This is a genomic window from Selenomonas sp. CM52 (assembly GCF_000292955.1).
GTDB lineage: Bacteria > Bacillota > Negativicutes > Selenomonadales > Selenomonadaceae > Selenomonas.
The window spans coordinates 1-57,671 of the sequence record NZ_ALNM01000023.1 but is presented as its reverse complement, the minus strand read 5'-3'; the positions used below and the strand labels follow the sequence as shown (position 1 = coordinate 57,671).

The following is a 57,671-nucleotide window of genomic DNA, read 5'->3' as shown; positions in this document are numbered from 1 at the left end:
TCGGCCCTACAGGGGGATTCATCATCGCTTTTGTTATTGCCTACCCGATTGTCAGTTGGCTCAAGGGGACGGGAAATTCGTTTAAGCGTTTCATGTCGGCAGCCGTTTTTGTTGGTATTCCCATCACATATATCGGGGGATTAACTTCCATGATGCTTTTGATGGATGTCAGTCTTTGGCAGGCTCTCGTTATGGCAGTTTTTCCATTCATTCCAGGAGATGTCTTGAAGGCTGCCTTGGCTGCATTTCTGGGTGTAAAACTCAACAAAATTTTCCGTCAGAGCGAATGATATGAAAAATGTTTACATATTCGGCGGTTTGCGAACTCCGCTTGCAAAGCATGGGGGACATTTCCGTAGTTTACGTCCGGAATGTTTCACAGCAGAACTTTTGAGCGCCTTGTTGAAACAATATAGCATCAACGAGGTGGATGCCATTTTTTGCGGTAATGCTGTAGGAACAGGGGGGAATCTGGCTCGCTTGACGGCGCTGTTGGCGGGCATAGATGAACGCGTGCCTGCTGTGACGATTGATATGCAATGTGCTTCAGCGGCGGCTTCGTTGGATTTTGCTTTTTCGCGACTTGCCAGTGGACAAGGACATCTTTATGTTGCGGGCGGCATGGAAAGTCGCTCCTTGCAGCCTGTGCGGCGTTATGCTGAGACAGATGAGCGCCATGCATTATTTCCGCATGGCGAATATATGGCAGCACAGTTTTCACCGAAAGAGCTTACCGAAAATGCCATGTTGCGAGGGGCGGAACGGACAGCAAAGGAAGAGAAAGTGAGCCGTACAGAGCTTGAAGAATGGGCTGTAAGAAGTCATGCTCGGGCCGCTGCTGCACGTCGTGAAAGCAGTCTGCAAGAACTTATCTTTCCTGTTGCAGGCTTGTCGAAAGATGATGGCATACGAGAAACGATGAGTTTCGACTTTCTCAAGCGATTGCCACCTCTCTTTGGCACGGGAGGGGTTACGACAGCTGGAACATCATGCAGAACGAACGACGGTGCGGCACTCGCGCTTCTTTGTTCTGAAGAATATCTGACAAAAATGGAAAAGAAACCAAAAGTTCGACTTTTGGCGATGGAAATGTCAGGTGGCGATCCGCTTTACAGTCCGCGTGGCGCCATGCAGGCTGCCGATCAACTTTTGGAGAGAATGCGACTTTCCTATGAGGATATGGCAGCGATTGAATTCAATGAGGCATTTGCTGTCATAGACGTTCTCTTTGCGCGGCGATACCCAAAGCTTGTTGAACGGTATAATACATTTGGTGGTGCGCTTGCTTATGGACATCCTTACGGTGCATCGGGAGCGGTGCTTCTCCTACACCTGATTGAGGCAGTAAAGAAACATGGCGGAGGTTATGGTCTTCTCTCCATTGCCGGTGCTGGAGGCGTCGGAGAAGCAATCCTGTTGGAGGTTTGTGAATGAATTATTATCTATTGCTCAAGGAGCGGTCGATTTCTTATGCAGAGAAGCCATTTCTTTACATTGGTGAAGAAATATACAGTTATCGTGCTTTTTTCACAAAAATTGAGAGAATGACACAACACCTTTCGCGCGTTATAAAAGATGACCTAAAGAGTGCCGATGTACTTGTTTCTGCTGAATCTTTTCTCAACCAGGCGCTGCTCTTCTTTGCTGTGCAGAAATTTAATGCTCGTCCGATCTTGCTGCACCATGGTCTCATCGAATCAGATATAGAACATATTGCAAAAACGAATGACTTGCAGGGAATTTTTATCTTAAATGCTGAAGGTCTATCATACAAACGTTTTCCTTATGAAGCTCGACAACATGAATATCCCGATTGCCTTGGGGTCTTGAGTTCAGGAACGACAGGCACACCAAAGGTCATGTATCGTACGTTTGAAAGTTGGGCGGGATTTTTCCCGGTGCAAAATGAAATCTTTGGATTGAAAGAAACGTCTTGCCTTTTCTTTCATGGCAGCCTGAGTTTTACTGGTAACCTCAATGCTTTTCTCGCCGCACTATTCATAGGTGCTTCTGTTTGTACGAGTGAATGCACGAACGTGAAATTATGGATTGCTTTAATGGAGAAACATACAGCAGACATCATCTATCTTGTTCCTGCAAAACTACGTCTTCTGGTAGAAGCTATTAAGGTTGCCATTTCGAGTGTGAGGTCTTTGTTTACGGGGTCTCAAATTATCTCTGCGTCGCTCTTACGCTTGTTGCAGAGAAAACTGCCAAATGCTTCCATCGTCCTATACTATGGAGCAAGTGAACTCAATTACATCACTTATGCGCACTGCAGAGACTGTACGCGTGATCCGAGGAATGTTGGAATACCATTTCCAGGAGTGGACATCTCTGTTGCGGACGGATTGATTTATGTAAATACGCCTTTTCATGTAAGTGGCATCACATTACCATTTACTTTGCACGACAAGGGATATATGAATGAGCAAGGCGAATTGATTTTCGAGGGACGCGAACAGGCATGGGTGAACAAAGGTGGTTTCAAAATCAGTCTGGAGCGTGTGGAATTGAAGATTAAGGCTGTTGCAGGCATTCGTGAGGCAGTTGTTCTTCCGGTGGAGGATGAGGTGCGAGGTGCAGACATTGTCGCATTTCTTGTGCCTTCTGATGGGATTGAAAAAAAGAAACTTCGTCGTATGGTGCGCAACGCACTTTTGCCTGTTGAGATGCCGAAAAAGATATATTTTCTTGCAGAAATTCCGCTCAACGATCGTGGTAAACTGGCAAAAGACCTATTGTTGAAGGAAATCAGAAAATAGCTAGGAATGGAGACGATCAACGCAATATTTCATGGAAATCCATTCACAAGTATGATAAAATGGATAAAATTAAGAAAGAGTATATTTGTACCATTAAGGAAGGATGGATAGATTCCGTGCTTCTTTAATGGAGTTAATCATTATGAAATTGCGAGGTTTTATTTTTGATGACATTTGATTCAAGTACAGAGACGGTGGCTGTTCTTTACGATATTGAGAATGCGCCTTTTGAGATGCTGGATTTTACTTTGGGGAAGGCACGGAAATTTTTTCCTTGCCGTATGATCGTTGTCTCCGATTGGGAAAAGCACCCCGAGCAGAAGCGGTGGAATCGCTTGATGTCTCGCAAGGGGCTTACTTTCCGCCAGATTGATCGAAAGGTCGATGGCAAGAATTCACTGGATTACGCATTGTTCGACATGGCGAAAATCCTGCGTGATGAGGGCGTGCGCCGCTTTCTTATCGTGACGACGGATTCCGATTTCGTAGCGATTGCTCAGATGCTGCGCGAAAGCGACACGCCGTGTCACATCATCGGCGTGGGAACAGAGCAGGCGAGTCAGTCTCTGCGTGATGCTTATGATGAGTTTTATTGCTATCCGCCTGTCAAGAAGAAGAAAGCGAAGGCGCAGGAGCAAGACGCGCCGGAAGAAAAGGACAAGCAGAAAGCAGGAGGCAAGGCGGACAAAAAACAGCAGAAGAAGCAAGCGAAGAAAAATCAAGAAGATGCGGCGAAGGAGTCTGACAAGCAGCTTTCTCTCGCAGGGAAGAATATTTTGCAAGTGCGCTTGCCCAAATCTCTTTTTGACAAGCTGCAGAAGAAAAAGCGTCATGAAGATGTTGATATGGAACAGCTTGTGACATATCTTTTGATGCGCGGTTTGAACGACTGAGGCGAGGTGGAGCGTGAAGAAGCAAGAAGAGAGTGTTCTGCTCTACCAATTTTCCGATGAGGCTGCGTTGGCTATTCAAGAGGTTTTGCGCAAGTTGAGAATCCAGGCGAGCGTTCTAGAACCAGGAGCATGGCATCAACGCATTGGCTTCTTATTTGCCTTGAAGGGCTTCAAGCCGGGGACTTCGGAGGAAGAAGCCTTTGATTTTCCTTATGAGACGGCAGTTTTTCATAATATCAAAGGCAAGCGGCTCGATCAGGTTCTTCGAGCTTTGAAAGATGCGGGCATTGCACATATAAAGTTCAAGGCGGTGACGACGCCGTTCAATCTGCATTGGACGCTTGCACGACTGTGCCGAACCATGCATAAAGAACATGCTTATATGATGGAAAGGGATAAGAATTCGGAATGAGGTACGACGATCTCGATCGGACGAGCGTTCTTGTGCGCAAGGAGAAAAATACGTCAGATGGCAGGAAGCTGGACGATACGCAGGAGCTGCCGCCTTTGTCCCAAGATGCTTCTCCTATTTTTTCGAGGCAGGGGACGGTGCGGGAGCTTCCGCCGCTCACATCAAAAATGGAGAATCAGAGGGTGGATGCTGCAGAGTCTGGAAATAGGCGGCAAAGCAGATTCCGCAAGGGGCTGATTTTTGCCGCTTGTTTTGCGGTGGCTCTTTTTTGTGGGTTTCTTTTGTCCGATATGTTTCGCAATCATGAACAAGCTCTTGAGGACGGCCGCAAGGAGGCGCAGCAGGTTGAAATGCGTCAGCAGGAACTTGCTGCACGCGAAGACTCTCTAAAGAAGCAAAGGGCGAGCATAGCGGAGCAGAAAAGAGCGCTGGAAGAAAAAGAGCTGGAACTTGAACGAAAGGCGCAGCGCGCTGCCGGGCGCACGGAACGCATCAAGCAGGAAAAGGACAAGGGAACGGTTGTCGGCGGCTGGGTGGACAAGGTCACGGGAAAGGAAAAGGAGCGCAAGGAAGCGAATGAGAAGAATGCCGCTGAAATTCAGCAGACAAATCTGGATATCGCTTCGGTACAACAATCCATCAAGGATGCTCAAGCTGTTCTTGATGAAGTGGACAAACAGCTTGACAATGTCAATGAAATGAAAGATCAGGCAGATCGCTTGAAAACGGTTGCACAAGATACGTATGAGAAAAATCAAGGGACGATCAGTCAGATCTTTCATTATGTGAACGAGGGCGCTGATATGCTGCGTCAGATTCTTCGCTGACGCGCTTTTCAAGATACAAAAGGAGGATGAACGTGAAGAAAATCATTGCCTTTCTCTTCTTGCCGCTTCTGTTCCTTACGGCCGGCTGCGGCGGCGGAAGCAAACAAGAGCTTGGTACGCTGAACATCGGTCTCATGCCTGATACGGATTCCGTTCCATTCATTATTGCACAGGAAAAAGGATATTTTGCAGAAGAGGGACTGAATGTGGAACTGCACTCGTTCAAGAGTGCTATGGACAGAGATTCTGCTTTGCAGAGCGGCAATCTTGATGGAGCTGTTTCCGATCTGCTCGCCGTTGCGTTTGCCAAGGATGGCGGCTTCGACGTCAAGGTTACTTCCATGACGGACGGCAGTTACAAACTTGTTGCAGCGCCTGGGGCGGAAAAGCTTTCTGTCAAGGAACTCGCTGGTAAGGAGGTCGCTGTTTCTCGCAATACGATCATCGAATATGTGACAGATCATATTCTTGAAAGCAACTCGATGTCCGGTGATGATATAGCGAAGGTCGTTATTCCGCAGATTCCGACGCGCTTGGAGCTTTTGCAGAGCAGTAAGCTGGCAGCGGCCACTCTGCCGGAGCCAATGGCAAGCGTTGCTGTTCACAACGGATGCCGATTCATCACTGGATCGGATGAACTCGGTATCAACCCTGGCGTCATATTGTTTACGGAAAAAAGCACGAAGGAAAAGCGGGCAGAAATCCAAGCGATGTACCGCGCTTACAACAAGGCTGTAGCTTATCTCAACAGCACGGAGCGTACCGAGTATATCGACCTCGTAGTAGAAAAGAGCGGATTTCCACCAGCGGCGAAAGAAGCTCTCGTTTTGCCCGTTTATCACACGGCAGCACTGCCCAAGGAGAATGACGTTACGGACTGCATTGCCTGGCTCAAGGGCAAGGAACTGATTAAGAATTCCTACGGGTACGCTGATCTCGTGCTCGATTTATTGCAGCCATGATCGATTTGCAGCACCTGTCCTACGGTTATCGTGTCGATAAAAAATGCATGCAAGTGTTGCACGATATCAATATGCATGTAGAAAAAGGGGAGATTTGCTCTGTCATAGGTCCTTCCGGGTGTGGGAAGTCGACGCTTCTAAAAATCATTGCCGGTCTTTTGCACGATTATGATGGGACTGCGATGATCGATGGAGTCCCTGTTGACCCGAAACGGCAGCGCGTCGGATTCATGCCTCAAAACTACGGACTCCTGCCTTGGAAAACCGTGCGTGAAAATGTCGAACTTGGCGGGAGGATACGTCATGAAGGGGTGCGGGAGAAAGAGACCGCTTCCATGATGCAGCGACTGGGCATCGATGCATTCAGTGAACGGTATCCAAAAGAACTGTCTGGTGGGCAGCAACAGCGCGTGGGCTTGGCACGCGCCTTTTTGCTTCGTCCCGATGTGCTTTTGATGGATGAACCGTTTTCGGCACTGGACGCTATCACGCGCGAAGAGATGCAGGAGGTTTTCCTATCCCTTTGGCACGAGCAGCATGTGACCACGGTTCTCGTTACGCATTATGTGGAGGAAGCGCTGTACCTTGGACAGAGAATCGTGATTCTTGCCGACGCTCCTGGGCGCATTGCCGAGGTGTTGGATAATCCTCTTTTTGGCTGTATCGACCAGCGAAATAAAGTAGAATTTTTTCGTATGAGCTGTTATTTGCGTGAGCAAATTAAGAAGAGGTGGCGTCGGGCATGAAGCGTACTGTTGTTTACATTGGCGCTGCCGCCATACTGTTTTTTGTCTGGTGGATTCTATCTTCTTTTCTTGCATTGCCGATTGTGCCAAATCCATGGAGTGTTGTTTCCTGTTTGCAGAGCATCTTTTTATCCTCAATTGCCATTCATGCAATTTACAGTTTGGGAAGAATTGCACTGGGTCTTGTCCTTGCTGTAGGAATTGGCTACCCCATAGGGATTTTTATGGGATATGCAGCGAGGGCTGATCGTATTTTTTCTCCTTTTGTCTATCTGATGTATCCCGTTCCGAAAATCGCCTTGCTGCCGATTCTCATGCTGCTTGCCGGCGTGGGGGAGATGTCCAAAGTCTTGATGCTCTTTCTTATCATCGTATTCCAAGTCATCATCGCCGTGCGCGATGCCGTGCGTGCGATTCCGCAAGAGGCGTATATGCCCCTTCTTTCCTTAGGGGCGTCATTTTTTTCCATTTTTCGCCATGTCCTTTGGCCGGCGTCTTTGCCCAAATTCATTACAGCTGTGCGCGTTGCCATGGCGACGGCGATTTCCGTATTGTTTTTTACGGAGACATTCGGTTCGCAATATGGTTTGGGATATTTTATCATGGACGCATGGCTTCGTGTCAATTATTTGGAGATGTATGCAGGAATCGTTGTGCTCAGTCTGCTCGGACTGCTGCTCTTCTCCATGCTTGATTTTATCGAGATGAGAGTTTGCCGATGGCAATATAAATAAGTCTTTCAGTCTTATTGCAGAGGGCGACAGTCCTGAAATTTGAAAAATTATCCATAAAGAGTGACAAGATGCGCTGCTTGTTGTATAATTTGATTAGAAAGAATTTACTTATGAAAGTTTAGCATCTTGAGGATGGGTGAGATATGCCGATCAGAAATACCATGGAAGAATTCGTTCAGCAGAATATCGATGCTGTTTTGCGTATGTATCCCGATTGCTGCTCCTGCGAAAAATGCAAGGAAGACATCATGGCGCTTGCCCTCAATCATCTTCCGCCCAAGTACGTATCTACGCATAAAGGGGATTTGTTTGCAAGAATCGCGACGATGGATCCGGTGGACAAGGCGTTTATCATTCAAGAGATTGCCAAGGCGATACAGATTGTACACAAGATGCCGCGTCACTGAATGCGTATGAATTTATGGCACAAAGAAAGCGATGTCGTTTGAAACGGCATCGCTTTTTTATTCAGTGCGCTCTTGTCACAGTGTTTTCTTCTGTTTCGTTTGTTTTGGGTCGTCTTCGATGCGTGACTAGAATTTTGTCAATGCGCGCGCGATCCATGTCGACAATTTCAAACGTAAAATCATTCCACTGACAAACTTCTGTTTCTTTGGGAATGTAGCCAAAGTAAGAGGTCAGGAAACCTCCCATCGTTTGGAAATGCGCTTTATCCTCATCGGGCAGAGGCACGTCAATATCAAATTTCTCTTTGAAGTCGTCGATTGAGAACAGTCCATCCATATACCAAGCATCCTTGCCGCGTGGAATCATCTGCGGTGCGTCGATTTCGTCGGCGTCGAAGGATGTTCCGATGATTTCGTTCATGATGTCCGTCAAGGTAAGAAAACCGATAACGCCGCCGTATTCATCCAGCACGACGGCCGCATGCACACCCGTTTCACGGAATTTTTCCAGCACGCGGAACGTTTCCATGGAACGTGGAACGAAGAGCGGTTGGCGGATGAAAGGGGATAATTCAATCGGCCGCTTCTCCAGACAGGCATCGAGAAGATCCTTGGCATGGAGTATGCCACAGAAATCGTCAAGACTATCACGTCCCACCGGAATGATGGTTTCGGGATTTTCTTTGATGAGCCGCAAATTGTGCTCTATGGAATCTTCGAGATCGATCCAGAACATCTGCGTGCGCGGCGTCATCAAGGCGTAGGCCGTTTGATCGCTCATATGGAAGATATTGTCAACCATTGTCTGCTCTGCTTTTTCAAATGTTCCCTCTTCGGTACCTTGTTCGATCAAATCTTTGACTTCATCCTCCGTAACTGTGTCGGTTACATGAGGATTGATGCCAACTAAGAGAAGCAGGAAATTTGCTGAATTGGAAAGGAACGATACTGCAGGGCGCGTGATGTACTCAAGGACATGCAGCCAGCGGTGAAAACGCTGCAAATACTTTTCTGGATTTTGCCAAGCGATTTTCTTGGGAAGAAACTCTCCCATGAGAAGCGTAAAATAAGATATGGCAATCGTGCTCAAGACGAATGCGATCGTATGCGCGTAGGGAAGGAAATGGAGAACTTCCTCCAAGAGGGGGGCAATCGCACTGCCGATGACAATGCCGAGCAGTATGCTTGTGAGCGTGATGCCGATTTGCACGACGGAGAGGACGTTCTCAGGCATTTCCAAAATCGTTAAAGCGGCAACCGCATTTTTATCACCGTCATCGGCGAGCTTTTCCAGACGACTCTTGTGGCTTTCTGTGATGGCGGTTTCCGCCAAGGCAAAAAAACTGCTTGCCGATACGAGAAAAACGGTCAGAAGGATAAGCAGCGGCAAATCTGGACTATCCAAGAGGGGACACCATCCTTTGTTGAATATAAAAGTGATACGCCTATTATACCATATTGCGGCAAATCTTATCCATGCTTCCGCAAAGATTAAGGCTTGACAATCTCTCGAGCAGGAATAATCGAATGAACACCGAAATAAATAAAATGGATTTTATATTATTATTTGAAGGGGCGAAAATGAACGATGAGATTTTCTCGATTGAATTTCATCCTTGCAGTATCCTTGCTTGTTATATTCACGTTGCTGGCGAGTGGCATTTTCGCGTATCATACTTCCTGCCGCGGACGCATCCTCTATGGAGTGCAGAGTGAGGGGCGCTCCTTGTTTGGCTTGACGCAGAAGGAGGCGGAGCAGTATTTTACGCAGTTGGGGAAGAAGAAGCTTGCCAGTCAGACGGTTTCTTTAAGAAGCAACGGCGCTGTGTGGAAAATACAACCGCAGGAAGTGAACCTGCAACCTGCTGCGGCTGCTGCTGCAGAGGAGGCCTATAATTCCGGGCGTGAGGGGACGTTTGTATTACAGGCAGTGACGCAGATCAAGAATGCTATTTATGGATGTAATATTCCTTTTACGGCAAGTTATGACGAATCGCTCCTGCAGGCGAAATTGGAAGGGATAGCGGAAAAACTCCTCGTTCAACCGGTCAATGCAGCATGTGAAATCAGCACCAACGGAGCGATTCACCACATTCCGGGAAAATCGGGGAAGAAACTCGACATAGCCGCCTCATTGAAGGCGTTGGATAAACCGCTGAAAGAAATGCAGGCGGCAAACATCGAGCTGCCTTTGGAGGAAAATCCCCCGTTTGTCCGTACGGAGGATGTCGCCAACGTCAATGCCGTGCTTGGAACTTATACGACGTATTATCGTCACGGTGCGCGTGGGGACAATATTGCCATAGCGACGCAGCAGCTCAACGGCGTCCTGATTCGCAGCGGAGCAAACTTCTCTTTCAACAACATCGTGGGAACGCGTACCGCAAATGCCGGCTATAAAAATGCTGCGGTTTTGATAAACGGAAAGTCCGTTCCGGGCATTGGCGGCGGCGTCTGCCAGGTCAGTTCGACGCTTTACAATGCGATTCTCTTGGCAGGTCTCAATCCGACAGAGAGGTTTTCGCATTTCATTCCGTCTTCGTATTGTCCTCCGGGGCTTGACGCGACGGTGGCGGATGATTTGATTGATTTTCAATTCATGAATCCTCTGCCGCATAATGTTTATATTTTAGCAAGTGCAGATGGCAAAAAAATTACGGTGCAAGTGCTTGGTACGCAGGCAGATCTTCAAGGGAAGCACATCTCTATTGAAACGGTCGGCTCAAGCAGGCGACCTTCGGTATATCGCATTTACAGTGCTAACGGGCAGGTCGTCGAGAGGGAATACCTGCATACGGATTCTTATTCGTAGATTGCTGCAAGGGAATACCGATGACAGTGAGACCAACAGAATCCTTCTTTCACTATCGCAATGAGGAAATATGCTTATGGAAAAGAAAAAAATCATTGTCGGAGCCACTGGAGCGAGCGGCTTGCCGCTCTTGATTGAATGCCTAAAATTCATTCGCAAGGAGGAGGGTTTTTCTTCTGTCTTGCTGATGACTCGTGGGGCAGAGCTCACGCTTCAGCATGAAACAAAAATGAAAGTGTCCGATGTTGCTGAACTTGCGGATGAAACTTTTGAGATTGACGAAATCGGTGCGGGGCCTGCCAGCGGTTCTTACCTTACGGCAGGTATGCTCATCGTGCCTTGTTCAATGAAAACGCTCGCCGGCATACATGGCGGATACGCCGACAATCTCCTTCTGCGAGCGGCGGATGTGATGCTCAAGGAAAAGAGGACGCTTGTCCTCGCGGTTCGCGAGTCGCCATTGAGTCCGATTCATTTGCGCAATATGCATGAGTTGTCGCTTTTGCCGACGGTTCATATCGTGCCGCCTATGATGGTGTTTTACAATCAACCTAAAACCATAGAAGACATGGTGCAGCAAGCAGCGGCAAGACTGCTTGCCCCTTTCGGGCTTATGGCAAAGGCATATCGTCCGTGGCAGGGACTTTGAGAGATGATGCAGAGGAGTGAAGCGAAGTGAAATTGACATTTCTAGGGGCTGCTCATACAGTTACTGGCTCTTGCTATTTGCTGGAGAGCGAGGAGCGGAAAGTTTTGGTGGACTGCGGCATGTTTCAAGGCGGTCGCCGCATACGCGAGTTGAATTACAAGGAGTTTTGCTTCAATCCTGCTGAACTCGACTGCGTGATTTTGACACATGCACATATCGACCATTGCGGTCTTGTGCCGAAACTCTATAAAGAGGGTTTCAAGGGGGCTGTATATGCGACGAAAGTGACCTGCGAGTTGGCGCATATCATGCTGCCGGATTCCGCCCATATACAGGAGCACGATTCGGAGGTTCTGAACCGCAAGATTCAGCGCAGCGGCGATACGCTGATTCAGCCGCTCTATGCGATGGAAGATGCAGAAGCGTCGCTGAAGCATTTTGTGCCGAAGTCTTACAACGAATTGTTTCGCGTAGAAAACAACATCGAAGTGCGCTTTCGTGATGCCGGTCATATCATTGGCTCTGCCATCGTGGAAATGTACGTGGAAGAGAACGGGAAGAAGACGAAGCTCGTGTTTTCCGGCGATTTAGGTCAGCCCGATCAGCCCATCATCAAAGACCCTACGATCATCGAAGGGGCGGATTATCTGCTGCTTGAGTCGACATACGGTGATCGCCTGCATCAATTCTACGATAAGGAAGCAGCCCTCCTGGAAGCCGTGCAGGACACGATGGAGCGCGGCGGCAATCTCATCATCCCAGCTTTTGCTGTCGGACGCACGCAGACCTTGCTCTATTATTTTTATAAGCTTTGGAAGGAAGGGCGCATGGAGGATGTTCCCATCATATTGGACAGCCCCATGGCGATTGCTGCTACGCGCGTGTTCATGGAAAACATGCAGGAGTTTGACGAGACGACGGTAGAGCTGTTGGCGAAGCACGGCGGCGGCTTGCCGCAAATGCCGCATCTGCGCATCTGCGAGACTGCAGAAGAATCGCGGGCTTTGAATTCGCAGGCGAGCTCCGCCGTCATCATTTCGGCGAGCGGCATGGCAGATGCCGGGCGCATTCTCCATCATCTCAAACACAACCTTTGGCGACCGGAGTCGACGATTCTCTTTGTCGGATACCAAGCGGAAGGCAGTTTGGGCAGACGCCTCATCGACGGCGTGAAGCGAGTCAAGGTCATGGGCGAGGAAATCGCAGTCAAAGCCAATATTCAAATGTTGGAAGGGTTCTCCGCTCATGCAGATATGAACCAGATTCTTGATTGGCTCGCGCCCATACAGGAGCCGAATCCCGCGCGCGTATTCGTCGTTCATGGTGAGCCGTCCGCTTCGGAGTCGCTTGCCGAGCAAATCGAGAAGCGATTCAAGCTCAAGACATATATTCCGTTCTTTGGTGATTCCATCGTCATGACGGGGCGTGAACATGAGATTCATGAGTCTCATCTGCCAGAAGTTTCCGTCGAAAAGGAAATGGAGGACTTCCTGCGCACGGTTGATTCCACTTATCGCCAGCAGAGACGTCGCCTGCTGCAGTACGTTGTGCGCAATCCGCAGCAGATGGAGGTTGTCGTCCGCACGGTGCAGAAGGGCTGGAACTATATGAAGAAGCTTTTTGCGACGTTCAATCTCTGAGGGGTTTTCGTTGACAGCGCAGAGGACATGTGATAAGATTCAAGTCGAATAAAGTGTATAGAAATGTCCTTTGAAATTGGTCCTGTGAGGCTGATAAAGGAAGCCATAAGGGTGCGGCGGCATGAACCGCATCGTTGCCATGCAAAAAAGCTTTCTTATGCCTTGCATAAGAAAGCTTTTTGTCTTACAAGCACTTAGGGAGTGATTCGCTTGAGCAAGAATCCTGTTTCATTACGCGGCAAGAACATTTTAGGACTGGAAGATTTCTCACCGGAGGAAATCCAGCTTGTCCTTGATTCTGCCAAAGGCATGAAGAATGTGATCCACAGGGATATCAAGAAACTTCCCACATTGCGAGGAAAGTCAATCGTCACATTGTTCTATGAGCCGAGCACGAGGACGCGCTCCTCTTTCGAGTTGGCGGGCAAGTATCTCGGCGCTGATGTCGTCAATATCACAGCGGGGACGAGCAGCATCGTCAAGGGGGAGAGTCTGCGCGATACGCTGCTGACGGTTGAAGCCATGGGAGTTGACGCCATCGTCATGCGCCACAAGGCTGAAGGTGCGGCGGCCTATGCGACACAGGTTGTGTCGCCCGTGATCATCAATGCGGGCGATGGAGCGCATGCACATCCGTCACAGGGCTTGTTGGATTTGTTCACCATCTTGCAGTACAAGAATACCTTGCGAGGGCTGAAGGTCGCCATCATCGGCGATATTTCGCACAGCCGCGTGGCGCGCTCCGATCTATGGGGCATGCGCAAAATGGGGATGGAGGTTCATCTGGCCGGACCGAAGACACTGCTGCCGCGTTTTCTCAAAGAAGAACCGGGAATCTTTGTGCATGAGTGTATAGAAGACGCCATCCGCGATGCGGATGTCATCAATGTGCTGCGCATTCAGCTTGAAAGGCAGAAAGCAGGTCTTTTTCCTTCCATGCGCGAGTACGCACGCATCTTCGGTTTGAATGAGGAAAGGCTGAAGCTTGCTAAGGAGGATGTGCTTGTACTTCATCCGGGTCCGATGAACAAGGGACTGGAAATATCACCGCGTGTAGCTTACAGCAGCCATTCCGCCATACAGGAGCAGGTGCAGAACGGCGTGGCAGTTCGCATGGCGCTCCTGGCTCTGGCATTGATGGGAGGAAAGCAGAATGAAGCAGATCTTTAAGGGCGGTCGCGTCGTAGATCCGAAGAATGGCGTAGATGAAAAACTGGATATTCTCGTCGAGGACGGCATTGTTCAAAAGGTTGACAAGAATGTGGTGGATGAAGAGGCCGAAATCGTCGATGTCAGCGGCAAGGTTCTCGTTCCCGGCCTCATTGATATGCACACGCATCTGCGTGAGCCTGGGCAGGAAGCGAAAGAGGATTTCCTGTCCGGCTCGAAGGCGGCGGCTGCAGGAGGCTTCACGACGGTCGCCACTATGCCGAATACAAGCCCTGTCGTAGACACCGCCGCCTTGGTGCGCAGTCTGCAGACGCGGGCGAAAGAGGTCGGCCTCGTTCACATCGAAATCATCGGTGCACTGACAAAGGGACAGAAGGGCGAAGAGCTTGCAGAAGTGGGCGATATGAGTCTCGCTGGAGCTGTGGCGTTTTCCGATGACGGACACTATGTGAAATCTGCCAAGGTCATGATGAATGGTATGGATTATCTGAAAAAGTTTGATAAGATCATCATCGATCATGATGAAGAACTCTCGCTCATCGAAGAAGGTGTCATGAACGAAGGGCATCGCAGCGCGATGCTCGGCATGAAGGGGCGTCCGACCGTGGCGGAAGATATCGCTGTGGCGCGCGATATCTTGCTTGCAGAATATGTCGATTCGCCCGTCCATGTTGCGCACATCAGTTCGGCACGTTCTGCCGAGCTTGTGCGCGAAGGGAAGCGGCGCGGCGTCAAGGTCACGGCGGAAGTTACGCCGCATCACCTCATCCTGACGGATGCCTGTGTCAATCCGCTGGATTCTTCCACCAAGGTCAATCCGCCGCTGCGTGGGCAGAAGGATGTCGACGCCATGCTTGAGGCGCTTCAGGACGGCACGATCGACATCATCGTTTCCGATCACTCGCCGCATGCCGAGGAGGAAAAAGATCGGGAATACATGTATGCGCCGAGCGGTTTTCCAGGTCTTGAAACGACGTTGGGGCTTTTGCTGACAGAGCTTTACCACAAGGGGAAAATGGATTTGTCTACGCTCATTGCCAAGATGACTTCAGCGCCTGCTGCATTGTTTCGCTTGAACGCAGGCAGTTTGGAAGCGGGAATGCCGGCGGACATCACGGTCATCGATCTTGAAAAAGAGTGGGTGGTGGATGCCGACAAGTTCTATACGCGCGGCACGCACTCGCCTTATGTTGGGCATCGCCTGAAAGGCAGAGCGGTGATGACGGTGGTCGATGGCCGCATTGTGATGCGCGATGGAAATGTCCTCGCCTCAAAAAAGGAGAATGTCGGATGAAGGGGAATTTGATTTTAGAGGACGGCAGCGCCTTTTCCGGTGAATTGCTGGATGAAGCGAAAGCATTCGGCGAAGTCGTATTCAATACGGGCATGACGGGCTATCAAGAGGTTCTGACCGACCCGTCGTATTGCAGCCAGATTGTGACCTTGACGTATCCGCTGATCGGCAATTATGGCGTGGCGAAAAGCTTCATGGAATCGCGCAAATCCTTTGTCAACGGTTTCATTATAGCGGAGCTTTGTGATGTCGGCAGCAACTGGCAGTCGGAAGGAGCGCTGGCGGACTTCCTGCGCGAGCAGGGCGTGCCCTGCCTGCATGGCGTCGATACGCGCGCTGTGACGCGCCACATTCGCTCTGCCGGTGCGATGAAGGGCGTCATCGTGCCGGAAAACACAACGCAAAAGGAAATCAACAGGATGCTTTCCCGAGAAATTCAAAAGGACGTTGTGGCAACGGTGACGACAAAAGAAACGTATGTCATGGCCGCGGACAGTGCGGATGCGCTGCGGGTCGTCGTCATGGATTTCGGCATAAAGCAGAACATCCTGCGCTCCCTGCATGAATTTGGCTTCCATCTCACCGTTGTGCCGGCACAAACATCGGCGGAAGAAATACTTGCCATGAATCCAGATGGCGTATTTCTGTCCAACGGTCCCGGCGATCCCAAGGATGTGCCGGACATCATCGCAGAAGTCAAAAAGCTCATCGGCAAAAAGCCCATCTTCGGCATTTGCCTCGGGCATCAGCTCTTTGCGCTCGCCATGGGAGCCGATACATATAAATTGAAATTCGGTCATCGCGGCTCGAATCAACCCGTCAAAAACTTGGCGATGAACCGCGTGCACATCTCATCGCAGAATCATGGCTTTGCCGTCGATGAATCGTCTCTGCAGGGACTGCCGCTGGAGGTCACGCATCGCGCCGTAAACGATGGGACGGTGGAGGGACTGCGCCATACAGAGCTTCCCGTATTCACGGTGCAGTATCATCCCGAGGCGTCGCCAGGGCCGACGGACAACCGCTACTTGTTTGAGCAGTTTCGCGCACTTCTCAAGGAGGAAAAGTAACCATGCCAAAAAAAGATTATTTGAAAAAGGTCATGGTCATAGGGTCTGGTCCGATCATCATAGGACAGGCGGCAGAGTTTGATTATGCCGGCTCACAGGCATGCCGCTCCTTGAAAGAAGAAGGCCTTGAAGTCGTTCTCGTCAACAGCAACCCGGCAACGATCATGACGGATACGCATATTGCCGATCGCGTTTATATCGAGCCTTTGACGGTGGAGTTCCTTGAGGAAATCATCGCCAAAGAATTGCCCGACGGACTTCTTGCTACCCTTGGCGGGCAAGCCGGTCTGAATCTTGCCGTCAAACTCTCCGAAAAAGGCGTGCTGGAAAAATATCATGTCGAACTCTTGGGAACAAGCCTTGAGGCGATCAAGAAGGCGGAAGACCGCGAGCTTTTCAAGGAAACGATGCAGAAACTCAAAGAGCCGATTCCGGAGAGCACGATTGTCGAGGATGTGGAATCGGCTGTCGGGTTTGCCAACGAGATCGGCTATCCGCTGATCGTGCGCCCTGCCTACACGATGGGCGGCACGGGCGGCGGCATTGCCGAAAACGAAGAAGAACTTGTCGAAACGGTCATCAAGGGACTTAAGTACAGCATGATCGGCCAGGTGCTCATCGAGCGCAGCGTTGCTGGTTGGAAAGAAATTGAGTATGAAGTCATGCGTGACGGCAATGACAATTGCATCACGGTCTGCAACATGGAGAACTTCGATCCCGTCGGTGTTCATACGGGAGACAGCATTGTCGTTGCGCCGACGCAGACGCTTTCCGATCATGACTATCAAATGCTGCGCAGTGCGTCGCTCCGCATCATCCGTGAGCTGAATATCGAAGGCGGCTGCAACGCGCAGTATGCACTCGATCCGAACAGTGATCGCTACTATGTCATCGAGGTCAATCCGCGCGTCAGCCGTTCCTCGGCGTTGGCGTCGAAGGCGACGGGATACCCCATTGCGAAAGTTTCCGCCAAAATTGCCATCGGCTATTCACTCGATGAAATCACGAACGCCGTGACGCAGAAGACAAAGGCGTGCTTTGAGCCGTCCATTGATTATTGTGTAGTGAAGTTTCCGCGCTGGCCGTTCGACAAATTCATTTTCGCCGATCACACCCTCGGCACGCAGATGAAGGCGACGGGCGAAGTCATGTCCATCGACCGCAATTTTGAGGGCGCTATCCTGAAAGCGGCACGCTCGCTGGAAATTGGCGTAAAGCGTCTGCACCTGCCTGAGATGGACGATTGGAGCGACGCGAAGCTCAGAAAATCGTTGTCAAAAATCAATGATGAACGCATTTTCGCAATCGCCGAAGCATTCCGCAGAGGCATAGCTGATGTAGACGAAATCTATGATATCACAAAAATCGACCGGTGGTTTCTGCGCAAGATCAAGCGCATCGCTGACGTCGAGATACGGCTCATGCAAGAGGAGATTACCCCAAAACATCTCATAGAAGCAAAAAAAATCGGACTTTCCGACGCGTCCATTGCGGAACTTTCAGGCAAGACGATGAATGAAATCCGCACGATGCGCAAGGCGATGAAACTTCTGCCTTGCTACAAGATGGTCGATACATGTGCGGCAGAGTTCGAAGCAATGACGCCGTATTATTACTCGACATTCAATGCGCAGGAAGATGAAGTGCAGACGGAAACGACGAAGAGGAAGATCATCGTCCTCGGCTCAGGCCCCATCCGCATCGGACAGGGCGTCGAATTCGACTACTGCTCTGTGCATTCTGTATGGGCGCTGCGAGAGATGGGCTATGAAGCCATCATCATCAACAACAATCCGGAGACGGTAAGCACGGACTTTGACATCTCCGATCGCCTGTACTTTGAACCGTTGACGACGGAAGACGTCTTGAACATCGTCGACAAGGAGCAGCCGGAAGGCGTCATCGTGCAGTTCGGCGGGCAGACGGCCATCAATCTCGCTGCATCGCTCCAAAAGGCGGGCGTGCATATCTTTGGAACTTCCGTGGACGACATCGATCATGCGGAGGATCGAGAGCGCTTCGAAGAAGTGCTGCGCCAGACGAACATTCCTTGCCCCAAGGGAATCAGCGTCACCGATGTGGAATCTGCTGTCGAAGGCGCCGCTGCCATCGGCTATCCCGTCATGGTGCGACCGTCCTATGTCCTCGGCGGCAGGGCGATGGAGATCGTCTACAAGGAAGAGGAGCTGCGCGACTACTTGAACCGCGCGGTCAAGGTCACGCCCGATCATCCCGTTCTCGTTGATCGCTATATGCAGGGAACGGAAGTCGAAGTTGACGGTATATGCGACGGTGTGACGGTTGTCATCCCAGGCATCATGGAGCATATCGAGCGCGCCGGCGTCCATTCGGGTGACAGCATCGCCGTCTATCCACCGCAGACGCTTCCCGCACGTGTTCTTTACACCATCATCGACTATACGAAGAGACTGGCATTGAACCTCCATGTCAAGGGGCTGCTCAACATCCAATACGTCGTGGTCAACGATGAGGTCTATGTCATCGAGGTCAATCCGCGTTCGAGCCGCACCGTTCCTTTTTTGAGCAAGGTCACGGATGTGAAGATGGTCAATTTGGCGACGCGTGCAGCCATGGGGCACTCTTTGGAGAAGATGGGCTACTTCTCCGGTCTTGTGCCGCCCAAACCGTACGTTGCCGTCAAAGCTCCCGTATTTTCCTTTGCCAAAATGCAGGATGTCGATATTTCCCTCGGACCGGAGATGAAATCTACGGGCGAGGTCATGGGAATCGACTATCACTACGCACGAGCGCTCTACAAGGCGATTACGGGCGCAGGCATGAACATGCCGAAGAACGGCCGCATCCTTTTCACTGTTGCAGATAAGGACAAAGAGGAGTTGAAGCAACTGGCGAAGGCTTTCTCCGAGCTGGGCTTCCAGATTGCTGCGACAGAAGGAACGGCGCGTGCCATACAATCCGTCGGAATAGACTCAGATGTGGTGGGAAAAGTGCATGAGCGCAGTACGGACATCATCCAGATGATCAAGACCGGTCAGATTCAAATGGTTGTCAATACGCTTACGCAAGGCAAGGGTTCTGCGCGTGACGGCTTCAAGATTCGCCGTGCGACGGTGGAACACGGCATCGTCTGCCTGACCTCGTTGGATACGGCGTGGGAAGTGCTTCGCGTGCTCTCCTTCATGCAGCAGCGTCGTCTTGTCTATGCTTTGGCATTGCAGGATTATGTCGGCGGCGGCGACGACCTCGCGTGAGTCGTCTTGTCGGCAGCAAAGTTTTATAGTACAATGGGAGAAAGTGGGAGGGATAGGAAATGACAGATGAACGATTGATTGTAGCTTTGGATGTTCATTCCATGGATGAGGTTCATAACCTTGTCGAAACTCTGGGCGACAGTGTGGGATTCTACAAGGTTGGCATGGAGCTTTTTTACAGCATGGGCGACGAGGTGATCGCGTACCTTAAGGACAAGGGCAAGAAGGTGTTCCTCGATCTCAAGCTCCATGATATTCCCAATACGGTTGCTAATGCTCTGCGCGTCTTGACGCATCTGGGCGTCGATATGATCAACGTCCACGCTACGGGTGGCCTCGTCATGATGGAGAAGGCGCTCGAAGCGGTCAAGGATGAGGCAGAAAAGCTCGGCATCGAAAGGCCAAAGCTTGTCGCCGTGACGATTTTGAGCAGCATCAGCTTGAAGGATTGGAGCAGGATGTGGCCGGATATGGATCTCGACGATCAGGCGGTTCATATGGCAAAGCTCGTGCAGGAAGCAGGTCTTGATGGCGTCGTCTCCTCGCCGATGGAAGCGGAAACCATTCGACAGGCATGCGGTGAGGACTTTTTGATTGTCACGCCTGGAGTACGTCCCGCAGGCACAGCCATCAACGATCAAAGCCGCATCACGACGCCGGCAATTGCCCTGAGCAGCGGCGCCACGCACCTCGTTGTCGGACGTCCGATTCGTTCGGCGCTCAATCCCAAACATGCTGCGGAAAACATCCTGAAGGAAATGGGGAGCGTGAAGTCATGACGGAAGCTGAAGTCAAGGACTTGCTGACAAAGACCAATGCCATCATGCATGGGCATTTTCTCCTAACCTCGGGACTGCACAGTCCGCATTATGTGGAGAAGTTCAATGTACTGCAGCATCCGAAATATACGGAACTTCTGTGCAGAGCGATGGCGGAGAAATTTACGGATCAGGATATTGATACGGTTGTAGGTCCTGTGACGGGTGGTATTCTCCTGGCGCACGAAACAGGAAAAGCGCTTGGCACGAGAGCCATTTTCACGGAACGTGAGAATGGAAAAATGACGTTTCGTCGTGGTTTCTCGCTGAAAAAAGGGGAGCGTGTCCTGATTGTAGAAGACATCGTCACGACGGGCGGCTCCATCAAAGAAGTCATCGATGTGGTGCGCGAATTCGGGGGGATTCCCGTGGCTGTAGCCATGCTTGTAGATCGCAGCAACGGCAAGGTGAAATTCGACGGGGTGCCTTGTACGGCGCTTCTGCACATGGATGTCGAAGCGTACGCGCCGGAGGAATGCCCGCTCTGCAAAGAGGGGACGCCTTTGACGAAGCGCGGCAGGACTGGAAAATAACTGTGACGGAAGAAGACAGGAGCGCGGCGGCGCCTCCTGTCTTCTTCGCGTATTTTGATCTGGGAGACTGTTTTGAAAGAAGAAACTATTCAACAAGTTGAAACGGATGTTTGTGATTGGGTATATCTGAAACGACTTCCTCCAATGCTTGAAGGGTTTTCTTATCGAAGGGATATGCATGTCGAGGAGGACATATATGCGTTGTTTTCCTATGAGAACAACGCCATGCATCGTGCCGCTTCGGCATATTATCATGAAGAAACGAAGGAATATAAGCTGAGCGTGCAGATCGGTCTGACGAACTTTTGCCGCATCGAGTTTATCGCTCCGAATATTGCTGCTTTTGAAAAACGCCTTGATGAGCATTTGAGAAAGCTGCTTGTGGAACTGGTTACATTCGACCCGAAGACCATCAGCAGCATCGTATGCAAGAAAAAAATTATGGAATGGGAATACGGAAAAAGCCTTCCCACTGAATTGGAGGGCTTCGAGCTGTTCATTGCGCCGGAAAAGCCGTTGAAAATCACAAATGGCTCGTATATCATCTTGGATTATTCTGACTTTTCCATCGCGAGCAACTTCGTCATTTATTACAATATTTTTCGCGATGAATTTTTCGGTGAGGGAAGGGTGCATGGCATTCCTGAAATCAATTACCTTTTTGATTCACACGATCTTGCAGGACTCGCCACAAAGCTGGAACATCATCTTGCTGCACGTCTGCAAGATATTCGACAAAAGGCAACGGAACAACAAGGATAGGAGGAATTCCCTTTCATGTCGTTTTCAAAAGAACTTCTTACATTGAAGGAACGCGTCTTGGACGAACTTGCGCCTTCCTTTCGAAGAATCGAGCAAATGAGCGAAGAAAACACCTTGAAAGTTCTTACTGCAATGCGCGAATGCAAGGTGTCCGATATACACTTCAATACATCATCAGGATATGCCTATGATGATATTGGCAGGAGCAAACTTGAAGAACTTTATGCAAAGGTCTTTGCCGCAGAAAGCGCTTTGGTGCGCACGCAGTTTGTTTCCGGTACGCATGCTCTGGCTACCGTTCTCTTCGGCATTTTGCGTCCTGGCGATAAAATTGTATCACTGACAGGGACGCCTTACGATACCATGCAGACGGTCATCGGCTATACGGCGTCCAGTTCAGGCTCCTTGAAAGAGTATGGCATCCTTTACGATGAACTCCCCTTGACCGAAGGGCGCGTGGATGTGGAAAGAATTGCCGATGTGCTCGATGAACGAACCAAGATGGTCTTGATCCAGCGCTCACGCGGCTACAGCAAACGCCCTACATTGCTCATCGAAGATATTCGAGAAATTTGCAATCAAGTCCATCGTCTCAGACCCGACTGTATTTGCTTTGTTGACAACTGCTACGGCGAGTTCGTAGAATCCCTTGAGCCGACGCAAGCAGGCGCCGACATCATGGCCGGCTCCCTGATCAAGAATCCGGGCGGAGGACTTGCGCCCACAGGCGGTTATATCGTTGGCCGCGAGGATCTCGTAGAGCTTGCTTCCTATCGCCTGACAGCTCCAGGCATGGGGGCAGAATTGGGGGCATCTCTCGTCAACAACCGTCTGTTCTTCCAAGGTTTGTTTCTTGCTCCTCATGTGGTATCTCAGGCACTCAAAGGCGCGTTATTTGCTGCAGGTATTTTTGAAAACCTTGGTTATATGACATATCCGAGAATAAGCGACGAGAGGGGAGACATCATCCAAGCAATCGAACTTGGCACAGCGGAAAAACTCGTGGCGTTCTGCAGCGGCGTCCAAAAGTACTCGCCAGTTGATTCCTTCGTAAAACCCGAGCCCTGGGATATGCCGGGATATACGGATCAAATCATCATGGCGGCAGGAACCTTCGTGCAAGGTGCGTCCATCGAATTCAGCGCCGATGGGCCTTTGAGATCGCCGTACAATGTCTATCTGCAAGGCGGTCTGACCTTTGAGCAAGTCATGTTCGGCATTCTGGGAGCCGCCGAAGAAATCAGGCAGCTTTCTGCAGAATAACGAAAACGCCAGCTAGGAATATTTTCCCTAGCTGGCGTTTGGAGACGATACAGCCGTGTTGAATCGTCAATGTTTCCCTAGAAACGGCGATATGTACCGATCACTTTTCCGAGAATCCTGACATTTTTTTCGTAGAATGGTTCCATTTCGTCATTCTCCGGCTGGAGGCGTATGCAGTCCTTCTCCTTGAAAAAACGCTTGACGGTAGCGCTGCCATCATCAACCAAGGCGACGACGATGTCATTGTTGTCTGCTGTTTCCTGCTGCTTGACAAAAACAAAATCGCCGTCATGAATCCCCGCATTGATCATGCTGCGTCCTTTCACGCGCAAAACAAAGACTTTGCTGTGCGTGCCGATGAGTCCCTGAGGAAACGAGAATACATCCTCTATGTTTTCCTCGGCCAAAATCGGGATGCCGGCAGTCACAACGCCGACGAGGGGAACGGAGACATTTCGTTCCCATGGCTTATCCTCAAGAATGTCGATGGCTCTGGGCTTTGCGGGATCTCGCTTTATTAACCCCGATTCTTCCATTTTTGCGAGATAACCATGAACCGTGGAGCTGGATTTCAATCCTACAGCATCGCCGATTTCGCGCACAGATGGCGGATAACCTTTTTTCGCCAGAAAATCTTTGATATAAGAAAAAATCGTTTGCTGCCACTCTGCCGAAGTATGACGTCGTTTCATTTCAATCACCTAGATGTAAATAAAGAAAATCAATCCGTTGCTTCCATTATAACAGACATGTCATATTTATGCTATAAAACAATATGTGGTAGAATGTTCATGGAACATGCAGGATACTTCTTTCGGCGTTGTTTTATTGAAAACGTTCTACTGCAGGTGCTTCTGTTTGCCCTTTTTAAGGGTCCGATTTCATTTTACAACTAACCTTATCACATTAGTCGCAGTTTGAGGTATTTCCTCTTTTGACAACTGTGCGCTCGTGTTATAGAATCCAAGGGAGCACTTTCGCGAATCTTGATGCAATACGATATTCAGTATGAGGATGGTGAAAAAATGCGGTTCTATCATGGTTTATGGGTGGTGTTCTTTCTCGGACTTTTTCTTGTCTTGCCGATGGCGGCAGAGGCGCAGGGCGCTTTGATGTCCGAGGACTTCACCGTCAAGGGCATAGCGCTCGGCGACTCGGAGGAGAAGATGCTCGCGGCTTTCGGCAAGCCGGATTTTGACAAGGATCGCATGGTCTGGGACATCCACATGCGCTATTATACATTCCCCGATGGCTACGAAGTCGGTATTTCTGCCGATACGGGCAAGGTCGCGGACATGCTCGTCAAGAGCAAGGACTATACGGCGCGTGCAGGCGTGCGTTACGGCGCGACTGCGTACAAGATTCGCGCGACGTTCGGCGAGAAGGAGCGCACGTTTCTTGACGGCAGCGTCTGCTATGTCTACGAGAATCCGCAAGATCAGCGCCAGCGGCTCATTCTCAGCGTTGATGCGACGAACGGCAGTCTGCGCTCGTGGCGCTTGACGAGCCTGCCGCTGACGGAGGAAGAGGCGGACGCTCTGACGGATGAGGAGAGGAGCGAATGGGAGAACACGGATCTCCATGCGCTTTCCATGGAAGGCAGGGATATTGACATGAGTGCACTGGCAAAAGATAAGACACCGACGCTTCGCTGGGAAGGCCGCGAAAGGGAGGCATCTTGATGCTCCATCTCAGGAGTTTGACATTGAAGGGGCGTGTTTTCCGCTATCTCGGCATCCTGCTCGGCTGTCTCATCAGCAGTTCGTCGATCAACCTCTTCGTCGTGCCCGCGCACCTCTTGTCGGGTGGCATCGCGGGCATTGCGATGATTTTCTACTATCTCTTCTCGCTTCCCATCGGCGTGCAGATGTTTCTGTACAATCTGCCGCTTCTCGCGGCGGCGTACAAGACGCTTGGGCGCGAGTACACGCTCGATATCGCCTTTGGCACGGTCCTCTTTTCTTTCTGCGTCGATGCAACGCGCTTCTTGAATGTCTATGCGCCCGTGCCCGATACGATGCTCGCGGCGATCTTCGGCGGCGTGCTGAACGGCATCGGCTATGGCATCATCTTCCGCATGAACGGCAGTTCGGGCGGTTTCGACATCGTCGCCGCCATCGTGAAGAAGTATTACTCTTTGAACATGGGCAGCGTGATCTTTGCTTTCAACTGCGTCATCATGCTCTTGGCCGCCGCGCTCTTCGGCGTCATGCCCGCGCTCTACACGCTCATCTGCATGTTCATGAATTCTGCCGTGACGGATCGGGTCGTCGCGGGCTTCAACAGCCGCAAGGTCGTGCTCATCATCTCCGACCATGTACAGCCGATTTCGGAGGCGATCATCTGCGAGGTCGGGCGCGGCGTGACGTTTCTGCATGGGCAGGGCGCGTTTACACGCAAGGAGCGCAACGTGCTCTTCCTCGTCTGCTCACTCACGCAGATCAGCAAGGTCAAGCTCATCGCGAATCTCATCGACAAGAACGCCTTCATGATCGTTCTTTCGGCGAACGAGGTCATGGGCAGGGGCTTCACGATGCCCGGCATGCATCTGAAGGCGATGCTCAAGGAACGAAGCAAGAGGATTTTTTGACTTATGGGCGATTGTCTGCTAGAATCATTAAGATAGGTGTTCAATACTTTCGGAGTGACGCCGCAAGGCGCTCTCTATCATCAGTCTGCGCCGCGAAGGCGGCTGCGGGAACGAGGAGTGATACGGATTGCTCGGATTCATCAAGCGATTCCTGGGAGATAACAACGATAAGGAAATCAAGCGGATGCGCGGCATCGTCGACGTCATCAACGGTCACGAAAAGGCGCTCGAAAGCCTCAGTGACGATGCGCTTGCAGGCCATACGGGAAAGTTCAAGGAGCGTCTCGCAAACGGCGAGAGCCTCGACGATATGCTTCCCGAGGCGTTTGCCGTCGTGCGCGAGGCGTCGAGGCGCGTCCTTGGCATGCGTCATTTCGACGTGCAGATGATCGGCGGCATCTGCCTGCACGAGGGCAAGATTGCGGAGATGCGTACGGGCGAGGGCAAGACGCTCGTCGCGACGCTGCCCGTCTATCTCAATGCGCTCGAAGGCAAGGGCGTGCACATGGTCACGGTCAACGACTATCTCGCACGGCGCGACAGCGAGTGGATGGGGCGCGTCTATCGCTTCCTCGGACTCTCCGTCGGCCTCATTGCGCACGACATGGATTTCCCTGAGCGAAAGCTCGCCTATGCGTCCGACGTTACCTTCGGCACGAACAACGAGTTTGGCTTCGACTACCTGCGCGACAACATGGTCATCCATCCGCAGCAGATGGTGCAGCGCGACCTCCACTATGCTATCGTCGATGAGGTCGACTCGATTCTCGTCGACGAGGCGAGAACGCCTTTGATCATCTCAGGTCCCGGGCAGAAGTCGACGGACATGTACGCTGTCATGGCACGCGCCGTCGCTCAGCTCAAGGAGGGCGAGGACTACAAGCTTGACGAGAAGCAGAAGACCGTTGCGCCGTCCGATGAAGCCGTCTTGAAGGTGGAGCGCATCGTCGGCATCAAGAACCTCTACGCGCCTGAGAATCTGGAGCTCTCGCACTGCTTCACGGCAGCTCTGCGTGCCAAAGCTCTGATGAAGCGCGACCGCGACTACGTCGTGCGCGATGATGAGATCATCATTGTCGATGAATTCACGGGTCGTCTCATGGTGGGCCGCCGCTATTCGGACGGACTGCATCAGGCGATCGAGGCGAAGGAAGGTGTGAAGATTCAGCGCGAGAGCCAGACGCTCGCGTCGATTACCTTCCAGAACTACTTCCGCATGTACGACAAGCTCGGCGGCATGACGGGCACGGCGAAGACCGAAGAGGACGAGTTCCTCAAGATCTACAAGCTGCCCGTCGTCGTCGTGCCGACGAACCGTCCCGTGCAGCGCGTCGACGAGCCGGACGCCATCTACAAGACGAAGCGTGCGAAATACCGTGCCGTCGGACAGGCGGTCGAAGAGATTCACAAGACGGGACAGCCGATCCTCATCGGCACGACGTCCATCACGCAGTCGGAAGAGCTCAGCGCCATCTTGAAGAAGCACGGCGTCGAGCACAACGTCCTGAATGCCAAATACCACGAGAAGGAAGCGGAGATCATCAAGGACGCAGGTCAACGGGGCGCCGTGACGATCGCGACGAACATGGCGGGACGCGGCACGGACATCCAGCTCGGCGATGGCGTGCAGGAGCTCGGTGGCCTCTACATCCTCGGCACGGAGCGCCACGAATCGCGGCGTATCGACAACCAGCTGCGCGGCCGCGCGGGTCGCCAGGGCGATCCCGGCCGGTCGAAGTTCTACTTGTCGCTGGAAGATGACCTTCTGCGTCTCTTCGCGTCGGACAATATCGCCTCCATCATGGATCGGCTCGGCATGGACGAGAACGATCCGATCGAGCACAAACTCATCACGCGTTCGATCGAGCGTGCACAAAAGAAGGTCGAAGCCAGAAACTTCGACATCCGCAAGCACGTCCTCGAATACGACGATGTCATGAACCAGCAGCGCGAGGTCATCTATGCGGAGCGACGCAAGATTTTGCGCGGCGAAGACCTCAAGGAAAACATCTTCTTCATGCTCGACAAGATCATCGAGAGCGAGATGGATCAGTACGCGAACGCGAAGCTATATCCTGAGGAGTGGACGCTCGCTGGACTTATTGAGGACGCGGAGAAGATCTACGCGCCCGAGGGCAAGCTCAAGAAGGAAGAGCTTGAGGCGATGAGCCGCGACGAGCTGGAAGAAACGCTCAGGAAGACGGCTCACGATGCATACGCGGCGCGTGAGCAGCTCTTCGGCGAAGAGAACATGCGCGAGCTTGAGAAGGTCGTCATGCTGCGCGTCGTCGACAATCATTGGATGGAGCATCTCGATCGCATGGACATGCTGCGCGAGGGCATCAATTTACGCGCCTACGGGCAGAGAAATCCGCTCGTCGAGTACAAGATCGAGGCGCTCGACATGTTCGAGGCAATGGAGGCTGCGATTCAGACGGACATCGCAAAGCTCATGTACCGCGTGAGCATCGTGACGCAGGAGCAGCAGCAGCTCCAAGACCGCCTGCAGACGGCGCGCGCCTCGCACGGCGAGGAATCCAGTGCCGCCGAGACGAAGAAGAAGCCGCAGCGCAACAAGAACGACATCGGGCGCAACGATCCGTGCCCGTGCGGCAGCGGCAAGAAGTACAAGAATTGCTGCGGCAGGAACAAGTGAGACAGAGTTTTCCCGCTTGCGGGAGAGCAGCGATAAGGAATAGATTTCCCGCGAGGGAAAGCGCTACTACGTAAGGATGTGACAAGATGCTCGAAGATTGGAAGCCGGAGATTTTGGCGATGCAAGCGAAGCTCAAGGAAATGGGGGATTCACTTTGACGTCGCCAGAAAGGAAGAAAAGATAGCCGAACTCGAATACAAGATGGGTGAGCCGACCTTCTGGGACAATGCGGAAGAGGCGCAGAAGATCAATCAGGAACTTGCCGCGATCAAGGGAAGCGTCGACAAGTACAAGGAGATCGTCTCCAAGACGGACGATGCACAGGCGCTTCTTGAAATGGCGCTGGAAGAAAATGATACGAGCCTTGAGCCTGAGGTGCAGGCGGAGTTTGAGACCATCAAGACTGCCGTGCGCGAACTGGAGCTCGAAGTCCTCTTGTCCGGCCCTTATGACGCGAACAACGCGATCCTCACGCTGCACGCGGGCGCAGGCGGCACGGAGGCGCAGGACTGGACGCAGATGCTTCTGCGCATGTACGGCAGGTGGGCGGAGCGCCACGGCTTTTCCGTCGTCACGGCAGATCTGCTGCCCGGCGACGAGGCGGGCGTCAAGAGTGCGACGCTCTTCATCAACGGGCACAACGCCTACGGGTATTTGAAGTCGGAAAAGGGCGTGCATCGCCTCGTGCGCATCTCACCCTTCGATTCCAATGCGCGTCGTCATACGTCGTTTTCTGCCTGCGACATCATGCCGGAGATCGACGATGCCGTCGAGGTCGCGATCAATATGGCGGACGTGCGTGTCGACACCTACCGCGCTTCGGGTGCAGGCGGTCAGCACATCAATAAGACGTCGTCCGCCGTGCGCATGACGCACATGCCGACGGGCATCGTCGTGCAGTGCCAGAACGAGCGCTCGCAGCTGCAGAACCGCGAACAGTGCATGAAGATGCTGCGCGCCAAGCTCTTTGAATTGGAGCAGGAGAAGAAGGAAGCCGAGATCCAGAAGCTCGAAGGCGATCAGCAGAAGATCGAGTGGGGAAGCCAGATCCGTTCCTACGTATTTCAGCCCTACACGATGGTCAAGGACATGCGCACAGGCATGGAGACGGGCAACGTGCAGGCGGTCATGGACGGCGATCTCGACGCCTTCATCGAGGCCTTCCTCGCGGCGAAGGCGAATCATGAGATTTGAGATTTAAGGTGATGTTTTGCGCAAACTTTTGATGCTTGTTGCAGGCGCTGCGGCAATCCTTCTCGTCTTTGGCGAAACTTTGCTGCCCGCATGGGCGCGGCAGACAGCAGAGACGATGCTCAGGGATCGCGGGGCAGAGAGCGCCGAGGTGACGGTTGAGAGCACGCCCGGCATCCTGTTCCTCTTGGGACAGATCGACATTCTCAAGATTGATGCGAAGGGGCTTCGCATCGGCGATTTGCGCATGGAGCGCGTGCAGCTGACAGGAAGCGGCGTGCATTTTTCGTCGCGAGATCTTTTCCTCGATCACCGCGTGCATCTCATTTCTGCCGAGGATTTGAAACTCACGGGCGTCGTTTCCGAGGATGCTCTGCGCAATCTTTTGGCGAAGCGCATCGACAAGCTTGACAACATCAAGGTGACGATTGACGAAGATGGCGTGCATGCGACAGCGGAAGTGAAGATCTTCGGGCGCATGGCGGATGTCGTGCTCGAAGGGAAGATCGTCGAGGACGCGCAGGCGCTGTACTTTCACATGACGCGGCTCGACATCAAAAACGCCTTGATCGGCAAGGCAAATCTCGGCGACATTTTCGGCGACATTCAGATCGCGAAGCTCGATGCACTGCCCTTGAAGACGCGAATCGAGAGCGTCGAACATAGGAAGGGCGCCATCGTCGTACGCCTCTCTGCCGGAGGGAATGAGGAGTAGGATACATGAAGCAATTTCAATACAACAAGGTGCTCATCGCCTTCATCTTCGTCGGCCTTGTCGCGGCGCTCCTCATCGACGTCGCACGCTGGCGTGCGGAGGAGGTCAACAAGCAGGTCGATCTCGCCATTGACTACGAAGATCTCGTGCAGCTTGCCGAGCAGGAGGGGAAACCTGTCCCTGAAGTGCTGCAGGCGGCGAAGGAAGCGGGCATCACGTCGCTCGCCGTCTACGAGACGACCTTCAAGAAGCTCAACGCAAATGGAAAGGTGACGGCGCTCGCGGGAAGTGAACTCGTAGCCAATTACCATGCGGGGATCTTGACCGATCCCGCGTGGCGCACCCTCATCGAGAACGGTACGATCAAGGGATCTGACGTCTGTGTCGTCGGGCATGATGCGCGTACCTACAAGGAGGTCAAGGAGGACTTGCTGCGCCGCCTGGGCGCTGCTCGTGTGAACGCCGTCACAGTCAACGGCGTGGAAATCCTCGTCGTCAAGGCGAATTACGAAACCTTCCTCAAGATGGATCTCGGTATGCCGACGGACGAGATGCAGGCGGTCAATGACGCCGGCTTCTTCGTGCTCGCACGTCCGACGAATTATCTGGGCTGCACGCCCGACGATGTCGATGCCGTGTTCCGCCGTCTGGAAGACTACCGCATCTCGGAAGTCGTATTCTCCGGCTCGCAGATGCTCGGCGCTCCGAAGTCGCTGCAGACGACGATCGATCGCTTCAAGGAGCGCAATCTCGTCCTCGGACTCATCGAAGATACGACGCAGCTGCAGTTCTATAAGCAGGACGGGCTTTCCGAGATCTCCAAGGGCGTCGGCTACGACCATGTCACGCGTCTTTACACCATCCCGAAGGACGAGCAGCCGAAGCTCAAGATCGAGACGGCGGTCGAGCGTTGGGCGAACACGGACATGGAGCGCAACATCCGCATCAACCTCCTGCGCATCTACGAGAAGCCTGCGCCCGGCATGACGCTCTTCGAGACGAACATGCACTATATCAAGGCGACGGCAGAAGCTGTAGAATCACATGGCTTCACGCTTGGTCCTGCAGGGACGTTTGAAAACTGGTATGCGCCGCGTCCTCTGCGTGCCGTGCTGATGCTCGGCGTAGCGGCGGCTGTCGTGCTCTACCTCTCACTGATCACGCACCGTCTGCAGCCGAGGATGCTCTACGCACTCTTTGCTCTGTTGGCGTTCGTCTTTGCCGCGCCGATCCTCATGGGCAGCGGTGCGAAGATGCGACTTCTCGCGGCGTTTTTGAGCGCGAACCTCTTTCCCGCGCTCGCCGTGATATGGCAGCTCGACCGCATTCGCACCATGGAGCCCGATACGAAAGCGCCGCTCTGGCGCATCATCGGAACGGCTGCCGTCGCCCTTTTTGTGACGGGGGCGCTCTCCTATGTCGGAGCTGCATATCTGTCGGGGGCGCTCGCTGATGTCGAGTACTTCCTTGAGTTCAACATCTTCCGCGGTATCAAGCTGACGTTTGTCCTGCCCATCGTCCTCGTCGCCATCGCATTTTTGACGCGTTACGACGTCTTCGATGGCAGAATGGCGGAGGGACAGGGCGCTCTCACGCAGCTTCGCCAGATTCTCGATATGCCCGTGAAGCTCAAGTCCCTTCTCATTTTCGTGCTCGTGGCTCTTGCCGCCGTCGTATTCGTCGCACGTTCCGGTCATACGTCGGGCATGCCCGTCTCGGGGCTTGAGCTGAAGTTCCGTGCCATCCTGGAGCAGGCGTTCTATGCGCGGCCGCGCTCGAAGGAGCTGATGATCGGCCATCCGGCCTTCATGCTCGCCGTCCTCGCGTGGTGCCGCAAGTGGCCGACAATGCTGCTCTTTGCGCTCGTGCTCGTAGCGACGATCGGTCAGGGATCGATGGTCGAGACCTTTGCGCACATGCGCACGCCCGTTTACATGTCCTTTGTGCGCGGCATCGGCGGCATCGTCCTCGGCTGCGGCATCGGCGCAGCTCTCATGGTGCTCGTGCACCTCGCGCAAATGATACTATCTTCGGCAAAGGAGCGTTTCTCAAAGGAATGAGCAACATCGTAGTATCCGGATATTACGGCTCGAAAAACGCCGGTGACGAAGCCATGCTCGCCGCGATGATCGAGGTTCTATCCGAACTGGACCCGCAAACGAATATCACGGTGATCTCAGCGAACCCTCCGGATACGAAGCGCCGCCACGGTGTTGAGGCTGTTTCATGGCTCTCGTTTTCCGATATATGGAAGGCTTTGCGCGCTTCCGACCTCCTCGTGTCGGGCGGCGGCAGTCTGCTGCAGAATGTCACGAGTCGCCGCAGTCTCTATTACTACATGGCGATCATCGTCCTTGCCTTTCTCGCCCGAAGGCCCGTCATGCTCTACGCGCAGGGCATCGGCCCGATCGAGGGCTTCTGGGCGCGCACGATGATGCGGCTCATCGGCAACGGCGTGCGCCTCATCACCGTGCGCGACCACGGCTCTTTGGCAGAGCTTGAGGCCATGGGCATTCATCGCCCTAGAATCGTCGAAACTGCCGATCCGGTGCTCGCCATCAATCCCGTTGCGAAGGATATGGGATGGCAGATATTGCAGTGGAACGGCGTGACGGACGACAAGCCGCTCGTCGGCATATCCGTGCGCGAGTGGAAGGGCTGGCAGCGCTACAAGGAAGCCTTCGCTGAGGCGGCCGACCGCATCGCCGTCGAGCTTGGTGCGAATCTCGTCTTTCTGCCCATGCAGTATCCCGAGGATGTCAAGACGGCGGAGACGATCGCTGCGATGATGAAGCAGGAAGCCATCGTTCTCGACGGCGAGTTTTCGACAGCGGAGCTTCTTTCACTCGTCGGCAATATGGATCTGCTCATCGCGATTCGCCTTCATGCCTTGATTTTTGCGAGCGTCATGGGCGTGCCGCTCGTCGGCGTATCGTACGATCCGAAGATCGATCGTTTCCTTGACTCCATCGGTGAGATGCCCGCCGCGAAACTTGAGACCATCACGGCAGATGAACTCATGGCGGAAGTGTGGCGCAAGTGGCAGAAGCGCGATACGCTTTGCGAGAAAAATGCCGCTCTCTTGGAAGACCTGAGGAGACGCGCATTTCAAAACGCTGAGCTTGCCGTGGGAATCCTGCGAAAGGGTGCGTCTTCTCTGGAAAAGAAGAATTGAGCGAAATGCAGGAGAAGAGCTGTCGTTGGAATCATCGCGCATTCCAGCGACGGCTTTTTTTACGGTGCAAGAAAATATCGGAAAATTTTTCAGAAAAATACCAAAAGATAAAAGGAATTTTCGCTTTGATATAGAAGTAGACAACAGAGGAAAAAAGTTCGCTTGGAGGTGTTTTATATGGGCAGCATCAACAAAATTCTCGTGCCGGTCGATGGTTCTGTCAACGGCTGCAAGGCTGTGGATGAGGCGATCGCCTTTGCGGAGAAGTGCAATGCAAGTCTCGATTTCGTCTATGTGGCGAGCAACATCAACAAGGATATTCCGAGCCATCTCGTCTTCGACCGCATCTGGGAGAAGATTCCCGAGAACATGAAGGCGACGCGGCATGTCGAGACGGGCAACGTGCCGAAGGCGATCCTGAAGATTGCCGACTCGGAAAAGAGCGACATGATTATCATGGGCAGCCGCGGTCTCGGTCTCTTCAAGGGCGCTTTGATCGGCAGCGTCAGCCAGAAGGTCGTCGAAGAGTCGAAGGTTCCCGTCATGGTGGTAAAGTAAACGGCGGACAATAAGCAGAAAAAGCAGCCTCCGCAAAGGAGGCTGCTTTTGTCTTGTCTGCGATGATGGGTGGAAGTTTTAGAATACTAAGTAGTATAAAAGCAGATTTGCTACACCGTACATTTACTTCCGATAATTTATACTTATCGGAAGTAAATAAAACTCTTAGAAAAGATGGGAGACCTATCGTGAATAATATCCCGCAGCTTTATTTCAGCAAACTTATGCGAGCTGTCGTCGAGTTTCAGCTGATCGAAGACGGAGATCGCATCTTGATTGGGATTTCCGGAGGCAAGGACAGCATATTTCTTGCGTATGCGTTAGCCATCCTGCAGAAACGTATGAAGAAGAAATTTTCTCTTTGCGCCTTGACGATCGATCCGCAATTTACGGAAGATTTTCCTGTTGCGCGCATCGCTTCATTTTGCGAGGAGATCTCCATTCCCTTTGAAGCCGTTTCGGTGAATATAGCTGGCACCATTGAGGAGACGCCGGAAAAAAATCCTTGTTTTACCTGCGCATTTTTTCGGCGCGGCGCAATCAATCGCTATGCGCAGGAACATGGATGCAACAAGGTGGCTTATGCGCATCACAACGATGATGCGGTGGAAACATTGCTCATGGGAATCTTGTATTCGGGCCAAATTCATACATTTACGCCCAAAACGTATCTTGATCGCTCCGGCATCACAGTCATTCGTCCGCTCGTCTATTTCCGTGAATCGGAAATTCGTGATGCGATTGCTGTTCACGGGTTCAGCCCCATCCCCGCTCCATGTCCGCTCGATGGAACGACGATGCGTCAGGAGGTCAAAGAGCTGATTTCTTCATGGGAGAAAAAGGATCCGCAAATCTACCATCATTTAGCTGCTTCCATGCGCGAAAATGCCGTCGGAGAATTGTGGCCGCGCATACAGACGCGAGATGAAATGTTGGAAACATACCGTACATACAAGAAAAATCCTGTACCTGAAAAATGAGTACAGGTGGAAAAATCTCGCGGTCAGAGCAACCCCATCATGCGATGAGCCTGCGGGATGACGCGGACGTTTACCAGATGTTCGGCGGCTTCCGCTTGCAGATGCAGAAGTTTTTTTGCCGTTGGCGCATGCACGCCGCCAAACGGTGTTGCAGGCTGTATTATGAAGAGGATCTGCGGTGCGATGTGCGCGATGAGATGTACCGCCTCTTGAAACTCTTCTTTTTCCGTATTTTCTGCGACGACGATCTTTACATAGGCGTCATGATTGTGCAGCAGCCGCAGAAAGTGACGATGCTCTTCCCATAGAGGCTTTCCTGTGACGCTAGGCAATTTGATATCCATGCTGATGTAGGAAATTATGTCGAGAATGCTCGCCATCTCTTCATAGAGCGTGCCGTTCGTTTCGAGGAAGAACGGCACATTTACCTCAGAGGCAAGCGCACGGATGAAGGCGGCATGAAGAAGCGGCTCCCCGCCTGTCAAACTGATGGAATGATGACGCACCGGCACTACGAAGGCGCGGATTCTTGCCGCAACTTCCTGAACGGACAATGGATTGGGCAATTCTTCATACTCGCCGCATCCTGGAATCGCTTCCACTCGACAGGAACGGGCAGGCTGAAATGCAGTATCGCAGAAGCTGCATTTGATATTGCAGCCCGCAAAGCGCAAAAATACTTGCCGGGCACCGATGTACTTTCCTTCTCCCTGTATGGAGGAAAATATTTCGAGGATGTTCTCTTCCATACGTTCAGTCCTCGGTGTATGTCACGCAAGCGCGCGGCGACTCCCAGACACAGACGGCAGCAAGATGCACGGAGTCGTTGCAAAATATTTCACGCTGCTTTAGCTCTTGGTAGATATATCGAGCGATATTCTCTGCCGTTGGATTGATCTCTGAAAAAGGTTCGAGCTCATTTAAGAAGCGGTGATCGAGTGAATTTACGACTTCTTGGAGCATTGCTTTCGCCGCCTTGAAGTCTATGAGCATCCCCAATTCATCCAATCTGCTGCCGGAAATCTTCAGTTCTACCTTCCAGTTGTGTCCGTGCAGGCGGTCACATTTTCCTGGATAATTCACGATGCGGTGTGCAGCTTCAAATTCTTCTTCGACCTTGATTTCAAACATAAAAATCGCTCCTTGGAAAACAGGCTGCCGCAGAGATTGCGGCAGCCTGTCAATGCTTATTGATTGGATACATCTCGTCCCATCGTCGTATTCTTTACGTTACCGACGATGTCGTCGTAACTCATGGCTCGCGTATGCTGCGTATGACTCCATTCATGTTCGTTTCTATGGATGAAACCGAGGAAGATGATGGGTACCCACGAATAGATGAATACGGGGTAAAGCAGCATGTAGAACCAAGCCTTCCATTTGACTTGAATCTTGAGAAGGATGATCATGGGCAAGATGTATTGACCGAGCATGATCGCCGTCATGAGCTGGGAAGGAATGATATTGTAGATGTTCGTGTAGAACGGCGGAAATGCTGATTGTATGTAGCTGATAACGATGAAGAAGGTGGAGATCATCAAGAAGTGTGGCTGCAGGAGGTAGAGACAACCATCCAAGATGCGTATGTCACGACGCTTGATCCCCTCTCGCAGCATCTTCGGAATGTAGCGATGCGCCACGTCGAATTGTCCTTGTGCCCAACGTTTGCGCTGTCGCCATGACTGCATGAATGTCAGCGGCTTTTCATCGTACACAATGGCGTCGTGCGCCCATGTCGTCTTGATTCCTTCCGCCAAGGACTTCATCGTAAATTCCATGTCTTCCGTCAGGCATGTGGCACGCCAACCGTAGCGCTCAAGGACGTCCGTTGTAATGCACATGCCCGTACCGCCGAGCACAGCGGAAAGCCCGATGTTCGTCTTTGCCAAATGACTGATATGGTCGATGACCCAGAAAGCGATGGCAAATGTCCCCGCCACCCATGTATCGTAAGGATTTTTGGCATCAAGGTATCCTTGAATGATGCGATCGCCCTTACAAAGTCGGTTGTTCATTTCCATAAGGAAGCGTGGGTGTACGAGATTGTCTGCATCAAAAACGACGACGGCATCGTATTTCTTTTCCATCTTGAAGAGGCGCTCGAACATCCATTCCATGGCGAAGCCCTTGCTCTTTTTCGTCGGATGCGTCCTTTCACAGACGATACTGCCGTAACCGCGTGCAATTTCTGCCGTGTTGTCGTCGCAGTTGTCGGCGATGACAAAGACATCGTAAAGTGTCTTTGGATAATCCAACGATTGTAGATTTTGCAGCAGCTGCCCTATGACAGCGCTTTCGTTGTGCGCGGCGATAATGACGGCGAAGTTCTTTTTCGGCGTCAGGATCTTGTTTTCCTTTCTGCGCCACATGCCGCAGAAACCGATGAAAAAGTAGTACAGTGTAAACAAGAGTATGATGACCTGCAAAGGAACCATCACGATGTCAAACACATGATTCATAAAAGTCTTTCCCCTTTATTTCGCGACAAATGATGTCTTATTTCCGAAAAAGCAGCGACAAGCTGAAATTGAAAAGACCAAAGACAGAGTATGTGCTGAAAACGGCAAAGAGAACAGCACTCACGATTGCTTCGCGTCCGAGGAAAAGGATCGCGGCAAAAAAGAGTACGGCGAAAATTTTTGAGGCAAGAAAGATCTTTTCTCCCTTCCCCTTGAAGTCCGGATAGTGCACCTCACTGATCATCAGGTAGGCAACAACGATCATCACGAGAGGAAATGCAGGCTCAAGGGATGACGTCTCCATGCCAATGGACCGAAAAAACCAGATGGCCGTTGCAACGAGGCAGCCTCCCGCTGGAATTGCAAGACCCATGAAGAAACCGTGCACGACGGCGACATTCACATTGAAACGAGCCAAGCGCCAAGCGCCGCAAAGAGCGAAGGCGATGGCAACCGCCCAGCCAAAGTAATCGAAATCCTTGAGACAGTAGGTATAGGCGAGAAAAGCTGGCGCGACGCCGAAAGAAACGAGGTCACATAGAGAGTCCATCTCCTTGCCAATCTCACTGCTCACGCCGAAGAAGCGTGCCGCCCTTCCATCCAAGCCGTCGGCGACAAGTGCGAGCAGGATGAATACGGTGCTCCAAGTATAATTGGCGTTGTATGTGGAAAGAATCGAACAAAATCCTAGTACCAGATTGGCTGAAGTCAATATATTGGGAATCAAGCTTTTATACATGTCTCACTGAGCCTCCCGATCACGGTTTCGCCGCCGACCACTTTGTCGCCCTTCTTTACAAAGATCTCCACTTCCTCGGGCACGACGAGTTCCGTGCACGAACCGAAGCGGATCAATCCGTACAGTTCGCCTTTTTCCAGTACATCATCCAGCGTGACCCAAGAAACGATACGCCGCGCCAAGATACCGGCAATCTGCGTGACCGTTACGCGCAGACGCGGATTTTCTATGCCGATCATATGGCGCTCATTTTCAAATCCCACGGAATCTTTGTAAGCCGGTTTGAATCGGCCGCAAACATATTTTTGAATCTTGATTTCGCCTTCGATGGGACTGCGGTTCACATGAACGTCAAATACGGAGAGGAAAATGACGACCTTTTTACACCGCTGCTTGAGAAAATCATCGTCATCAAGCGAGACGACCTCCTGTACGGTTCCATCTGCCGGGGAAACGATGGCAAGGGGATCTGAGGGAATCTCCCTCTTCGGATTGCGGAAAAAGTAAGCAAAGTAAAAAGCAAGAACGACAAGCGGTATTGCAAGATACGGATGCACTGCCAATCCGAGAATCCCTCCGAGAACGAGGGCGCTGAGGATGAAGACATATCCCTCGCGAACAACTGGGAATATCGACATAGGCATTACCTCCATACAATATCTATGCAACACAAGAATCTGCAGATACTCAGCATCTCTGCAGATTCAGCATATCAGAAAACTTCTTTTACTAATTATAGACGAGCGCCCTTTCTTTGTCCACTCTTTTTGTATGCCATGACCTTGAATACGAAGCGCGGCAATGCCATGAGCCGCCCCGCTCTCTTCGGCTGCATAGCCCCGCGAAAGAGCCATTCGAGCTTCGCTTTCTGCATCCAGTGCGGCGCACGCTTCATGACGCCCGCCATAACGTCGAAAGTGCCGCCGATGCCCATGGATACAGGAACGGCAAGTTCGTGCAAATGTGCGGCAAGCCACTTCTCCTGCTTCGGAACGCCCAATGCGACGAGCAGTATGTCAGGTTTCGCCTCCTGAATCTCATGAAGAATTTCAGGCTCGTCATCTGAGGAGAAAAAGCCGTTCCGAACACCGACAATTTCAATGCCCGGATAGAGTTTTTCCGCTTTCGTCTTTGCCTTTTCTGCAACGCCCGGAGCAGCGCCGAAGAAAAACAGACGATACCCCTTCTGAGGAGCTTTGCGCATGAGTTCTTGGGCAAGATCGTAGCCTGCGACACGTTCCGGCATGAGATGCCCGAGATGGTGTGCAGCCCAAACCGTCCCCGCACCGTCGGGTACGACGAGGGCAGCATCGTTCAAGATGTTTTTTAGCTCGCGATCATACGTTGCTCGCATGAGCATTTCTGCATTCGCCGTAGCGATGAGGACGGAAGTCCTTTCTTCGATAAAGGTTTGAATCCTTTTGACTGCCTCGCCCATCGTCAGTGAATCGACATGTACGCCTAAAATATCAACCTTTTTTTTCGACATACGGCATACCTCCCACATGAACGGGCATATCCCAAAAATGCTGCGCCTGTTCGATGTCGCGATGAATTTGTGCCACCAGCGCGTCTACATCGGGAAATTTCTTTTCGTCACGGAGTTTTCCCAAGAAGTCCACGCAGATTTTCTGACCATAAAGATTGCCGTTAAATTGCATAAGGTGAACTTCCAAACGACGCTCCACTTCTTCAAATGTAGGATTTGAGCCGATATTGGCGACGCCCGGATAAACAGAATCGTTGAAATGCACGCGGACAGCATAGACGCCGTTCGGCAAAAGCGCATAAGAATCGTCCAAGGCAATATTGGCGGTCGGGAAGCCAAGTTTGCGCCCGCGCTGTTCGCCATAGGTAACAATGCCTGTATAGTCAAGCGGCCACTTCAAATATTGATTGACGAGATCAAGGTTTCCCTCTGCAATCAAGGAGCGGATCCGAGTGCTGCTCACCATCTTCCCATCACGCAGCACGGAATTTCCAATACGGGATACGAAGCCAAATTCTTCCCCCCGCTGTTGCAAGAATGCAGAATCACCTGTTCCTTGGAAGCCGAAGGTGTAATTCGCGCCCACGACGACATAAGCAGGGGAAAAATTCTCCTGCAGCAGTTTGAGGAAACCTGTAGCTGATATAGCTGCGAAATTCTTCGTAAAAGGAACATTCATGAGGATGTCCACACCAAGTTTTTCTATGATTGCTTCCTTTGATGCTGTATTGCGAATCATCTTTGGAGCGCGCTCGGGGAAAATGACAGAAAGCGGATGTTCTTGGAAAGTAAACGCCATACTGACGCCATGGATGTCGGCTGCAAGTTCCCTCGCTCTTTGCAATATGCTTTGATGTCCGATATGGACGCCGTCAAAAGTTCCCAGTGCAATGACGATTCCTTGGTAGGAATCGGATAGATGTTTGATTTTTGAAAATCGCAGCATGGATCAAACTCCCTGTAATCAAAACGCCTTCAATCCGACATCTCTCGAAAGACCTTGAGCGGATAAAGCTCTCGTTTGGCTGCTTCATAGCGTCCCATGCCAAGGAAGCGGTTTCTCCCATAGACACGCAGGATACTTTCCTTGGCATCGAAATCTATGTTGCCCGTCGAGAGTCCGTTGACGAAAGCCGTGATGCGATGTTCCGGCATGTCGAAGCGCGGCAGATGCTCGACGGCCTTCTCCGCAGGAAGAAGCGCCGCTTCACCTGAGCGTGCAAGCTCTTCCAAGGAAAAGGCGTCATGCAGATGAAAATTGCCGACGCGTGTGCGCAGCAGGAATCCCATCGTGGCGAGAATCTTTATGCTTTCGCCAAAATCGCGGCAAAAACTGCGCACGTAAGTGCCTTTTGAGCAGTCCATATCGAGAACGATGCGTGAAGCATGGAATGCAACAAGGCGCAAAGCATGAATCGTCACTTGCCGCAAGGGCATCTCTACGGTCTGATTTTCGCGTGCAAGCTGATACGCCCTTTTCCCTTGCAGCTTAATTGCTGAATAAACGGGAGGCCGCTGTTGGATGACGCCGAGAAAACCTTGCAAAGAGGCAAGTAGTTCCTCTCGTTTCGGCAATGTGAAGGCTTCCATGCGCTCGATGATTTTGCCGCTGTCATCGCCCGTGTCTGTAGAAAAGCCAAGCAGCAATTCCAGGCGGTAAGATTTATCGGTTGAAGACATGTACTCGACAAGCCGCGCGGCGTTGCCAAGAGCGATGGGCAGGACGCCTGCGGCGCCCGGATCAAGGGTTCCCGCATGCCCCACACGCTTCGTATGGAAGATTTTGCGAACCTGTCCCACGACATCATGCGAGGACATGCCCGGAGGCTTCAGCACATTGAGAAAGCCTGCTGCCATCACGATTCCATCGCTTTCTCAAGCGCTTCGAGAACCGTCCTTTTCGCTTCGATAAAATTCATTTTGAGCGTACAGCCGGCCGCTCTCTCGTGTCCGCCGCCAGAAAATGCCGCAGCTACCTTGCTGACGTTCGTTTTCTTGGAACGCATGCTGACGCGGAAAACACCGTCCTCTTTCCACTTCAAGAGAACGGAAACATCCGTGCCCTCGATGACGCGCAAAGAGTCGATCAAGCCTTCTGTGGAATCAAGCGACTCAGCTGCAGCACGATCGAGAAAGATGCCTGCAAGTTTGCCGCCGAAAAGAAGCTCCGCCCCTTCGAGCGCCTTTGCCATGCCGATTACGCGCACAAACGGCTTCGCTTCAACGGCTTCCGATATGATGCCCGGTTCTGCACCGCGTTCCAAAAGATCGGCTGCTGCACGCATGGTGAAGGGCGTCGTATTGGGAAAGCGGAAAAATCCCGTATCCGTCGCCAGTCCCGTATAGACTGCCATAGCGATGTCCTTCGTGATTTTTGCATCCATTTCCTGCAGCAACTGATAGATGATTTCTGCCGTTGCCGCGCTGTCCGCGTCGAGATAGACCGCCGGACAAGCAAGAGCATTCGTGACATGATGATCGATATTGAGGATCCGCGTCGGCAAAAAAGCCTCCATCACATCGCCTATGCGATCAATGCTCGTATCGAGAATGAGCAGCAGGTCGATTGGCTCTTTTTCGCCAGTTTCAGCAACTGTCGGCTTTTCGATGATATTACAGGCATTGAGAAAGGCGAAATTCCTCGGGATATCGTCATCGATGACGACGCGCACCTGCTTTCCCAGATCGCGCAAATAGTGCATGACACCCAAGGACGATCCGATGGCGTCTCCATCGGGATTGACATGCGCCGTAATGACGATGTTCTGCGCTTCCTGAAGCAATGTGCCGGCTTCTTTTAATGAAATCCGCATAATTCTCACTCTTCCGTCTTGTCGTTCCTGTTCAATCCTATCAACAGTTCTTGAATATGCGAGCTGTAGGCAAGAGAATCGTCGAGCGCAAAGGAAATCTCCGGCGTAAAGCGCAGTCGTATGCGTTTGCCGATTTCTCGCCGAATGAATCCCAAGGAGCTTTTGAGTCCCTGCAAGGTATCTTTCAAGGCCTCATCTTTTCCCATGATGCTCACAAAAATCTTCGCTTCTCGAAGGTCTCCAGTCATCTCCACTTTCGTCACAGTGACAAAGCCAATGCGCGGATCTTTCAACTCCTGCAGGATAATCTGACTGATTTCCTGCTTCATCAGTTCCTGCACCTTTTCTATGCGAAGCTGGCTCAATTCTTCTCACATCCTTCAAGCATCGTTTTCAGCGGGGGAATCCTTCTTCGTCTGCTCCTGTTGATCGCGTCTCTTTGCAGCTTCTTTGTTCGCTTCCGTGATGGATGTCTCAATCTCTTCCATCGTATACGCCTCGATGATATCGCCTTCCTGGAAATCGCGGTAATCCTTGATTGTAATGCCGCATTCGTAGCCGGCCGCAACTTCTTTCACATCATCTTTAAAGCGGCGCAAAGAATCGAGCTCGCCGTCAAACGCTACGATGTTGTCGCGAAGGATGCGGATCTTCGAGGAATTCGTGATCTTTCCTTCGAGGACATAGGAGCCTGCAACGAGCGCCTTGGAGAATTTCATGACCTGGCGGATTTCCACCTTGCCCTGCACGACTTCCTTATACTTCGGTGCGAGCATGCCAGACATGGCGTCCTTGACATCGTTCAACGCATCGTAAATGACGCGATATGTACGGATATCGATGCTTTCCGCATCCGCCACACGACGGGCGTTGGCGTCAGGACGCACGTTGAATGCGATGATGAGCGCGTTGGAGGCAGTAGCGAGCATGACATCGGACTCATTGACGGCGCCGACGCCGGAATGCACGATATTGACGCGCACTTCGTCGTTCTTATTGAGTGAGAGCAAGGAGTTTGCCAATGCTTCCACAGAACCCTGCACATCGGCCTTGATGACGATGTTGAGATCCTTGATGTTGCCGTCCTGAATCTGCTGGAAGAGGTCATCCAAAGAGACTTTCTTACTTCGGATGAGCTCGGTGCGCTTCTTTTCGATGCGCTTGCTTGCAATGGAGCGTGCGAGCTTCTCGTCAAGCGATGCGAGCACGTCTCCCGCTTCAGGAACATCGGAAAGACCGAGTACTTCTACGGGGACGGACGGCCCCGCTTTCTTCACGTTCTCCCCGCGATCATTGATCATCGCACGCACCTTGCCGAAGGTCGTGCCGGCGATAATGGAATCGCCGATCCGCAGCGTACCGTTCTGCACGAGGACGGTCGCGACCGGACCGCGACCCTTGTCAAGCTGCGCTTCAATGATGACGCCGCGCGCATCACGATTCGGATTTGCCTTGAGTTCCTTGACCTCAGCGACAAGGAGAACCATTTCAAGAAGATCGTTTATGCCTTGTTTCTGCTTTGCGGAAACAGGCACCATGATGGTATCGCCGCCCCAGTCCTCAGGAATGAGCTCGTGCTCGGACAGCTCCTGCTTCACATGCTCGGGATTCGCTCCGGGCTTGTCGATCTTGTTGATCGCGACGATGATGGGCACGCCCGCCGACTTGGCATGGTTAATGGCCTCGACGGTCTGCGGCATGACGCCGTCGTCTGCGGCGACGACGAGGATCGCGATGTCCGTAACCTGTGCGCCGCGCGCGCGCATGGCAGTGAACGCCTCATGGCCAGGCGTATCAAGGAAGACAATCTTCTTCCCTTGACACATGACCTGATATGCACCAATATGCTGTGTGATGCCGCCCGCCTCGTGCGTCGAAACGGATGTCTTGCGAATGGCATCGAGGAGCGACGTCTTGCCGTGGTCGACATGTCCCATGACGGTTACGACCGGCGGACGAACGACGAGCGACTTGGGATCATCCTCGATCTCAGGAATCTCCGTTGGATCCGTCTCAGGCGGCAATTCCTCACAGGTGACGCCGAATTCGATGGCAACGAGCGCCGCTGTCTCATAGTCGATTTCCTGGTTGATCGTCGCCATGATGCCCATGAGCATGAGCTTCTTGATGACTTCGGTCGCCGTATAGCTCATCTTGCTCGCAAGATCCTTGACGGCAATGCTCTCGCCAACCTTGATGTGCGTCGGATGGGCGATCTCCACTTTGGGAGCTTGCTGCTTCTGGCGTTGGTTGTTGCGGCCGCGATTGTTCTTGTTGCCAAACTTGCCGCGATTGTTGGCGCCGCCGCGATTATTCCAACCGCCCGCATTATTCGCATTGCCGGCACCTGCGGCATTGCCGCTGCGATTTCGATTGCTGCCCTGTGCGTTGTTGTTACGCTGGTTGGTATTGCCGCCGCGCTTGTCCTGCGAAGGTCGCTTCGTTGCGTTGGAGCCGTTTGAGGAGGCCGCTCCCTGTCCGCGTTTCTGCTGAGGTGCACTGCCTTGACGCGGGCGGTTCGTCGCTGCAGCAGAAGCAGAGCCGTTGCTGCTGCGATTCTGTCTGCGATCATTCGCGTTCTTTTGCGATTGACCTTGGACTTGCTGTCTCGGCTTATTTTGAGACGCTTTTCTTGCTGCATCCGCCACAGGCGCCTTCGGTGCGTCAGAGACGGTCTTCTTAGGTGCAAAAGCGCGTGCAACTACCGCCCGCTCCTCTTCGCCAACACTGCTCATATGGTTTGCCACACGGAATTTATTGCGTGTTAAAATATCAAGGACAACTTTGCTTTCCGTATGGAACTCTTTTGCCAATTCATAAACTCTATACTTCGACATCGATCCACCCCCGCTGATATCAGCTTTCTTTAGACGCCGCTTCATCTTGGAAAATTTCTTTTCTCAGCGTCTCGTATATAGCGTCTTCCATCTTGCTCTTGAAAGCCCGCTCAAAGCCATGCTCCTTTTCCGCACGGCGGAAACATTCTTCGTTTCGGCAAATATATGCTCCCCGTCCAGGGCTTTTGCCTGTCATATCTACGGAATATACATTTTCTGGGCTTCGGACGACACGAATCATATCCTTTTTCGGATGAACCGTACGACAGCCCAAGCACATGCGTTCCGGAATCTTTTTCTGACCTTTCATGTCAGACGCCCTCAGCCGTAAAGGATTCCTCGCCTGTCACCTCGATGACACTCATGGAATCATCGAGCGTCTCTGCCGCCGCCTGTTCTTCATTTTTGATATCGATTTTCCAGCCTGTCAATTTGGCCGCCAAGCGGACGTTCTGTCCTTCCTTGCCGATGGCAAGAGAAAGCTGATAGCCGGGTACCACGACACGTGACTCCTTCGCCTCTTCATTGATTGCCACGGAAATGACTTTTGCAGGGCTCAAGGCGTTCGCGATGAACTTTGCAGGTTCAGGATTCCACTTGACAATATCAATTTTTTCATTTCTCAGCTCATCGACGATCGCCTGTACGCGCATCCCTTTATGACCGACGCTGGAGCCTACGGGATCGACATTCTCGTCCTTGGAATAGACGGCGATTTTTGAGCGCATGCCAGGCTCGCGCGCCACGGACTTGATTTCCACGACACCTTCTTGAATCTCGGGAACTTCAAGCTCGAAAAGCCTCTTCAAAAGCCCTGGATGCGTTCTCGATACGAGAACCCGCGGCCCTTTGACCGTCTTGCAGACCTCGATGATATATGCCTTGATGCGATCGCCGTAGTGGTACTCTTCCCCCGGGATCTGCTCTGTCGCTGTGAGGACAGCTTCCGTTTTGCCGAGGTCGATGAATACATTCTTTGCTTCTACGCGCTGCACACGACCCGTGACGATATCGCCGTCACGATTGGAAAATTCCTCATAGACGATGCCGCGTTCCGCTTCGCGGATATGCTGCACGACGACCTGCTTCGCCGTCTGTGCGGCAATGCGCCCGAACGTTGCAGGAGTCACCTCCAGTTCGATCTTGTCATCAACCTCATAATTGGGATTGATGGCGCGCGCATCTGCAAGAGAAATCTGTCGGGCGTCGTCCTCAACCTCTTCAACGACGGTTTTCGTTGCATAAACGTGGTATTTTCCTGTCATGCGATCCAAGGCGACGCGCACTTGTTCGGCAGTCTTGAAGTCTTTCAGGTAAGCAGAACTCAAAGCCGCTTCGATTGCGGCGAAAAGCACCTCTGCTTCCAAACCCCGCTCCTTTTCCAAGGCATGTACGGCTTCCAAAAAATCCCCGTCGTTATCCTTCTTCTTTACCTTCTCTTTCCTGCTGGCCAAAGCTCTTCCTCCCAATGCTTAAAAATCTATGTGCAGACGCACCTGTGCTATTTTTTCCAAAGGCAATTCTTTTTCCCCATCCAACACGATGGCATTCTTTCCCGGGTCATATCCTGTAAGCGTTCCCACCCACGTCTTTTTGCCGTCGACAGGCGCATAGAATGTCACATCTACCGCTTTCCCCTGCTCGCGTTCAAAGTCGCGCGCTTTTTTCAAGACGCGGTCGAGTCCTGGAGATGATACTTCGAGGATATACGCCTCCGTCAGCAAATCTTTTTCATCAAGAATCTGCTCAAGCGTTTCGCTGACCCTCTGACAGTCGTCAATCTCAATGCCGCCTTCTTTATCGAGGTAGACGCGCAAATACCAGTCGCGCTCATTGACATACTCGACATCGACAACTTCCAAATTGGAATCCTGAACGATCTCTTGTACGATAGCCTCAACGGCCTCTTCTATGTGTTTTGCCACAAAAGCCCTCCTCTTTTGCCGCGCATATTGCAGCCCGTTGTGTTAAACGGGCTCTTGTGCATAAGATTAAAGAGTGGGCGAACGCCCACTCTTCATACAAACGACTTAAATTGACTCTTGTCATTTTACCATCAATCGAAAGAAATGTAAACAGTGAAATCTATGCAAACCGGATTTACGTTACGTTACGCTTCCCCCAAGATACGAACTTCGGGAAACAGCTTGACGTGATGCTTTTCAAAGACACGGTCTTGTACTTGCCGGATAAGCTCCAGCACATCCTTCGCCGTAGCATCTCCTGCGTTCACGACGAATCCTGCATGTTTATCAGAAACCTGCGCTCCGCCGACAGTGAAGCCCTTGAGTCCTGTCTGTTCAATCAAAGTTCCCGCATAGTGTCCTTCGGGGCGCTTGAACGTGCTGCCGGCACTTGGCATCTCCAATGGCTGCTTGCTTTCCCTGCGCTCGGTGAAACCGGCGATCTTTTCTTTGATTTCCTCTGCATTGCCTGGCGCAAGAGTCAGGTCAACCTCACAGATTGCGCAGCCGTTCTCTTGAAATATGCTGTGACGATAGCCGAAATCCAATTCATTTGCCGCAAACTGCACGATCTCCCCTTTAGGAGAAATCGCGCGAACCGCAGAAACGATGTTCTTCATTTCTCCGTCATAAGCCCCGGCATTCATAAATACGGCTCCACCTATGCTTCCTGGTATACCACAGGCAAATTCCATGCCGGAAAGACTGTTTTCAGCCGCAAATCCCGATACATCACGGAGAAGCGCACCTGCCCCTGCCGTAAGTGTATTGTTTTTCTTCCGAATGGTAGAAATCGGAGAATTAAACTTGATGACGACTCCGCGAATCCCCTTGTCCAATACGAGCACGTTTGAGCCATTGCCAAGGATCACAAAGGGAATATCATGTCTTTTCAAACATTGGAAAACGAACGCCACATCTTCCATGGATGCAGGCAAGATCAAGCAGTCCGCCGGCCCGCCGATCCGAAATGTCGTATGATCCTTCATCGGTTCATTTAAGAGGATATGCTCCGGTGCCATTCGACTGCGAATCTCGTCAACAAATTTCTGATTGCTTTGCAAATCCATTCAGCCCCATCTCAAAATCGTTTTCTTCTCGTAACTGTAAACAAGATACTTTTCCCATCACGCTTTCCTCAACTTTCATGCCAATGCCCAGAAGAGTCAAGTCCTGGAAAGCCGATCTGACGCATGGCTTCATAGGCCACGATGGCAGCGGCACTCGAAAGGTTCAAGGAACGCGCTCCAAGGCGCATGGGAATGCGTATGCAGTCCTCCCAGTGCTCTTCAAGCAGCGCTTCAGGAATCCCCGCTGTTTCTTTGCCGAAAACGAGGAAGTCATCTTCGGTATAAGATACAGCATCGTAAGATCGAGGCGCCTTTTTTGAGCAGTAATAAAACTGTCGGCCTGCAAAAAGACGCAGAACCTCGGAGAAATTTTCGTGATAATGCACCTTCACCAAGTGCCAATAGTCGAGTCCTGCACGCTTCAGATACTTGTCCTCGACCGAGAATCCCAACGGTTTGACGAGATGCAGTTCTATACCGCTGACAGCGCAGAGACGCGCGATATTTCCCGTATTGCCGGGGATCTCCGGCTCAATCAAAACGATATGCAAGAATGCCTCCCGTGCTTATTGCAGAACAGCGCCCGTGCTCGCCGATGTCGTGAGTTTGGCGTAGCGAGCGAGGTAGCCTGTCTTAATCTTCGGTTCCGGCTTCTTCCATGCTGCCTTGCGCCGCGCAAGTTCCTCATCACTGACTTCCAAGCGCAGCGAGCGATTGGGGATGTCAATCGAGATGATGTCACCGTCTTCAATAAGCGCGATGGGACCGCCCGCCATGGCTTCAGGCGAGATATGCCCGATGCAGGCTCCCTGGCTCGCCCCACTGAAACGTCCGTCCGTGATGAGCGCCACCTTCAGCCCCATGCCTGTGATGACGGCCGTCGGATTCAGCATCTCCTGCATGCCGGGGCCTCCCTTCGGGCCTTCGTAGCGTATGACGACGACATCACCGTCATGAATCTCACCCGCCATGATGGCGTTGACGCCGGCCTCTTCCGAGGAAAAACATTTCGCTGTTCCCTTATAGACGAGCATATCTTCAGCCACAGCTGACGCTTTGACAACAGCGTAGTCCGGTGCCAGATTTCCCTGCAAAATCGCAAGGCCTCCCTGCTTGCGGTAAGGGTCATCGACCGTGCGGATGACATCGGGGCGCACGATCTTCGCATTCTTGATGCGCTCTGCCACCGTGCCCGTGACGGTCAAAGCGTCGAGATGAATGAGTCCCTTGCGCGAAAGCTCCTTCATGACGGCGGGCAAGCCGCCCGCCTCATTGAGATCCTGCATGTGATGCTTCCCTGCTGGACTGAGCTTCGTCAGATACGGCGTGCGGCGGCTGATTTCGTCGAAGAGCGGCGCTGGAAGCTCTATACCGGCCTCATGGGCAATGGCAGTCAGGTGAAGCACGGTGTTCGAAGATCCTCCCACGCCCATATCCACCGTGATGGCATTTTCAAAGGCCTCGCGCGTCATGATGTCACGCGGCTTCACATCGTTTTTGATGAGTTCCATGATGACGGCGCCGGCACGTTTCGCCAAGAGTCTGCGCGCTCCCGTATAAGCCGCGGGAATCGTGCCATTGCCCGGCAGCCCCATGCCGAGAACTTCCGTCAAACTGTTCATCGTGTTTGCCGTAAAAAGTCCGGCACAGGAACCGCAGCTCGGACATGCCTGCTCTTCAAGCTCTTCCATGACGCTTTCGTCGATGAGTCCTGCGGCAAATTTGCCCGCCGCTTCAAAAGACTGGCTGACGCTGACATCCTGTCCGTGGAAGCGTCCCGCGAGCATCGGTCCACCGCTGACGACGATCGCCGGAATATTCAAGCGTGCCGCCGCCATCAACATGCCGGGAACGACTTTGTCGCAGTTCGGAATGAGCACGAGTCCGTCAAAGCCCGATGCCATTGCCACGGACTCGATGGAGTCGGCGATAAGTTCGCGGCTGGCGAGCGAATACTTCATTCCCGTATGCCCCATGGCAATGCCGTCGCAAACACCGATGGCAGGAAACTCCAGCGGCGTACCGCCAGCGGCAGCCACACCGAGCTTCGCCGCCGCAGCAATCTCGCGCAAGTGGATATGCCCGGGAATCACCTCATTAAATGAGTTGCAAATGCCAATCAGAGGCTTCTGCAAATCCTCGGGACCATAGCCCATCGCATGGAACAAGGATCGATGCGCACAGCGCGTCGCCCCTTTTTTTACAACATCACTTCTCATAAGTATCCCGCCTATCTATGGAAAACACAATTTTTCACGAAATATACCCTAGATTTTATCGCAATTTGCCTTTACATTCAAGAAGTTTATCGAGAGTTAGAACTCAATTCCTTTTTGCGCACGTATGCCCTTTTGAAACGGATGCTTTATGAGTCTCATTTCCGTCACGAGATCGGCGCAGTCGATGATGGCCGGCAAGGCGTGCCTCCCCGTCAATACAAGATGAAGCTCTGTGGGTTTTTGCGATAAAAGTTCCAATACCTCCTGCTCCTCAAGCAAACCGAAGTTCAAGGCATAATTGATTTCATCGAGGATGATCATGTCCCATTGCCCGCTCGTCATTTCCGTTAAGGCTTCTTGCAGTGCCGTCCGCGCTTTTTCCCTGTGTACCGCCATTTCTTCTGAAGAAGCGTTCCTTGTAAATCCTATGCCTGTCGGACGGATTTCTATGCGTCCGTCAATTTCGGCAAGAGCCTTGAGCGCGGAAAGTTCGCCATACTTCCAGCTTCCCTTGATAAATTGCAAAATCAGAATGCGAAAGCCATCTCCCCAAGCGCGCACAGCAAGACCGATCGCCGCCGTCGTCTTCCCTTTTCCCTCACCCGTGTGCACGAGAACAAGTCCTTTTCTTTTCATCACAGATCTCCTTTAACGCATAAGTTTTTTCTCGTCTGCCTATTCCGCAAAGTAAAAACATGGTATACTAATACTTTAGTTATTATTATAACCTTTATTTCCTTTTTGTGGTGCTGTTATGAAAAAATTTCTTTTGTTTACCTTCGTCATCTTATTCTTTACTTTTCTCTGTATTTTTTTGACGGAGAAAACCGATGTGCTCGGCCTGCGCAACATACCGTTCGACCCAATTTTTGAAAACAAGGGCGACCATGTCGTGATTTCATGGAAAAGGCTTCCCTATCCATGCTTCTATCGAATCGAAGCGCTTTCCAAGACGACGGGACTTGTTGAAGGCGAGCCGGAATACCATGCCTTTGAGTCTGAGTTGACCTTCAAGGCTTCCTACGAGATGCCCGCGACGCCGATTCCCATGTATTATCGCATCACGGCATTCGGGATGTTCGGGCAGCTCACACCTCCTTCCAATGTCGTTGAAAATCCAAATTTCAAAGAGCCGCTACGGCCGCGTCCCATCTTCGAATACACGAAAGACCATCCGGCAAGCCGCAAGCCGTTCCTTGTCTGGCACAGCATTCCCGGAGCCGTCTGCTACGAACTGGAAATTCTCTCGGACAAGCCCGACACCGAAGGCGGTACAGCAATGTCGCGCAAGAATCATCTTTACAGTACGAAGCAGATATTTACAAATGGCTATCAGGTCGATCTTACACCTTTTGTAAATGGCGAGACGGGCATCTTGTATTGGCGTGTGCGCGCGCTGGGCTTCCACCATGAAACGATTGGCGAATTCTCCGAGGCTGAGCCGATTTATATCAAGGCCGATGAACCGCTGCCAACGAAACCCTTGATCAACAACTTCGATCAAATGCCGAATGCGACAGAACCTGTTTATCCCGTTTATCAATGGATACCTCTGAACGGCTGTGAGAATTATGAAGTTGAGCTTATGGTCACTCCTCCTGCATCCGACGAAAACAACAATACGCAGCCTGCCAAAAATCGTCAATGGGCGCAAAAGGTTGAAGGCGCCTTCAGCTGTTACGACGAATACCCGCGTCCCTATGCCGGAGAATATTATTGGCGCGTGCGTGCGATTGACGCAAGTGGCAATACGATCGGCACATATTCGGACGTGGAGAAATTTACCGTAAAAGAAAAAAACAGTCGCATTTTTGCCGCCGCTTTCGGCGACAGCATTACGCATGGCGGCGGAGCACTGTCATTTTCTCCCATTGACCTTGAGTATAGTTTCACAACCTACCTTGATTTTCCCACTGTCAACATTGGACGAAGCGGCGATACGGCGCATACGTCGATGCTCCGTTTTGAGAAAGACGTTCTATATTTCCATCCCTACAACCTTTTGATACTCACCGGATCGAACAGTCTGCGAGCCGAAGAAATCAGCGCCGAACAGATCATATCCGATCTCGACGCTATCAAAAAAAAGTGTGAGGCGAACGACATCCGACCGATCTTCCTCACGCTCATGCCCATCAACCCGAAGAATATCCGCAGCGCCTTCCATGCAGATACCGATCCTCTGTGGCAGCAAAAACTTGCACGAGTCAACGCTTATATTCGCAGCCAGAAGTATTACGTCGATCTGGAACCTTACTTCTATGATGCAAATCATACTGTCATGGCACCGGAGCTTTCCGTAGACGGCCTTCATCCCGATATTCGCGGCAAAATGCTCATGGCGGAAATCATCAACCGTCGGCGAGATTTACTGCGACAATAAGGAACGCCCCATGGTCACGCGACGACCATGGGGCGTTCTTAATGAAATTGCTCGGATATGTGAATACGGGCGACTGAATTTATGAGTGCTTCCTTTGTTGTCGACAAGAAAAGCGCTCTAACTGATTTTTTTCAAGGCCGCTTCGGCTTCCTCCGAGGATACAAGGATTTCGCGCGGCTTGCTGCCGAGATTCGGTCCGATAATCTTCATCTCTTCCATCGTGTCAATCAGGCGGGCGGCGCGTGTGTAACCGATGCGGAAACGTCTCTGTATGCTTGATGTCGATGCCTGCCCGGAACTCATGACAAGCTCGATCGCATCGCCGAGAAGTTCATCAATCTTTTCCTTCGCTGCATCCTTCTTACCGTCATCGGCTTCCATGGCGGCATTTTCCGTGTACTCAATAATCTCCTGATTTTCTTCCATCTGTTGCCCTTGTCCTCGGATGAAGTCGAGAAGCCTCTCCACTTCTTCATCGCTGACGAAAGCACCCTGCACGCGCTGCGGTTTTGCCGATCCGACGGGATAAAAGAGCATATCGCCCTTTCCAAGCAGCTTTTCAGCGCCGCTCATATCCAAAATCGTACGCGAGTCAATCTGCGAGGACACGGCAAACGATATGCGTGACGGAATATTCGCCTTGATTATGCCCGTGATGACATCGACGGACGGGCGCTGCGTTGCGAGCACGAGATGGATGCCCGCTGCGCGCGCTTTCTGTGCAAGGCGGCAGATGGCATCTTCCACGTCGTGCGGTGCGACCATCATGAGGTCGGCAAGCTCATCAATAATGATGACGATGGCGGGCATTTTCTCTTCGGGTTTTGCCGCATTGAAGCGTTCCATATCGCGTACGCCGGTCTCGGCAAATTTGGCATAGCGCTTTTCCATCTCCTGCACCGACCAATTCAGGACGGAGGCCGCCTTTTTTGCGTCCGTGACAACGGGAACCATCAGATGTGGTATGCCATTGTAGTTGGAAAGCTCAACCATCTTGGGATCTATGAGGATGAACTTCACTTCATCCGGCCTCGCTTTGAAGAGAACGCTCGTGATGAGCGTGTTGATGCAGACCGATTTGCCTGATCCAGTGGCGCCGGCGACGAGAAGATGCGGCATCTTGGCGAGATCGGCAAAGATGCCTTGTCCTGCAATATCGACGCCCAAGCCGACCGTGAGTTTCGACTTGGCCGTCGCAAAGGCAGGCTTTTCCAAGACTTCACGCAGACGGATACCCTCAAGCTCCTTGTTCGGCACCTCGATGCCGATGGCGGCTTTTCCCGGTATAGGCTCTATGCGCACGGAAAATGCCGCAAGACTCAGAGCCAGATCGTCTGCCAGATTTGTGATCTTGCTGACCTTGACGCCAGGCGCCGGCTCAAGCTCATAGCGCGTAACAGCAGGTCCGTGGCATGCATTGATAATCTTCGCCTTGACCTTGAAGTTTTCCAAGGTCTGCGCCAGAGTCTGTGCGTTTTCGGCAATTTCCCGCTCCAGCGCGAAGTTCTTCTTCTTGACTTCAGATGTGAGTATTTCTTCCACTTTTGGCAGCTCATACGGCCTTTCCGTCGGCTGTGTCGCTTCTTCACGCGGCTTTGTCTCTGAGACAGCAGCCGGCATGGTCAAAGACGACGGTGTTGTCACGGATGGTGCTGCAAGGGTTTCCTGCGGCAAGGTCGCCGTCATGGACTGTGTGGAGACTGTCGGTTGCATCATGGCGAGGCGCTTGTCCTGCACCTCCACTGCCATAGGTACGTCTTTCGGCAAGGGAACGACATCAAAGTCGTCGGGGATTTCCGGCGGTGGTTCTGCGATGATTTCCTCTCGCTCTTCCGTTTCATTCGAGGCATATTCAATGGAAAAGGACGGTAGCTCTTCTGCTGCCCTTTCTTTTTTTGCTTCCTCTTCCTGCTCTGTTTCTGCCAATACCTCGTTCTGATCGTATGCCTCGCCAAAAGCAAAAGATGCCGTCTCTTCCCCTGCGGCAGGAGGTTCAAGAGCCGTCAGAAAATCTCTTTCCTCTTGCGTTTGCGGCATGACAGATGCTTCCCGTGCAGCAAAGGATGGAAAAGACGTCGGCTGTGCATCTTCGCCCGGAGTGACGTTTCTCGCTTCTGCTGCAAACGCCTGTTCAAAGGCTTCGTCTTTGTCTTGATTGTAAAACGAGCTTTTGATTCTTCCGCGCACATGTTCTTCAAAGATATTTTCCGCCTGTGTCACCTTCTGCTGGGCGACGGAGAGCGTATCCTTCGCTTTGACGATTCCTGCTTTCGCCTGCCGTTTCGTGCGCAGCATCCCAAGGGCAAGCGACCATGTCGTAGAGAGCAGGATGGCGACAACCGTACCCGTGCACAAGAGGATGATGGCTCCCGTCGCACCGAAAAACTTGCGGATGAAGAAGAGCAGGCCGCCGCCTAGAAGACCGCCTGCATTCGGCAGATATTCGGGCAGGATTTCCGCCCCTACAGGTACGAGGAAATGATGGAGGATGGCAAGTAAAGAAACGAAGAGCCCAATGAGGCCGAAAAAGTGCGTGGAATAAACAATACCCCGATGCTTCGTCACATACTGCGTGCCTATGAGCAGTATGACGCCGGAAGCGACCCAAGCGCCTAAACCGAAAAGATACCGAAGGAATTTAGCGAAATAAAGACCGATGAAACCAACGTTCCAATCAAGCAGTCCCCCGATGGATATGAGGCCTGCGGCAAGAAGAAGTAGACCGATGATCTCATAGCGTCTGCCCTTAGGTGCAGTTGTCGTCATCGGCTCTTTTTTGTTTTTCGTGCGGGATCTCCTCTTGCTGTTCCCTCTATCGCTATTGGAACCTTTCTTTTTCAAAACGACATCACCTATCTAAAATCACAGCAGCCCGTGAAGGGCTGCTGTAAAAATCAAAACGACCTGCCTACAGAAGATATGCTTCTGCAGATAAATCAATGTGCAAGAAGATGCTCGACGCAGCGCTTCGTTTCAAACAGGATGCGCTCTTCATCAAGTGTCAGGAGCTCGCGTTTCTCCATGAGGATGCGTCCGTCAACGATGACCGTGTCGACCGAAGATGCATTGGCAGAATAGACAAGCAGCGATACGGGATCGTGACGCGGCATCCATGCGGGACTCGTCATATCGAAGAGGACGATGTCCGCTTTATAGCCCTCTTGCAAGATCCCTACATCAGAAAGGCCGACAGCCTTTGCCCCGTACGCCGTCCCCATACGCATCGCTTCTCCTGCAGGCACAGCCTCGGGGTCATAGCTCGCCACTTTGTGTAGCATGGCGGCAAGGTTTACTTCCTCAAGCATGTCGAGGTTGTTATTGCTCGACGCGCCGTCCGTGCCGAGAGCAACGCAAACGCCTTCCGCAAGAAGGCGTGGTACGGGAGCGATGCCGCTCGCGAGCTTCATGTTGCTGCCGGGATTGTGCGCGACACGGATGCCGTACTTCTTGATGATGGAGATATCTTCATCGTCAAGATGCACGCAGTGCGCCGCTAATGTGCCGTTGTCGAAAAGACCTGTGGAAGCGACGTGTGCAAAAGGACGCTTGCCGTATTGCTTGAGGCAGTCCTCCACCTCCCCTTTCGTTTCCGACATGTGGATGTGGATTTCCGCTCCAAGCGACTTTGCCGCCTCTGCGACCTTGTGCAGATAATCGGGCGGGCACGTATAGAGCGCATGCGGCCCGAACATCACGGTGATGCGCCCCTCGGCTCTTTGATGCCAATTTTTGAAGAGCTCTACATTTTCTGTAAGCTTTTCGTCTGCATCGGGCACAACACCGATCAGGCCGCGCGAAAGAACGGCGCGAAGCCCTGATTCCTCTACGACTTCGGCGACCTTTTCCATATCAGGCCCGTACATGTCGGCAAAGGTCGTCGTGCCTCCCTGTATCATCTCGACAGCGGCGAGCATCGCGCCCCAATAGATGTCTTCGTTGCGCATCTTCGCCTCGATCGGCCAGATCTTTTGCTGCAGCCAATCCATGAGCTTCATATCGTCCGCATAGCTTCGAAGAAGCGTCATAGATGCATGCGTATGGGCGTTGACAAAGCCTGGAACAGCGAGCCTGTCCGTTGCGTCAATCGTTCGCTCCGGCTGCCACGAAGCGGGGATTTCTCCGACTGCTGCAATCTTATTCCCCTCGATTGCGATATTTCCTTCCCGCACTGTGCCGTCCGGATGAAGAACATGCGCATTGGAAATCAATATTTTCATATCGTGTACCTCTGCTCAGACAAGTCCGAGATAAGCCTTCTGCTCGTCCGTCAGATGGTCAATGGCTACGCCCGAAGCCTTGAGCTTGAGTTCGGCAATCTTCGTATTGATTTCGTCCGGCATCAGGTAGACCTTGTTTTCAAGTTCTGCATGATGATTGAGAATATGAAGCGCGGAGAAGAACTGTACGCCGAAGGAGAGATCCATGATCTCCGCCGGATGTCCGTCGCCTGCTGCGAGGTTCACGAGGCGGCCTTCGGCAAGAAGATATAGCTTCCTGCCGTCCTTTTGCTTGAATTCCTCGATATTCTTGCGCACGGTACGACGCGATACGGAGATTTCCTCAAGCTCGGGGATGTTGATTTCCACATCGAAGTGACCGGAGTTCGCCATCATAGCGCCGTCTTTCATGACCTCATAGTGATGCTTGCGAATGACATCCTTATCGCCCGTCAAGGTCAGGAAGATGTCGCCAATGCGCGCCGCCTCGTCCATAGGCATGACACGGAAGCCATCGAACACAGCTTCGATCGCCTTGATGGGATCGACCTCCGTGATGACGACATTCGCCCCGAGACCCTGAGCGCGCATGGCGCCGCCTTTGCCGCACCAGCCGTAACCGGCAA

At 52.1% G+C, this 57,671-nt stretch carries 54 protein-coding genes (1 of these 54 running past the window's edge); 31 read left to right on the top strand and 23 right to left on the bottom strand.

The window, feature by feature from the left end:
- The 10 genes from HMPREF1153_RS05595 to HMPREF1153_RS05550 form a co-directional block, all read left to right on the top strand.
- Positions 1-290, top strand: partial view of a biotin transporter BioY gene (locus HMPREF1153_RS05595; protein ID WP_009645929.1) — the 3' portion only. It extends 259 nt beyond the left edge of the window; 290 of the gene's 549 nt are visible here — the last part of the coding sequence; the start codon falls outside the window, past its left edge; the stop codon is at positions 288-290.
- A 1-nt stretch (position 291) separates the two neighbouring features.
- Positions 292-1,434: a thiolase family protein gene (locus HMPREF1153_RS05590; RefSeq protein WP_009645950.1), complete on the top strand. Its 1,143-nt coding sequence runs from the start codon at positions 292-294 to the stop codon at positions 1,432-1,434.
- Complete coding sequence (locus HMPREF1153_RS05585) at positions 1,431-2,765, top strand: AMP-binding protein (protein ID WP_009645924.1); 1,335 nt, start codon at positions 1,431-1,433, stop codon at positions 2,763-2,765. The genes HMPREF1153_RS05590 and HMPREF1153_RS05585 overlap by 4 nt, the downstream gene beginning before the upstream one ends.
- A 167-nt stretch (positions 2,766-2,932) precedes the next feature.
- Positions 2,933-3,658, top strand: a complete 726-nt coding sequence (locus HMPREF1153_RS05580; protein WP_006190981.1) for an NYN domain-containing protein — start codon at positions 2,933-2,935, stop codon at positions 3,656-3,658.
- A 13-nt stretch (positions 3,659-3,671) separates the two neighbouring features.
- The gene (locus HMPREF1153_RS05575) at positions 3,672-4,070 is read left to right on the top strand and encodes a DUF3783 domain-containing protein (RefSeq protein ID WP_009645957.1); all 399 of its coding nucleotides are present in this window, start codon (positions 3,672-3,674) and stop codon (positions 4,068-4,070) included.
- Positions 4,067-4,897: a hypothetical protein gene (locus HMPREF1153_RS05570; protein ID WP_009645959.1), complete on the top strand. Its 831-nt coding sequence runs from the start codon at positions 4,067-4,069 to the stop codon at positions 4,895-4,897. The genes HMPREF1153_RS05575 and HMPREF1153_RS05570 overlap by 4 nt, the downstream gene beginning before the upstream one ends.
- Before the next feature lie 32 nt (positions 4,898-4,929).
- A complete protein-coding gene (locus tag HMPREF1153_RS05565; protein WP_009645960.1) occupies positions 4,930-5,859 on the top strand; it encodes an ABC transporter substrate-binding protein in 930 nt (309 codons plus the stop codon).
- The gene (locus HMPREF1153_RS05560) at positions 5,856-6,605 is read left to right on the top strand and encodes an ABC transporter ATP-binding protein (RefSeq protein ID WP_009645963.1); all 750 of its coding nucleotides are present in this window, start codon (positions 5,856-5,858) and stop codon (positions 6,603-6,605) included. The genes HMPREF1153_RS05565 and HMPREF1153_RS05560 overlap by 4 nt, the downstream gene beginning before the upstream one ends.
- The gene (locus tag HMPREF1153_RS05555) at positions 6,602-7,339 is read left to right on the top strand and encodes an ABC transporter permease (RefSeq protein ID WP_009645968.1); all 738 of its coding nucleotides are present in this window, start codon (positions 6,602-6,604) and stop codon (positions 7,337-7,339) included. The genes HMPREF1153_RS05560 and HMPREF1153_RS05555 overlap by 4 nt, the downstream gene beginning before the upstream one ends.
- 143 nt (positions 7,340-7,482) lie before the next feature.
- The gene (locus HMPREF1153_RS05550) at positions 7,483-7,746 is read left to right on the top strand and encodes a late competence development ComFB family protein (protein ID WP_037369990.1); all 264 of its coding nucleotides are present in this window, start codon (positions 7,483-7,485) and stop codon (positions 7,744-7,746) included.
- 61 nt (positions 7,747-7,807) lie between these two features.
- On the opposite strand, the gene HMPREF1153_RS05545 is transcribed toward HMPREF1153_RS05550, so the two are convergent.
- Entirely contained in the window at positions 7,808-9,151 is a 1,344-nt protein-coding gene (locus HMPREF1153_RS05545; RefSeq protein WP_009645969.1) for a hemolysin family protein, read from the bottom strand.
- A 198-nt stretch (positions 9,152-9,349) separates the two neighbouring features.
- On the opposite strand from HMPREF1153_RS05545, the gene HMPREF1153_RS05540 reads away from it, so the two are divergent.
- The 11 genes from HMPREF1153_RS05540 to HMPREF1153_RS05490 all read left to right on the top strand — a co-directional run bounded on the left by HMPREF1153_RS05540 (position 9,350) and on the right by HMPREF1153_RS05490 (position 22,990).
- On the top strand, positions 9,350-10,558 hold the full coding sequence (locus HMPREF1153_RS05540) for a VanW family protein (protein WP_232208211.1): 1,209 nt from the start codon (positions 9,350-9,352) through the stop codon (positions 10,556-10,558).
- A 76-nt stretch (positions 10,559-10,634) separates the two neighbouring features.
- On the top strand, positions 10,635-11,207 hold the full coding sequence (locus tag HMPREF1153_RS05535) for a UbiX family flavin prenyltransferase (RefSeq protein WP_050992514.1): 573 nt from the start codon (positions 10,635-10,637) through the stop codon (positions 11,205-11,207).
- 26 nt (positions 11,208-11,233) lie between these two features.
- The gene (locus tag HMPREF1153_RS05530; protein ID WP_037369986.1) at positions 11,234-12,847 is read left to right on the top strand and encodes an MBL fold metallo-hydrolase RNA specificity domain-containing protein; all 1,614 of its coding nucleotides are present in this window, start codon (positions 11,234-11,236) and stop codon (positions 12,845-12,847) included.
- A gap of 210 nt (positions 12,848-13,057) precedes the next feature.
- The gene (locus HMPREF1153_RS05525) at positions 13,058-14,017 is read left to right on the top strand and encodes an aspartate carbamoyltransferase catalytic subunit (protein ID WP_009645951.1); all 960 of its coding nucleotides are present in this window, start codon (positions 13,058-13,060) and stop codon (positions 14,015-14,017) included.
- Positions 14,001-15,311: a dihydroorotase gene (locus tag HMPREF1153_RS05520; RefSeq protein WP_009645920.1), complete on the top strand. Its 1,311-nt coding sequence runs from the start codon at positions 14,001-14,003 to the stop codon at positions 15,309-15,311. Before HMPREF1153_RS05525 ends, HMPREF1153_RS05520 begins: the two co-directional genes overlap by 17 nt.
- Complete coding sequence (gene carA, locus HMPREF1153_RS05515) at positions 15,308-16,381, top strand: glutamine-hydrolyzing carbamoyl-phosphate synthase small subunit (RefSeq protein ID WP_009645921.1); 1,074 nt, start codon at positions 15,308-15,310, stop codon at positions 16,379-16,381. Before HMPREF1153_RS05520 ends, carA begins: the two co-directional genes overlap by 4 nt.
- Positions 16,382-16,383: 2 nt before the next feature.
- The gene (gene carB / locus HMPREF1153_RS05510; RefSeq protein WP_009645954.1) at positions 16,384-19,614 is read left to right on the top strand and encodes a carbamoyl-phosphate synthase large subunit; all 3,231 of its coding nucleotides are present in this window, start codon (positions 16,384-16,386) and stop codon (positions 19,612-19,614) included.
- A 59-nt stretch (positions 19,615-19,673) separates the two neighbouring features.
- Complete coding sequence (gene pyrF, locus HMPREF1153_RS05505; protein ID WP_009645944.1) at positions 19,674-20,393, top strand: orotidine-5'-phosphate decarboxylase; 720 nt, start codon at positions 19,674-19,676, stop codon at positions 20,391-20,393.
- Entirely contained in the window at positions 20,390-20,965 is a 576-nt protein-coding gene (gene pyrE / locus HMPREF1153_RS05500; RefSeq protein WP_009645961.1) for an orotate phosphoribosyltransferase, read from the top strand. Before pyrF ends, pyrE begins: the two co-directional genes overlap by 4 nt.
- 72 nt (positions 20,966-21,037) lie before the next feature.
- Entirely contained in the window at positions 21,038-21,727 is a 690-nt protein-coding gene (locus HMPREF1153_RS05495; protein ID WP_009645922.1) for a hypothetical protein, read from the top strand.
- A 15-nt stretch (positions 21,728-21,742) separates the two neighbouring features.
- Positions 21,743-22,990 carry a methionine gamma-lyase family protein gene (locus HMPREF1153_RS05490; protein WP_009645945.1) on the top strand — a complete coding sequence of 416 codons (1,248 nt, stop codon included), beginning with the start codon at positions 21,743-21,745 and terminating at the stop codon, positions 22,988-22,990.
- A 77-nt stretch (positions 22,991-23,067) separates the two neighbouring features.
- Here HMPREF1153_RS05490 and lexA read toward each other — a convergent pair whose 3' ends face one another.
- Positions 23,068-23,682: a transcriptional repressor LexA gene (lexA, locus tag HMPREF1153_RS05485; protein ID WP_009645923.1), complete on the bottom strand. Its 615-nt coding sequence runs from the start codon at positions 23,680-23,682 to the stop codon at positions 23,068-23,070.
- 357 nt (positions 23,683-24,039) lie between these two features.
- Here lexA and HMPREF1153_RS05480 point away from each other — a divergent pair, with 357 nt between their 5' ends.
- From HMPREF1153_RS05480 to HMPREF1153_RS05440, 9 genes are all read left to right on the top strand, one after another.
- Complete coding sequence (locus tag HMPREF1153_RS05480) at positions 24,040-24,672, top strand: hypothetical protein (protein WP_232208210.1); 633 nt, start codon at positions 24,040-24,042, stop codon at positions 24,670-24,672.
- Positions 24,672-25,580: a YitT family protein gene (locus tag HMPREF1153_RS05475; RefSeq protein WP_009645962.1), complete on the top strand. Its 909-nt coding sequence runs from the start codon at positions 24,672-24,674 to the stop codon at positions 25,578-25,580. Before HMPREF1153_RS05480 ends, HMPREF1153_RS05475 begins: the two co-directional genes overlap by 1 nt.
- 127 nt (positions 25,581-25,707) lie before the next feature.
- A complete protein-coding gene (gene secA, locus HMPREF1153_RS05470; protein ID WP_009645949.1) occupies positions 25,708-28,236 on the top strand; it encodes a preprotein translocase subunit SecA in 2,529 nt (842 codons plus the stop codon).
- A gap of 86 nt (positions 28,237-28,322) precedes the next feature.
- Positions 28,323-29,430, top strand: a protein-coding gene (gene prfB / locus HMPREF1153_RS05465; RefSeq protein ID WP_198003320.1) for a peptide chain release factor 2 whose coding sequence is annotated in 2 segments (ribosomal slippage) — positions 28,323-28,391 and positions 28,393-29,430 — 1,107 coding nt in all. Because the reading frame shifts where the segments join, the coding sequence is not laid out codon by codon here.
- Positions 29,431-29,446: 16 nt separating this feature from the next.
- Positions 29,447-30,142, top strand: a complete 696-nt coding sequence (locus HMPREF1153_RS05460; RefSeq protein WP_009645943.1) for an LmeA family phospholipid-binding protein — start codon at positions 29,447-29,449, stop codon at positions 30,140-30,142.
- Between the two features lie 5 nt (positions 30,143-30,147).
- Positions 30,148-32,202 carry a DUF5693 family protein gene (locus HMPREF1153_RS05455; RefSeq protein WP_009645965.1) on the top strand — a complete coding sequence of 685 codons (2,055 nt, stop codon included), beginning with the start codon at positions 30,148-30,150 and terminating at the stop codon, positions 32,200-32,202.
- On the top strand, positions 32,199-33,317 hold the full coding sequence (csaB, locus tag HMPREF1153_RS05450) for a polysaccharide pyruvyl transferase CsaB (protein ID WP_009645940.1): 1,119 nt from the start codon (positions 32,199-32,201) through the stop codon (positions 33,315-33,317). The genes HMPREF1153_RS05455 and csaB overlap by 4 nt, the downstream gene beginning before the upstream one ends.
- 177 nt (positions 33,318-33,494) lie before the next feature.
- Complete coding sequence (locus HMPREF1153_RS05445) at positions 33,495-33,875, top strand: universal stress protein (protein ID WP_006192339.1); 381 nt, start codon at positions 33,495-33,497, stop codon at positions 33,873-33,875.
- Positions 33,876-34,063: 188 nt separating this feature from the next.
- Positions 34,064-34,855 (top strand): tRNA 2-thiocytidine biosynthesis TtcA family protein, encoded by a 792-nt coding sequence (locus HMPREF1153_RS05440; RefSeq protein WP_009645955.1) that lies wholly within the window; start codon positions 34,064-34,066, stop codon positions 34,853-34,855.
- Positions 34,856-34,878: 23 nt separating this feature from the next.
- Here the strand turns inward: HMPREF1153_RS05440 and HMPREF1153_RS05435 are convergent, their stop codons facing one another.
- From HMPREF1153_RS05435 to cobO, 18 genes are all read right to left on the bottom strand, one after another.
- The gene (locus HMPREF1153_RS05435) at positions 34,879-35,604 is read right to left on the bottom strand and encodes a 7-carboxy-7-deazaguanine synthase QueE (protein WP_009645934.1); all 726 of its coding nucleotides are present in this window, start codon (positions 35,602-35,604) and stop codon (positions 34,879-34,881) included.
- A gap of 4 nt (positions 35,605-35,608) precedes the next feature.
- On the bottom strand, positions 35,609-35,986 hold the full coding sequence (queD, locus tag HMPREF1153_RS05430; RefSeq protein WP_009645935.1) for a 6-carboxytetrahydropterin synthase QueD: 378 nt from the start codon (positions 35,984-35,986) through the stop codon (positions 35,609-35,611).
- A gap of 56 nt (positions 35,987-36,042) precedes the next feature.
- Positions 36,043-37,314, bottom strand: a complete 1,272-nt coding sequence (locus HMPREF1153_RS05425; RefSeq protein WP_009645933.1) for a glycosyltransferase family 2 protein — start codon at positions 37,312-37,314, stop codon at positions 36,043-36,045.
- 37 nt (positions 37,315-37,351) lie between these two features.
- Entirely contained in the window at positions 37,352-38,053 is a 702-nt protein-coding gene (gene pssA, locus HMPREF1153_RS05420; RefSeq protein ID WP_009645964.1) for a CDP-diacylglycerol--serine O-phosphatidyltransferase, read from the bottom strand.
- Positions 38,038-38,691 carry a phosphatidylserine decarboxylase family protein gene (locus HMPREF1153_RS05415; RefSeq protein WP_009645926.1) on the bottom strand — a complete coding sequence of 218 codons (654 nt, stop codon included), beginning with the start codon at positions 38,689-38,691 and terminating at the stop codon, positions 38,038-38,040. Before HMPREF1153_RS05415 ends, pssA begins: the two co-directional genes overlap by 16 nt.
- Before the next feature lie 95 nt (positions 38,692-38,786).
- Positions 38,787-39,542: a WecB/TagA/CpsF family glycosyltransferase gene (locus HMPREF1153_RS05410; protein WP_009645919.1), complete on the bottom strand. Its 756-nt coding sequence runs from the start codon at positions 39,540-39,542 to the stop codon at positions 38,787-38,789.
- Complete coding sequence (locus tag HMPREF1153_RS05405; protein WP_009645972.1) at positions 39,523-40,488, bottom strand: bifunctional riboflavin kinase/FAD synthetase; 966 nt, start codon at positions 40,486-40,488, stop codon at positions 39,523-39,525. The genes HMPREF1153_RS05410 and HMPREF1153_RS05405 overlap by 20 nt, the downstream gene beginning before the upstream one ends.
- Before the next feature lie 29 nt (positions 40,489-40,517).
- Positions 40,518-41,399, bottom strand: a complete 882-nt coding sequence (gene truB, locus HMPREF1153_RS05400) for a tRNA pseudouridine(55) synthase TruB (RefSeq protein ID WP_037369969.1) — start codon at positions 41,397-41,399, stop codon at positions 40,518-40,520.
- Positions 41,399-42,355, bottom strand: a complete 957-nt coding sequence (locus HMPREF1153_RS05395; protein ID WP_009645970.1) for a DHH family phosphoesterase — start codon at positions 42,353-42,355, stop codon at positions 41,399-41,401. The genes truB and HMPREF1153_RS05395 overlap by 1 nt, the downstream gene beginning before the upstream one ends.
- 5 nt (positions 42,356-42,360) lie before the next feature.
- Positions 42,361-42,720 (bottom strand): 30S ribosome-binding factor RbfA, encoded by a 360-nt coding sequence (gene rbfA / locus HMPREF1153_RS05390; protein WP_006192363.1) that lies wholly within the window; start codon positions 42,718-42,720, stop codon positions 42,361-42,363.
- A 15-nt stretch (positions 42,721-42,735) separates the two neighbouring features.
- The gene (gene infB, locus HMPREF1153_RS05385; RefSeq protein WP_009645946.1) at positions 42,736-45,192 is read right to left on the bottom strand and encodes a translation initiation factor IF-2; all 2,457 of its coding nucleotides are present in this window, start codon (positions 45,190-45,192) and stop codon (positions 42,736-42,738) included.
- Positions 45,193-45,211: 19 nt separating this feature from the next.
- Positions 45,212-45,502: an RNase P modulator RnpM gene (gene rnpM / locus HMPREF1153_RS05380; RefSeq protein ID WP_009645930.1), complete on the bottom strand. Its 291-nt coding sequence runs from the start codon at positions 45,500-45,502 to the stop codon at positions 45,212-45,214.
- A gap of 1 nt (position 45,503) precedes the next feature.
- On the bottom strand, positions 45,504-46,646 hold the full coding sequence (gene nusA / locus HMPREF1153_RS05375; RefSeq protein WP_009645948.1) for a transcription termination factor NusA: 1,143 nt from the start codon (positions 46,644-46,646) through the stop codon (positions 45,504-45,506).
- An 18-nt stretch (positions 46,647-46,664) separates the two neighbouring features.
- Positions 46,665-47,117, bottom strand: a complete 453-nt coding sequence (gene rimP / locus HMPREF1153_RS05370; protein WP_009645928.1) for a ribosome maturation factor RimP — start codon at positions 47,115-47,117, stop codon at positions 46,665-46,667.
- A 185-nt stretch (positions 47,118-47,302) separates the two neighbouring features.
- On the bottom strand, positions 47,303-48,226 hold the full coding sequence (gene murB / locus HMPREF1153_RS05365) for a UDP-N-acetylmuramate dehydrogenase (RefSeq protein WP_037369964.1): 924 nt from the start codon (positions 48,224-48,226) through the stop codon (positions 47,303-47,305).
- A 68-nt stretch (positions 48,227-48,294) separates the two neighbouring features.
- Positions 48,295-48,777, bottom strand: a complete 483-nt coding sequence (locus HMPREF1153_RS05360) for a tRNA (cytidine(34)-2'-O)-methyltransferase (protein ID WP_009645966.1) — start codon at positions 48,775-48,777, stop codon at positions 48,295-48,297.
- 15 nt (positions 48,778-48,792) lie between these two features.
- The gene (gene ilvD, locus HMPREF1153_RS05355) at positions 48,793-50,445 is read right to left on the bottom strand and encodes a dihydroxy-acid dehydratase (protein WP_009645953.1); all 1,653 of its coding nucleotides are present in this window, start codon (positions 50,443-50,445) and stop codon (positions 48,793-48,795) included.
- A 96-nt stretch (positions 50,446-50,541) separates the two neighbouring features.
- Entirely contained in the window at positions 50,542-51,081 is a 540-nt protein-coding gene (cobO, locus tag HMPREF1153_RS05350; RefSeq protein ID WP_006192354.1) for a cob(I)yrinic acid a,c-diamide adenosyltransferase, read from the bottom strand.
- A 118-nt stretch (positions 51,082-51,199) separates the two neighbouring features.
- Here cobO and HMPREF1153_RS05345 point away from each other — a divergent pair, with 118 nt between their 5' ends.
- Positions 51,200-52,828: an SGNH/GDSL hydrolase family protein gene (locus HMPREF1153_RS05345; protein ID WP_009645971.1), complete on the top strand. Its 1,629-nt coding sequence runs from the start codon at positions 51,200-51,202 to the stop codon at positions 52,826-52,828.
- 117 nt (positions 52,829-52,945) lie between these two features.
- Here HMPREF1153_RS05345 and HMPREF1153_RS05340 read toward each other — a convergent pair whose 3' ends face one another.
- From HMPREF1153_RS05340 to HMPREF1153_RS05330, 3 genes are all read right to left on the bottom strand, one after another.
- Entirely contained in the window at positions 52,946-55,594 is a 2,649-nt protein-coding gene (locus HMPREF1153_RS05340; RefSeq protein ID WP_232208209.1) for a DNA translocase FtsK, read from the bottom strand.
- Positions 55,595-55,764: 170 nt separating this feature from the next.
- A complete protein-coding gene (locus HMPREF1153_RS05335) occupies positions 55,765-57,045 on the bottom strand; it encodes an amidohydrolase (protein ID WP_009645941.1) in 1,281 nt (426 codons plus the stop codon).
- Positions 57,046-57,060: 15 nt separating this feature from the next.
- Positions 57,061-57,671, bottom strand: a 611-nt coding sequence (locus HMPREF1153_RS05330) for an adenosylhomocysteinase (RefSeq protein ID WP_037369960.1), incomplete at its 5' end; no start/stop codon positions are given.

Bases quoted from the DNA above. Each gene is read 5' to 3' on its own strand.
- HMPREF1153_RS05555 (WP_009645968.1), top strand. From the start codon at position 6,602: ATGAAGCGTACTGTTGTTTACATTGGCGCTGCCGCCATACTGTTTTTT.
- murB (WP_037369964.1), bottom strand. From the start codon at position 48,226: ATGGATTTGCAAAGCAATCAGAAATTTGTTGACGAGATTCGCAGTCGA.
- HMPREF1153_RS05570 (WP_009645959.1), top strand. From the start codon at position 4,067: ATGAGGTACGACGATCTCGATCGGACGAGCGTTCTTGTGCGCAAGGAG.
- HMPREF1153_RS05335 (WP_009645941.1), bottom strand. From the start codon at position 57,045: ATGAAAATATTGATTTCCAATGCGCATGTTCTTCATCCGGACGGCACA.
- HMPREF1153_RS05585 (WP_009645924.1), top strand. From the start codon at position 1,431: ATGAATTATTATCTATTGCTCAAGGAGCGGTCGATTTCTTATGCAGAG.
- HMPREF1153_RS05410 (WP_009645919.1), bottom strand. From the start codon at position 39,542: ATGTCGAAAAAAAAGGTTGATATTTTAGGCGTACATGTCGATTCACTG.
- HMPREF1153_RS05580 (WP_006190981.1), top strand. From the start codon at position 2,933: ATGACATTTGATTCAAGTACAGAGACGGTGGCTGTTCTTTACGATATT.
- carB (WP_009645954.1), top strand. From the start codon at position 16,384: ATGCCAAAAAAAGATTATTTGAAAAAGGTCATGGTCATAGGGTCTGGT.
- pyrF (WP_009645944.1), top strand. From the start codon at position 19,674: ATGACAGATGAACGATTGATTGTAGCTTTGGATGTTCATTCCATGGAT.
- HMPREF1153_RS05345 (WP_009645971.1), top strand. From the start codon at position 51,200: ATGAAAAAATTTCTTTTGTTTACCTTCGTCATCTTATTCTTTACTTTT.
- HMPREF1153_RS05340 (WP_232208209.1), bottom strand. From the start codon at position 55,594: ATGACGACAACTGCACCTAAGGGCAGACGCTATGAGATCATCGGTCTA.
- HMPREF1153_RS05435 (WP_009645934.1), bottom strand. From the start codon at position 35,604: ATGGAAGAGAACATCCTCGAAATATTTTCCTCCATACAGGGAGAAGGA.
- HMPREF1153_RS05445 (WP_006192339.1), top strand. From the start codon at position 33,495: ATGGGCAGCATCAACAAAATTCTCGTGCCGGTCGATGGTTCTGTCAAC.
- rnpM (WP_009645930.1), bottom strand. From the start codon at position 45,502: ATGAAAGGTCAGAAAAAGATTCCGGAACGCATGTGCTTGGGCTGTCGT.
- HMPREF1153_RS05395 (WP_009645970.1), bottom strand. From the start codon at position 42,355: ATGCGGATTTCATTAAAAGAAGCCGGCACATTGCTTCAGGAAGCGCAG.
- HMPREF1153_RS05590 (WP_009645950.1), top strand. From the start codon at position 292: ATGAAAAATGTTTACATATTCGGCGGTTTGCGAACTCCGCTTGCAAAG.
- HMPREF1153_RS05455 (WP_009645965.1), top strand. From the start codon at position 30,148: ATGAAGCAATTTCAATACAACAAGGTGCTCATCGCCTTCATCTTCGTC.
- HMPREF1153_RS05560 (WP_009645963.1), top strand. From the start codon at position 5,856: ATGATCGATTTGCAGCACCTGTCCTACGGTTATCGTGTCGATAAAAAA.
- pssA (WP_009645964.1), bottom strand. From the start codon at position 38,053: ATGTATAAAAGCTTGATTCCCAATATATTGACTTCAGCCAATCTGGTA.
- HMPREF1153_RS05415 (WP_009645926.1), bottom strand. From the start codon at position 38,691: ATGTCGATATTCCCAGTTGTTCGCGAGGGATATGTCTTCATCCTCAGC.
- carA (WP_009645921.1), top strand. From the start codon at position 15,308: ATGAAGGGGAATTTGATTTTAGAGGACGGCAGCGCCTTTTCCGGTGAA.
- ilvD (WP_009645953.1), bottom strand. From the start codon at position 50,445: ATGAGAAGTGATGTTGTAAAAAAAGGGGCGACGCGCTGTGCGCATCGA.
- HMPREF1153_RS05535 (WP_050992514.1), top strand. From the start codon at position 10,635: ATGGAAAAGAAAAAAATCATTGTCGGAGCCACTGGAGCGAGCGGCTTG.
- HMPREF1153_RS05425 (WP_009645933.1), bottom strand. From the start codon at position 37,314: ATGAATCATGTGTTTGACATCGTGATGGTTCCTTTGCAGGTCATCATA.
- truB (WP_037369969.1), bottom strand. From the start codon at position 41,399: ATGGCAGCAGGCTTTCTCAATGTGCTGAAGCCTCCGGGCATGTCCTCG.
- queD (WP_009645935.1), bottom strand. From the start codon at position 35,986: ATGTTTGAAATCAAGGTCGAAGAAGAATTTGAAGCTGCACACCGCATC.
- csaB (WP_009645940.1), top strand. From the start codon at position 32,199: ATGAGCAACATCGTAGTATCCGGATATTACGGCTCGAAAAACGCCGGT.
- lexA (WP_009645923.1), bottom strand. From the start codon at position 23,682: ATGAAACGACGTCATACTTCGGCAGAGTGGCAGCAAACGATTTTTTCT.
- HMPREF1153_RS05550 (WP_037369990.1), top strand. From the start codon at position 7,483: ATGCCGATCAGAAATACCATGGAAGAATTCGTTCAGCAGAATATCGAT.
- HMPREF1153_RS05475 (WP_009645962.1), top strand. From the start codon at position 24,672: ATGCTCCATCTCAGGAGTTTGACATTGAAGGGGCGTGTTTTCCGCTAT.
- pyrE (WP_009645961.1), top strand. From the start codon at position 20,390: ATGACGGAAGCTGAAGTCAAGGACTTGCTGACAAAGACCAATGCCATC.
- infB (WP_009645946.1), bottom strand. From the start codon at position 45,192: ATGTCGAAGTATAGAGTTTATGAATTGGCAAAAGAGTTCCATACGGAA.
- HMPREF1153_RS05405 (WP_009645972.1), bottom strand. From the start codon at position 40,488: ATGCTGCGATTTTCAAAAATCAAACATCTATCCGATTCCTACCAAGGA.
- cobO (WP_006192354.1), bottom strand. From the start codon at position 51,081: ATGAAAAGAAAAGGACTTGTTCTCGTGCACACGGGTGAGGGAAAAGGG.
- HMPREF1153_RS05490 (WP_009645945.1), top strand. From the start codon at position 21,743: ATGTCGTTTTCAAAAGAACTTCTTACATTGAAGGAACGCGTCTTGGAC.
- HMPREF1153_RS05520 (WP_009645920.1), top strand. From the start codon at position 14,001: ATGAAGCAGATCTTTAAGGGCGGTCGCGTCGTAGATCCGAAGAATGGC.